44 protein-coding genes, 1 tRNA gene, 2 pseudogenes and 1 riboswitch (1 of these 48 running past the window's edge) are annotated in these 51,364 nt (G+C 60.6%); of the genes and pseudogenes, 29 read left to right on the top strand and 18 right to left on the bottom strand.

Annotation, left to right across the window (positions count from 1 at the left end; translation table 11 throughout):
• Positions 1 to 190 precede the first annotated feature (190 nt).
• From BLP82_RS20450 to BLP82_RS20440, 3 genes are read left to right on the top strand one after another with little or no spacing between them, the layout of a single operon-like run.
• A complete protein-coding gene (locus BLP82_RS20450) occupies positions 191 to 850 on the top strand; it encodes a paraquat-inducible protein A (protein ID WP_092172281.1) in 660 nt (219 codons plus the stop codon).
• The gene (locus BLP82_RS20445) at positions 837 to 1,460 is read left to right on the top strand and encodes a paraquat-inducible protein A (protein WP_092172278.1); all 624 of its coding nucleotides are present in this window, start codon (positions 837 to 839) and stop codon (positions 1,458 to 1,460) included. Before BLP82_RS20450 ends, BLP82_RS20445 begins: the two co-directional genes overlap by 14 nt.
• Positions 1,453 to 3,756, top strand: a complete 2,304-nt coding sequence (locus BLP82_RS20440) for a PqiB family protein (RefSeq protein WP_092172275.1) — start codon at positions 1,453 to 1,455, stop codon at positions 3,754 to 3,756. The genes BLP82_RS20445 and BLP82_RS20440 overlap by 8 nt, the downstream gene beginning before the upstream one ends.
• Before the next feature lie 187 nt (positions 3,757 to 3,943).
• Here the strand turns inward: BLP82_RS20440 and mksF are convergent, their stop codons facing one another.
• The 3 genes from mksF to mksB are packed head-to-tail and all read right to left on the bottom strand — an operon-like array spanning position 3,944 to position 8,752.
• Positions 3,944 to 6,784, bottom strand: a complete 2,841-nt coding sequence (gene mksF / locus BLP82_RS20435) for an Mks condensin complex protein MksF (protein WP_092172271.1) — start codon at positions 6,782 to 6,784, stop codon at positions 3,944 to 3,946.
• Positions 6,781 to 7,482, bottom strand: coding sequence for an Mks condensin complex protein MksE (mksE, locus tag BLP82_RS20430; protein ID WP_003205590.1), 702 nt, complete (start codon positions 7,480 to 7,482; stop codon positions 6,781 to 6,783). The genes mksF and mksE overlap by 4 nt, the downstream gene beginning before the upstream one ends.
• Positions 7,472 to 8,752, bottom strand: a complete 1,281-nt coding sequence (gene mksB, locus BLP82_RS20425; protein WP_092172268.1) for an Mks condensin complex protein MksB — start codon at positions 8,750 to 8,752, stop codon at positions 7,472 to 7,474. The genes mksE and mksB overlap by 11 nt, the downstream gene beginning before the upstream one ends.
• Positions 8,753 to 8,933: 181 nt before the next feature.
• Here mksB and BLP82_RS20420 point away from each other — a divergent pair, with 181 nt between their 5' ends.
• Together BLP82_RS20420 and rimI are read left to right on the top strand one after the other, a co-directional pair.
• The gene (locus BLP82_RS20420; protein ID WP_092172265.1) at positions 8,934 to 9,713 is read left to right on the top strand and encodes an energy transducer TonB; all 780 of its coding nucleotides are present in this window, start codon (positions 8,934 to 8,936) and stop codon (positions 9,711 to 9,713) included.
• On the top strand, positions 9,706 to 10,158 hold the full coding sequence (gene rimI / locus BLP82_RS20415) for a ribosomal protein S18-alanine N-acetyltransferase (protein WP_047229376.1): 453 nt from the start codon (positions 9,706 to 9,708) through the stop codon (positions 10,156 to 10,158). The genes BLP82_RS20420 and rimI overlap by 8 nt, the downstream gene beginning before the upstream one ends.
• Before the next feature lie 216 nt (positions 10,159 to 10,374).
• Here rimI and BLP82_RS20410 read toward each other — a convergent pair whose 3' ends face one another.
• Positions 10,375 to 10,779, bottom strand: coding sequence for a serine kinase/phosphatase (locus BLP82_RS20410; protein WP_092172261.1), 405 nt, complete (start codon positions 10,777 to 10,779; stop codon positions 10,375 to 10,377).
• 132 nt (positions 10,780 to 10,911) lie between these two features.
• Between BLP82_RS20410 and can the strand changes: the two genes are divergently transcribed.
• A complete protein-coding gene (can, locus tag BLP82_RS20405) occupies positions 10,912 to 11,556 on the top strand; it encodes a carbonate dehydratase (protein ID WP_003185433.1) in 645 nt (214 codons plus the stop codon).
• 10 nt (positions 11,557 to 11,566) lie between these two features.
• Here can and BLP82_RS20400 read toward each other — a convergent pair whose 3' ends face one another.
• From BLP82_RS20400 to BLP82_RS20390, 3 genes are all read right to left on the bottom strand, one after another.
• Complete coding sequence (locus BLP82_RS20400) at positions 11,567 to 12,094, bottom strand: SET domain-containing protein (RefSeq protein ID WP_092172256.1); 528 nt, start codon at positions 12,092 to 12,094, stop codon at positions 11,567 to 11,569.
• Between the two features lie 180 nt (positions 12,095 to 12,274).
• Positions 12,275 to 13,444: a hypothetical protein gene (locus BLP82_RS20395; protein WP_092172253.1), complete on the bottom strand. Its 1,170-nt coding sequence runs from the start codon at positions 13,442 to 13,444 to the stop codon at positions 12,275 to 12,277.
• Positions 13,445 to 13,557: 113 nt separating this feature from the next.
• Positions 13,558 to 15,012: a short-chain fatty acid transporter gene (locus BLP82_RS20390; protein ID WP_170842348.1), complete on the bottom strand. Its 1,455-nt coding sequence runs from the start codon at positions 15,010 to 15,012 to the stop codon at positions 13,558 to 13,560.
• Between the two features lie 123 nt (positions 15,013 to 15,135).
• Here BLP82_RS20390 and BLP82_RS32115 point away from each other — a divergent pair.
• Together BLP82_RS32115 and BLP82_RS32110 are read left to right on the top strand one after the other, a co-directional pair.
• A pseudogene (locus BLP82_RS32115) lies at positions 15,136 to 15,972 on the top strand (PAS domain-containing protein); the annotation flags it as partial.
• Between the two features lie 108 nt (positions 15,973 to 16,080).
• On the top strand, positions 16,081 to 16,512 hold the full coding sequence (locus tag BLP82_RS32110) for a methyl-accepting chemotaxis protein (protein ID WP_371856606.1): 432 nt from the start codon (positions 16,081 to 16,083) through the stop codon (positions 16,510 to 16,512).
• Positions 16,513 to 16,640: 128 nt separating this feature from the next.
• Here the strand turns inward: BLP82_RS32110 and ggt are convergent, their stop codons facing one another.
• The 3 genes from ggt to BLP82_RS20370 form a co-directional block, all read right to left on the bottom strand.
• Positions 16,641 to 18,494 carry a gamma-glutamyltransferase gene (ggt, locus tag BLP82_RS20380; protein WP_092172300.1) on the bottom strand — a complete coding sequence of 618 codons (1,854 nt, stop codon included), beginning with the start codon at positions 18,492 to 18,494 and terminating at the stop codon, positions 16,641 to 16,643.
• Positions 18,495 to 18,645: 151 nt separating this feature from the next.
• Positions 18,646 to 21,081 (bottom strand): penicillin acylase family protein, encoded by a 2,436-nt coding sequence (locus BLP82_RS20375; RefSeq protein WP_092172247.1) that lies wholly within the window; start codon positions 21,079 to 21,081, stop codon positions 18,646 to 18,648.
• Positions 21,078 to 22,307: a cation:proton antiporter gene (locus BLP82_RS20370; RefSeq protein ID WP_092172244.1), complete on the bottom strand. Its 1,230-nt coding sequence runs from the start codon at positions 22,305 to 22,307 to the stop codon at positions 21,078 to 21,080. The genes BLP82_RS20375 and BLP82_RS20370 overlap by 4 nt, the downstream gene beginning before the upstream one ends.
• A gap of 222 nt (positions 22,308 to 22,529) precedes the next feature.
• Between BLP82_RS20370 and BLP82_RS20365 the strand changes: the two genes are divergently transcribed.
• The 10 genes from BLP82_RS20365 to BLP82_RS20320 all read left to right on the top strand — a co-directional run bounded on the left by BLP82_RS20365 (position 22,530) and on the right by BLP82_RS20320 (position 31,246).
• Positions 22,530 to 22,838 carry a hypothetical protein gene (locus BLP82_RS20365; RefSeq protein WP_060740623.1) on the top strand — a complete coding sequence of 103 codons (309 nt, stop codon included), beginning with the start codon at positions 22,530 to 22,532 and terminating at the stop codon, positions 22,836 to 22,838.
• Between the two features lie 26 nt (positions 22,839 to 22,864).
• Positions 22,865 to 23,749 (top strand): hypothetical protein, encoded by an 885-nt coding sequence (locus BLP82_RS20360; RefSeq protein WP_092172241.1) that lies wholly within the window; start codon positions 22,865 to 22,867, stop codon positions 23,747 to 23,749.
• Between the two features lie 13 nt (positions 23,750 to 23,762).
• Positions 23,763 to 24,446 carry an SDR family NAD(P)-dependent oxidoreductase gene (locus BLP82_RS20355; protein ID WP_218189433.1) on the top strand — a complete coding sequence of 228 codons (684 nt, stop codon included), beginning with the start codon at positions 23,763 to 23,765 and terminating at the stop codon, positions 24,444 to 24,446.
• Positions 24,443 to 25,810: an ANL family adenylate-forming protein gene (locus BLP82_RS20350; protein ID WP_092172234.1), complete on the top strand. Its 1,368-nt coding sequence runs from the start codon at positions 24,443 to 24,445 to the stop codon at positions 25,808 to 25,810. The genes BLP82_RS20355 and BLP82_RS20350 overlap by 4 nt, the downstream gene beginning before the upstream one ends.
• On the top strand, positions 25,807 to 26,427 hold the full coding sequence (locus BLP82_RS20345) for an LbetaH domain-containing protein (protein ID WP_060740627.1): 621 nt from the start codon (positions 25,807 to 25,809) through the stop codon (positions 26,425 to 26,427). The genes BLP82_RS20350 and BLP82_RS20345 overlap by 4 nt, the downstream gene beginning before the upstream one ends.
• 15 nt (positions 26,428 to 26,442) lie before the next feature.
• Positions 26,443 to 28,155, top strand: coding sequence for a chloramphenicol-biosynthetic FADH2-dependent halogenase CmlS (cmlS, locus tag BLP82_RS20340; protein WP_092172231.1), 1,713 nt, complete (start codon positions 26,443 to 26,445; stop codon positions 28,153 to 28,155).
• Positions 28,145 to 28,702 carry an RBBP9/YdeN family alpha/beta hydrolase gene (locus tag BLP82_RS20335; RefSeq protein ID WP_092172228.1) on the top strand — a complete coding sequence of 186 codons (558 nt, stop codon included), beginning with the start codon at positions 28,145 to 28,147 and terminating at the stop codon, positions 28,700 to 28,702. Before cmlS ends, BLP82_RS20335 begins: the two co-directional genes overlap by 11 nt.
• Before the next feature lie 63 nt (positions 28,703 to 28,765).
• A complete protein-coding gene (locus tag BLP82_RS20330) occupies positions 28,766 to 30,169 on the top strand; it encodes a GNAT family N-acetyltransferase (protein ID WP_139197890.1) in 1,404 nt (467 codons plus the stop codon).
• Between the two features lie 10 nt (positions 30,170 to 30,179).
• Entirely contained in the window at positions 30,180 to 30,551 is a 372-nt protein-coding gene (locus BLP82_RS20325) for a hypothetical protein (protein ID WP_139197889.1), read from the top strand.
• The gene (locus tag BLP82_RS20320; protein ID WP_092172219.1) at positions 30,548 to 31,246 is read left to right on the top strand and encodes a 4'-phosphopantetheinyl transferase family protein; all 699 of its coding nucleotides are present in this window, start codon (positions 30,548 to 30,550) and stop codon (positions 31,244 to 31,246) included. Before BLP82_RS20325 ends, BLP82_RS20320 begins: the two co-directional genes overlap by 4 nt.
• Here BLP82_RS20320 and BLP82_RS20315 read toward each other — a convergent pair.
• Genes BLP82_RS20315 through BLP82_RS20305 form a run of 3 tightly spaced genes read right to left on the bottom strand, consistent with a single transcriptional unit; the run spans position 31,233 to position 33,290 of the window.
• Positions 31,233 to 31,961, bottom strand: a complete 729-nt coding sequence (locus BLP82_RS20315) for a LuxR family transcriptional regulator (RefSeq protein WP_092172216.1) — start codon at positions 31,959 to 31,961, stop codon at positions 31,233 to 31,235. The two genes, BLP82_RS20320 and BLP82_RS20315, sit on opposite strands and share 14 nt — an antisense overlap.
• Positions 31,962 to 32,007: 46 nt before the next feature.
• Positions 32,008 to 32,934, bottom strand: coding sequence for a DMT family transporter (locus BLP82_RS20310; RefSeq protein ID WP_218189432.1), 927 nt, complete (start codon positions 32,932 to 32,934; stop codon positions 32,008 to 32,010).
• Positions 32,934 to 33,290, bottom strand: a complete 357-nt coding sequence (locus BLP82_RS20305; protein WP_092172213.1) for a hypothetical protein — start codon at positions 33,288 to 33,290, stop codon at positions 32,934 to 32,936. The genes BLP82_RS20310 and BLP82_RS20305 overlap by 1 nt, the downstream gene beginning before the upstream one ends.
• A 112-nt stretch (positions 33,291 to 33,402) precedes the next feature.
• Here BLP82_RS20305 and BLP82_RS20300 point away from each other — a divergent pair, with 112 nt between their 5' ends.
• Complete coding sequence (locus BLP82_RS20300; RefSeq protein WP_092172209.1) at positions 33,403 to 34,317, top strand: LysR substrate-binding domain-containing protein; 915 nt, start codon at positions 33,403 to 33,405, stop codon at positions 34,315 to 34,317.
• Positions 34,318 to 34,378: 61 nt separating this feature from the next.
• On the opposite strand, the gene BLP82_RS20295 is transcribed toward BLP82_RS20300, so the two are convergent.
• Positions 34,379 to 34,455: transfer RNA gene (locus BLP82_RS20295), tRNA-Met, on the bottom strand.
• A gap of 103 nt (positions 34,456 to 34,558) precedes the next feature.
• Positions 34,559 to 36,616, bottom strand: a complete 2,058-nt coding sequence (locus BLP82_RS20290) for a methyl-accepting chemotaxis protein (RefSeq protein ID WP_092172206.1) — start codon at positions 36,614 to 36,616, stop codon at positions 34,559 to 34,561.
• 333 nt (positions 36,617 to 36,949) lie between these two features.
• Here BLP82_RS20290 and BLP82_RS20285 point away from each other — a divergent pair, with 333 nt between their 5' ends.
• The 8 genes and pseudogenes from BLP82_RS20285 to BLP82_RS20255 all read left to right on the top strand — a co-directional run bounded on the left by BLP82_RS20285 (position 36,950) and on the right by BLP82_RS20255 (position 47,429).
• Positions 36,950 to 38,167: an MFS transporter gene (locus BLP82_RS20285; RefSeq protein ID WP_092172203.1), complete on the top strand. Its 1,218-nt coding sequence runs from the start codon at positions 36,950 to 36,952 to the stop codon at positions 38,165 to 38,167.
• A gap of 79 nt (positions 38,168 to 38,246) precedes the next feature.
• A complete protein-coding gene (locus BLP82_RS20280) occupies positions 38,247 to 39,308 on the top strand; it encodes an ankyrin repeat domain-containing protein (protein ID WP_092172294.1) in 1,062 nt (353 codons plus the stop codon).
• Positions 39,309 to 39,808: 500 nt separating this feature from the next.
• Positions 39,809 to 41,071, top strand: a pseudogene (locus tag BLP82_RS32105) (HAMP domain-containing protein); the annotation flags it as partial.
• Positions 41,066 to 41,971 (top strand): methyl-accepting chemotaxis protein, encoded by a 906-nt coding sequence (locus tag BLP82_RS32100; protein ID WP_371857833.1) that lies wholly within the window; start codon positions 41,066 to 41,068, stop codon positions 41,969 to 41,971. The pseudogene BLP82_RS32105 and the gene BLP82_RS32100, both read left to right, overlap by 6 nt.
• Before the next feature lie 215 nt (positions 41,972 to 42,186).
• A complete protein-coding gene (locus BLP82_RS20270) occupies positions 42,187 to 42,621 on the top strand; it encodes a hypothetical protein (RefSeq protein ID WP_256574173.1) in 435 nt (144 codons plus the stop codon).
• Entirely contained in the window at positions 42,618 to 44,078 is a 1,461-nt protein-coding gene (locus tag BLP82_RS20265; protein WP_092172197.1) for an ATPase domain-containing protein, read from the top strand. Before BLP82_RS20270 ends, BLP82_RS20265 begins: the two co-directional genes overlap by 4 nt.
• Positions 44,079 to 44,087: 9 nt before the next feature.
• On the top strand, positions 44,088 to 45,152 hold the full coding sequence (locus tag BLP82_RS20260; protein WP_092172194.1) for a sensor histidine kinase: 1,065 nt from the start codon (positions 44,088 to 44,090) through the stop codon (positions 45,150 to 45,152).
• A gap of 51 nt (positions 45,153 to 45,203) precedes the next feature.
• Positions 45,204 to 47,429 (top strand): OsmC domain/YcaO domain-containing protein, encoded by a 2,226-nt coding sequence (locus BLP82_RS20255; RefSeq protein ID WP_092172191.1) that lies wholly within the window; start codon positions 45,204 to 45,206, stop codon positions 47,427 to 47,429.
• A gap of 48 nt (positions 47,430 to 47,477) precedes the next feature.
• On the opposite strand, the gene BLP82_RS20250 is transcribed toward BLP82_RS20255, so the two are convergent.
• Genes BLP82_RS20250 through BLP82_RS20240 form a run of 3 tightly spaced genes read right to left on the bottom strand, consistent with a single transcriptional unit; the run spans position 47,478 to position 50,292 of the window.
• Positions 47,478 to 48,269, bottom strand: coding sequence for an ABC transporter ATP-binding protein (locus BLP82_RS20250; protein WP_092172188.1), 792 nt, complete (start codon positions 48,267 to 48,269; stop codon positions 47,478 to 47,480).
• Entirely contained in the window at positions 48,266 to 49,282 is a 1,017-nt protein-coding gene (locus tag BLP82_RS20245) for a FecCD family ABC transporter permease (RefSeq protein ID WP_060740642.1), read from the bottom strand. Before BLP82_RS20245 ends, BLP82_RS20250 begins: the two co-directional genes overlap by 4 nt.
• Positions 49,279 to 50,292 (bottom strand): ABC transporter substrate-binding protein, encoded by a 1,014-nt coding sequence (locus BLP82_RS20240; protein WP_092172185.1) that lies wholly within the window; start codon positions 50,290 to 50,292, stop codon positions 49,279 to 49,281. Before BLP82_RS20240 ends, BLP82_RS20245 begins: the two co-directional genes overlap by 4 nt.
• 140 nt (positions 50,293 to 50,432) lie before the next feature.
• Positions 50,433 to 50,628: riboswitch (cobalamin riboswitch) on the bottom strand.
• A 145-nt stretch (positions 50,629 to 50,773) separates the two neighbouring features.
• Between BLP82_RS20240 and BLP82_RS20235 the strand changes: the two genes are divergently transcribed.
• Together BLP82_RS20235 and BLP82_RS20230 are read left to right on the top strand one after the other, a co-directional pair.
• Positions 50,774 to 51,217 carry a DUF3592 domain-containing protein gene (locus tag BLP82_RS20235; RefSeq protein WP_092172182.1) on the top strand — a complete coding sequence of 148 codons (444 nt, stop codon included), beginning with the start codon at positions 50,774 to 50,776 and terminating at the stop codon, positions 51,215 to 51,217.
• A gap of 4 nt (positions 51,218 to 51,221) precedes the next feature.
• Positions 51,222 to 51,364, top strand: partial view of a hypothetical protein gene (locus BLP82_RS20230; RefSeq protein WP_092172179.1) — the start only. Its footprint extends 445 nt past the window's final position; only the first 143 of its 588 coding nucleotides appear in the window; its start codon is at positions 51,222 to 51,224; the stop codon falls past the right edge of the window.

Genomic DNA, 51,364 nt, shown 5'->3' with positions numbered 1-51,364 from the left:
TAGTGTGGGGTTTCCCCATGTGAGAGTAGGTCATCGTCAAGATTAAATTCCGAAACCCCTATCTGCTGATGCAGGTAGGGGTTTTGTTTTGCCCGTCATAAAAGTCTGAGAGCGCTCGTAATAAATTTGCACAGTTATTTTCGAGCTGGAGCACTAGAATAGCCCCACCTTAGCTGAGCCAGAGCTGTTTATGCCCGATCCGTCAGACATTGATAGATTGCCAGATCTACCCCTGAGCGATTTGGTTGCGTGTCATGAGTGCGACTTGTTGATGCGCAAGCCCCAACTGGCCCATGGCGAAAAAGCCGAGTGCCCCCGCTGCGGTTATGAGCTTTATGCTCATCGGCACAATGTAGTCGAACGCAGCCTTGCCTTGGTGATCGCCGCCCTGCTGTTATATGTGCCGGCCAACTTCTTACCCATCATGCAACTCAATCTGCTTGGGCAGTCCTCCCAGGACACCGTCTGGAGTGGGGTAGTGGGTCTGTTCGATACCGGCATGCAAGGCGTCTCGGTAGTCGTGTTTCTGTGCAGCATGGGTATTCCGTTACTCAAGTTGCTTTGTCAGTTGGCTGTGCTGCTGACCATTCGCCTGGACGTTGGCCGTAGCTACGGTTTGTTGCTGTACCGCATTTATCACCATCTACGGGACTGGGGAATGCTCGAGGTTTACCTCATGGGCGTGCTGGTGGCCATCGTCAAGTTGGCAGACATGGCAGCCCTCACCGTTGGCCTTGGCTTGGTGTGTTTCATCAGTTTGTTGCTGGTCCAGGTCTGGCTGGAGGTGGTGATGTCCCCGCATCAGATCTGGCAGGCGTTATCAGGAGAAGATGCCCATGCGGGCGATTGATGCCGGCATTCTGATTTGTACAGAATGCCATGAATTGAATCGGCAGGACGCTGAAGCCGACAAACAAACCTGTACTCGCTGCGGCGCGCTGATCTATCCCCGTCGCCCGAACAGCTTGATGCGAACCTGGGCATTGTTGATCACGGCCGCGATTCTTTATATCCCGGCCAATATGCTGCCGATCATGACCATCAACTCACTGGGCCAGGGCGCCCCGAGCACCATCATGGCCGGTGTCATCGAGTTGGTTCACCACGGCATGATTCCTATCGCCGCCGTGGTGTTCATCGCCAGTATCCTTGTGCCGACCTTCAAGTTGGTGGGCATCGCTTTGTTATTGTTTTCCGTGCAGCGGCACCAGCCCATGTCGGCACGGCAACGCATTCTTATGTACCGTTTCATCGAGTTCATTGGTCGTTGGTCGATGCTGGATATTTTCGTGATCGCCATTCTGGTGGCGGTGGTGAATTTTGGGCGGCTCGCCAGTGTCGAAGCCGGTCTCGGCGCGATTGCTTTCGCCAGCGTAGTGATTTTGACAATGATTGCCGCAATAACCTTCGATCCCCGACTGATTTGGGATAACACGGAGTCGGATAACGACCATGACTGATTTGCCTACCGCTAAAACCCGACCGGCTTCGAACTGGTCAGCCATCTGGGTCTTGCCGCTGATCGCATTGATCATCGGCGGCTGGCTCGGCTGGCGGGCTTATAACGAGACCGGAATCGAGATCACTGTGCGCTTTGAGAGTGGCGAAGGCATCCAGGTCAACAAAACCGAAGTCGTCTACAAAGGGATGACAGTCGGTAAAGTGACGGCGCTCACACTCGATGACGAAGGCAGTTCCAAGGGCGTGGTCGCGACGGTCGAGATGAACAAGGACGTCGAGCAGTATCTCAAGGCCGGCACACGTTTCTGGCTGGTCAAGCCGAGCGTGAGCCTGGCCGGGATCACAGGCCTGGAAACCCTGGTTTCGGGTAACTACGTGGCGATCAGTCCGGGTGAAGGCGAATCGACGCGCAAGTTCAAGGCCCTGGCCGAAGAGCCACCGCTGTCGGATGCCAAGCCGGGTTTGCACCTGACCCTCAAGGCTGACCGGCTGGGTTCGCTGAACCGCGGCAGCCCGGTGTTCTACAAACAGATCCAGGTCGGCCAGGTGAAAAGTTACCTGCTCTCCGAGGATCAGAGCAAAGTCGAGGTCAAAGTCTTCATCGAGCCGACCTATGCCAGCCTGGTTCGTAAACACACGCGTTTCTGGAACGCCAGCGGCATCAGCATCGATGCCAACCTGTCGGGTGTGAAAGTGCGCAGCGAGTCCCTGGCCAGCATCGTGGCCGGCGGTATTGCATTCGCCACACCGGAAAGCCGCAAGGACAGTCCTCCAACGGATCCGAGCCTGCCGTTTCGTCTCTACGAAGACTTTGATGCGGCCGCTGCGGGAATCCGGGTGAAAGTCAAACTCAGCGACTTCGAGGGATTGCAGGCCGGGCGTACGCCGGTGATGTACAAAGGCATCCAGGTCGGCAGCCTGAAGAACCTCAAGGTCGATCCGGACCTGGCCAGCGCGACGGCTGAACTGACCCTGGACCCCTTGGCCGAAGATTACCTAGTCACCGGCACACAGTTCTGGGTCGTCAAGCCATCGATCTCCCTGGCAGGTATCACCGGCCTGGAAGCGCTGGTCAAGGGTAACTACATTGCCATACGTCCAGGCGATAAGGGCGGTGCGCCGCAACGGGAATTCGAAGCCAGGGCGAAGGCGCCGCCGTTGGACCTGCGTTCACCGGGACTGCATCTGGTCCTGTTGACGGAGAACCTCGGATCGCTGGAGGTCGGTAGCCCGATTCTCTATAAGCAGGTCAAGGTCGGATCGGTGCAGAGCTACCAGTTTTCCCGCAAGAAAAAACAACTGATCATCGGCGTGCATATCGAGAAGGAATATGAAGGCCTGGTCAACGGTTCGACGCGATTCTGGAACGCAAGCGGCGTTACCCTCACGGGCGGTTTGACCGGCGGGATACAGGTCAAGAGCGAGTCCCTGCAAAGCCTGATGGCCGGCGGAATCGCCTTCGAAACGCCGGAACCGAACGTGCCGTTGAAAAGGCGCATCCCACGCTTTCGTTTGCATGCTGATCGCGAAGCCGCACAGCAGAAGGGCATGGTCGTGACGATCAAGGTCGACCGCGCCGATGGCTTGCGCAGCGGTACGCCGATCCGTTTCAAAGGGTTGGATGTGGGCAAGATCGAAGAGGTCGATCTCAGCGCCGACATGCAATCGGTGTTGCTCACTGCGCGTATCACCGAAGTGCCGGAGCGTATCGCCCGGGTCGGGTCTCAGTTCTGGGTGGTCAAGCCTGAGTTGGGGTTGATGAAGACCTCCAACCTGGAGACGCTGGTCACAGGCCAATACATTGAAGTGCAGCCTTCGGCGAAAAACCTCGGGCCACAAAAAAGCTTCGTGGCCTTGGCCAACCCACCGGAAAGCGCTGTACCCGAAGCGGGTCTGAGCCTGGTGCTGAGTGCGGCCCGCCGTGGTTCGCTGAAGATCGGCGTGCCGGTCACCTATCGCGAGATCACGGTGGGCAAGGTCACCGGTTATGAACTGGGCCAGACGGCGGACCGGGTGTTGATCCATATCCTGATCGAGCCCAAATATGCGCCACTGGTGCGCAGCGGCACACGCTTCTGGAATAGCAGTGGCTTCGGTTTGGACTTCGGTCTGTTCAAGGGGGCGACGGTGCGAACCGAGTCGCTTGAAACGCTGATCCAGGGCGGTATCGCGTTCGCAACGCCGGACGGTGAACGCATGGGCAATCCGGCCCGAGCGGAGCAGACTTTCCCGTTGTTCGACAAGTTTGAAGACGAATGGCTGACCTGGGCGCCGAAGATCAGTCTTGGCAAGTAGTTGTGGCGCTATCGCGAGCAAGCTCGCTCCCACAGGGATGCAGGATGGTTCATCCAGAAGCAGTCCAATGTGGGAGCGAGCTTGCTCGCGATGAGGCCATCCGTTGCACTGAAGACTCAAAACCGGCGCAATGAAAAAGGCCGCGGTCCATTTGGATCGCGGCCTTTTTCATGCCCGGTTATTCACTTCACACCGGATCCAGCTCCGGCTCGTCGGCCTGGACATTCACCGTGGCCTTCACCGCATCGTGACGACGGATGTATTTCCAGTCCGCTTCGTCGATGTAGATGCCGTTCGGGCCGCTGCCGCCTTCCAGGTCGATGGCGACACTGGCGCAGACTTGCGGCTTCACACTGGCGAGGATCGGCACGAAGCCCAGTTGCAGGCTGGTCTCCAGCAGTGCCGCCTGGTTTTTCTCGTCGATGTCCGCCGCTTCGTCCAGGTAGTAAGGCAGGCGCACGCGGCCGGCCTGTTCGCGGTCCATCAGGTGCAGCAACAAGTACATGTTGGTCAGCGCCTTGATGGTCATGGTGGTGCCGTTGGACGCCGCGCCGTCGATGTCGGTGTGGATCACGGGCTGGCCGTTGACCTTGGTGATCTCGAACGCCAGTTCGAACAGGTCCTTGAGGCCGAGCTGGTTGTGATTCGCCGCCACCAGCCGCGCCAGGTATTCCTTGGCCTCTTCGTTCTTGTTGTCCTGCTCGGCGCTCTGGCTGAGGTCGAACACCGACAGCGTCTCGCCTTCCTCGTACTGACCGGCGCTGTGGATGATCTGGTCGATGTGCTTGAGCGCTTCCTTGTTCGGTGCCAGGACGATTCGGAAGCTCTGCAGGTTGGACACCTGGCGCTTGTTGATCTCGCGGTTGAACAGCGCCAGTTGATGCTCGAGGCTGTCGTAGTCGCTGCGGATGTTGCGCAGGGTTCGGGCGATGTCGGTCACGGCCGCACGGCGCGCCTTGCCCAGGGTCAGGGCCTCGTCGGTGCGGTGGGCATAGGCGTTGATCAGCAGTTGCAGGCGCCGCTCCATGTCATCTTCGCTGTCGAACTTGGCCACGCCCTTGAGGCGCACCTGGGCATACAAGGCTTCGATCTGGCCATCGACGCGCAGCAGCCCTTGCCAGCTGTCCTGGTAGTCGTTGAGCAGCGGCAGCAGGTTGTCCATGGAGTCGTCGACCGGGTCCATGAACGGCGTGCCGAACGGCAGGTCCGCCGGCAGCAATTGGCGACGGCGCAAGGCATCGTCGAGGGTGCGTTGCTTGGCTTCCATGTCGGCGATCTGCCGGCCCACCAGTTGCAACTTGGCGGACAATTGCTGGACGCGTTCGGTGAAGGCATCGCTGGAGCGCTTGAGTTCGTCCTGGGCGGCTTCCATCTGCGCCAGCTGCTCGAGCTTCTCGCCTTCCTCGGCGCTCAGGGTCTGGCTGCGACGGAAGTCTTCCAAGGCTTTTTGCGCATCCAGTACCTGCTGGTACAGCGCCTCGGTCTGGGTCTTGCTCGCGGCGCGGTCGGCGGCCACGGCTTGTTGGGTCTTGAGCTGCTTGAGTTCTTTTTCCAGGCGCTCTTTCTGGTCCCGCAGCGCGGCACGGTCGGCCAGGGCTTGCAGGGCGGGCGGCTCGATGTGGGACAGGTCGATGGACAGTCCCGGCACTTCGAAGCGCTCACCCTTGAAGCCGTCGAGGATCAGCTCCATGGATTTGACCCACTCGCCGTTCTCGTCCAGCGCGATGCCGTGTTCGCCCAGGGGCAGGCTGAACAAGGCGCTGTTGAACAAGCGCATCAGGCGTTCGACATCCTGCTGCGAGAATTCTTCCCGCAGGCGGGCATAGCTGTTGTTGTCGGCGTGATCGAGTTGCTGCTTGACCGACTTCAGGCGTTTTTCCAGGTCCCGCAGGCGCTCTTCCAGGTCTTCGGCGCTGAACTGCCGGGACTGGGCCAGGGCGCCGGCCAGTTCGTCGTGGGCGTCCTTGGCGGCGAGCAGTTGCTGTTCCAGGACCTTGACGTCGTCCACCAGGGCAAAGCGATGCTTGAGCACCGACAGCTCGCCGAGCCAGCGCTGGATGCCGCTGATTTCCCGCTCCAGGCGCATCAGCTCCTGGGTGCCACCGCGCTGGTCGTTCTGCAGCGAGTCTTGCTCGTTGCGGTAGTGTTCGGCCTGGATAGTCAGCTCTTCCTTGCGCGCACTGGCGTAGTCCGACCAGGTGCCCAGCAACGAATCGAGCAATGGCGAGAGGCGATGCAATTTGCCGCGCAGGACATCGCGCTGCTTCACGCCATTGGCCAGGGCTTCCACCAGCGGGCCGGCGGCCACGAGGGAGTTGTAGTCCTGTTCCATGCGACGTACGTCGCGGAAGGCTTCTTCGCACGCGGCAATGTAGTCCACGCTACCGGAGCGCAGGCTGTGTTCGAACGCGTCGAGGAACAGTTGCTTGAGCTTGGCCGCGGTGATTTCGCGCATGTGCAGCAGGTTGATGAACAGCGCGCGGAAGGTCTTGAGGCTTTGCTCGCTGGTGGAGCGCAGCGGGATCAGCGTCAGGTCCAATGGGATTGAGGTGTGCCCACCCACCAGCAGGCGCCGCAGTTCATCCGGCTTGAGCTCGTAGGCTTTCAGGCCTTCGCGCTCCAGGTTGGTGAACAGCTCTTTCTGCCGCAGGCAGGTGTCATTTTTCTGATAGTGGGCCAGGTCCAGTTTGCCGGCATAGGCAAAGAACTGGTGCCCGAAACCGCCGCCGGGGCCGCGACCGACCACGCCAATCACGTGCGGGCCGTGGGGCAGGGCGACTTCCACCAGGATGTAGCTGGTGTCCGAGGCAAAGTAGAAACGCCGGGATTGCTCCAGGCTGTACTTGCCGAAGCTCATGTCCGACATGCGCGCCAGGATCGGGAACTGCAAGGCGTTGATCGAGGCGGATTTACCCAGGTTGTTCGCGCCGTACACCGACAGCGGTTCTTCCAGCGGGAACAAGCCAAGGCTGTAGCCGGCGGTGTTCAAAAGGGCAAAGCGGCGGATGCCGTAGCGTTCCTTGCTCATGCGTCGGTCTCCTGTTCTTCGGCAATGGCGCGGGCCAGGGCGTCTTCTTCGCTTTCACCTTCGAATTCGCTGAGGTCCAGCGGATCATCGGTCTGCAGCAGTTTTTCGTCGCTGTCTTCGTCGATCAATACCGGTACCGGCAACGGCAGCACGCTGTGCAGGCTGGCGGCCAGGTCGCGGTCCTGCTGGACCGACAGGCAGACGTCGAGGAAGCGGTGCATCGGCGGCAGGAAGCGGTACACGCCGTTTTCTTCGCTGGCAAAACCCAGTTGGGTCATGCGGCGCATGATTTTTTCTTCCAGCTCTTCCTGGGTCTGTACTTCGGCCTGTATGAACAGGTCGCGGTATTTTTCCAGCAGCGAAGGCAGCTCATCGCGGCCCAGGCTGCCGCCGTCGAGCACGGCGATCGGGTCACGGCCCTGGTCGGCCAGGTGCTCGACCAGGATGAAGGTGAACAGGGCCAGGCGCTGGGCGGTCTTGTTTACCGCCGCGGCGGCCAGATCCGGGACGAAGTAGTAGAAGCCACGGGTGTCGCATACCAGCTCGAAGCCCAGGGCCTTGAACAGCGTGCGGTACTGGTCCTGGAAGTTCGACAGTTGGGCGTACAGCTCCGGGTCGCGGCGGCTGACGTGGTAACCCTTGAACAGCTCGCGGAAGATCGGCGCCAGCTGGGACAGTTCGGATAGATCAAGATGCATGGGGGATGCTCGCAGAATCCTCGGCGGCGGTGTCGCCGGCCGAGAGCAGGGCGAAGGAGCGCAGGCTGACCTGATGCTCGTGAGTGTGGTAGTCGCGGCGCTCCAGGCGCTCGCGCTTGAAGCGTTTTTCCCGCGACAGGCGCGAGAACCAGTACAGCAATTCGTCGGTGGCGCCGTCCGGTTCCTGTTCCAGCAGCCAGGTCATCAGGTCCGGCATCGGCAGGGCGTCTTCGCAACGCTCGACCATCTCGCGCACAGTGCGTGGCGCGTGCGGTGCTTCGCCACCCTTGTGGGTCTTGTGGGACTTGGGGAAGCGCGCCGGTTTCGGTTCGAAACGGGCCAGGGCATAGACATAGGCTTCGACCTGGCTGGCACTGCCCAGGAAGGTGCTTTGCGGCCGAGTGAACAGCGGCATGGCGGCTTGTGGCACTGCGTCGATGCCTTTGCGGCGAATGGCGGCCAGGGCCAGGGCGGCGCCACGGGTCACGGCGTTGTGGCGGCGGGCTTCTTCGCGCAATGGCAGCAGCAGCTCGCGGGCATGGCGCAAGGTCAGTTGGGCGCTGGTCTGCATCTCGAGGATGCGCGCGTGGGTGCGCAGCAGCATGTCGTCGTCCACCAGGTGCCCGAGGCGCTGCTGTTCGGTGAGCATGCGCAACAGCACGTTCTCGACCTTGCGCACGCCTTGCTCGAAGGCGCCGTCGGCGTTCACCAATTGGATCATCGGCTCGACGTATTCGTCCCAGGTCGCCAACACTTCGGCGTAGCGTTGACGCAGCGGGATCTGTCGGTCGCTGGTCTTGGCCCGTTCGGCCACGGCCACCAGTGCCTGTTCGTCGTTGGCGAGTTTCTTGAGGACGTCGCGCACACGCATGTCCAGCAGGCGCAACTGGCGGGCCAGGTCGGTGCCGTCGCGAATGTCGAAGGCGTCCTGGATGTAACCTGCCAGGCGCTCGAGGTGGCGCAGGTAGGCTTCGATTTCCAGGCACAGGCCCAGGCGGTGTTCGCGGCGCAGGTAGGCGAGGAAGTCGTGGATCTGGGCGTTGAGCTCGAAGCGGTTCGGGCTTTTCGCCACCGGTACGAGGATGTCCAGGCGGATCCACACGTCCAGCAGGTTGGTGATGTCCTGGGGCGTGCTGTCCAGTTGTTGGGCGGCCAGCTGTGAACGCAATTCGTTGAGGCTCAGGGTGCCCTGGTCGAAGTGCTCGCACAAAGGTTCCAGCAATGCCCAGTGTTCAGCGAGGGCGCGCAAGACGCGCTTGGGTTCGATCATCGCAATGGCCGTCGGGTTGGCAATTAAAAGCGGCGATTGTACTGCATCGAGCCGGTTGCGATTCACCCCTTGGACGGACTGTCGTTCTCTATCGATCAACTATTGCTCCAACAGGGAAGCGATCCGCGTCGAAGGGCGGTAGAATCGCTTCCACTTTCAGTTATCCACAAGTGGCCGACCCTTGCTTATCGAGTCCCGTCGCCGCGCCTATCTGACCGCCATGCAGGTGGTCAACTGGCTGCCGCGTACCGAATTGCCGTTCGCCGCCCCGTCGCGGCCCGAGCTGTTGGAAGCGCCCGAGCCCGAGTACCTCGCGCCGGCCGTGATGGCGCCTGTGGCCAAGACGGTCGCCGAGCCGCCAGCGGCAGCCCCCGAGCGTCCAAAGATCGAAGTGCCGCGCCCGAGCCTGGCGTCGACCCGCACCAATGCCAAGCCGGTGGAGGAGGTGGTCGAGGCGCCGCCCAAGGCTCCCTATGTCGCCCCGCCGCGTTTCGCCCTGCAACTGCTGCGGGCCGGGCGTTGCCTGCTGTTGGTGGAGTTGCCCACGGGCGAGCCGTTCCAAAGCCGCGATCCGGCCTATTTGCTGCTCAAGGACATGCTGCGGGCTGTCGGTCTGCCGGACAGCCCGCAAATCATCGGCGAGCCGGTGCGTTGGCCGTTGTTGTCACGGGGCACCATGGACCAAGGGCCGGAAGCGGCGCGGGATTTCGTCCAGGGCTTCGTTTCGGCGCGGCTCGAAGACGAGCCCTGCGTGTGCCTGTGGCTGATCGGCCTGCCGGCGGTGAAGTTTGCCGGCGAGGCGGATGCCGAAGCATTCAATCGCGAACTGCAGGTCGAAGGCCTGGGCTCGGCCTGGGCGTTGCCCGGGTTGGAACTGTTAATGGAAACGCCACAGCGCAAGGCTGATGTCTGGCAAGCCATGCGCCGGCTGATGGCGCGCTGGAAAGAATCGAATGAGTGACGCTGTATCGTTCCGCCCGATGACCGAGGCGGACCTCGACGCTGTACTGAAAATCGAATACGCCGCCTATAGCCATCCCTGGACCCGCGGGATATTTCTCGACGGGCTGGGCAAATACCAGATTTGGCTGATGTTCGAAGGCCAGCAGCAAGTGGGCCATGGCGTGGTGCAGATCATCCTGGATGAGGCGCACCTGCTCAACATTACCGTCAAACCGGAAAACCAGGGCCGTGGCCTGGGGTTGCGCCTGTTGGAACACCTGATGTCGATCGCCTACAAGGCCGAGGCCCGGGAATGTTTCCTGGAGGTGCGTGACAGCAACCGCACGGCGTTCCGCTTGTATGAGCGCTATGGCTTCAACGAAGTGGGCCGACGCCGGGATTACTACCCGGCGGTGGGTGGGCGCGAGGATGCGGTGGTCATGGCGTGTACCTTGGTGGATTGAACTGGACTACCGCTATCGCGAGCAAGCTTGAGGCCAGCGCATAAATGTGGGAGCGGGCTTGCTCGCGAAGGCGGCGGTACATTCAGGATTGATGCAAACTGATTCACCGCTTTCGCGAGCAAGCCCGCTCCCACAGGAGCTTGGCGGTGTGCATCAAGTTTGTGATCAACACAAAACCATGTGGGAGCGAGCTTGCTCGCGATGGCGATTGCCGGGTCAACGCTTGCCATCCAGCGGATCGATATCCGCCATTTCCGCCTCATCCAGCCCGTCGCCCCCGCCAATGTCGTTTTCGTCCACTACGCTCAGGTCCCAGTCCGCCCGCTCGTCGGCTCCGGCTTCGTGGGCATCCCGGGCGCCGTCTTCGTGAATGAGGGTTTCCGGGCTCATGTCGTCATCGGTCGGTTCGTGATCATCCGTCGAGGCGCCTGTCATGCCCGCTTCACGCACGCGTTCACGAGGCATCAGCTGTTCGCGTTCGTCCTGCGGCAATTCGTCGCCGATTTTCGCGCTGGGCTGCTCGTCGTCGAACTCCAACTCATGCATCGAGCCCATGCGATCTTCATTGTCGTCGATGGGTTCCGGTTGCGTCGCATCGAAAGGGCGTCGTGAATCATTCATGGCAATTCCTCATACTGTGGGCCTTACTGGTGTCGACCGACAGCGCAGCCAGGAATTCCAATGCATCGCCGACGTGACCTCGACCGGCGGTCGTCTGTCACAGTTGCGCACTCTCTATCGAGGCTAGACAGCATGAACGAATTACAAGATCTGATTGATAACAACGCGCGCTGGGCCGATGCGATCAAGCAGGAGGATCCTGACTTTTTCGCCAAGCTGGCTCGTCAGCAAACCCCGGAGTATCTGTGGATCGGCTGTTCCGATGCGCGGGTGCCGGCCAACGAGATCGTCGGCATGCTGCCGGGCGATCTGTTCGTGCACCGCAACGTGGCCAACGTGGTGCTGCACACCGACCTCAATTGCCTGTCGGTGATCCAGTACGCAGTGGACGTGCTCAAGGTCAAACACATCCTGGTCACCGGCCATTATGGCTGTGGCGGCGTGCGTGCCTCGATGCAGGACCGTCAACTGGGCTTGATCGACGGCTGGCTGCGTTCGATTCGCGACCTGTACTACGAACATCGCGAGGCGTTGGGCCAGTTGCCGACCGAAGAAGAGCGGGTCGACCGCCTGTGCGAACTCAACGTGATCCAGCAGGTGGCCAACGTCGGCCATACCAGCATCGTGCAGAACGCCTGGCACCGTGGGCAGAAACTGTCGATTCATGGCTGCATCTACGGCATCAAGGACGGACGCTGGAAGAGCCTGGACACCACGATCAGCGGGTTCGAGCAATTGCCGCCGCAGTATCGGCTGCGTCCGGTCGGCGCGCCCTGACGCCGGCTCGTCAGTCGCGGTGACACTGACGACGCCAGTGCCGTAGAAATGTCATTCCCTGCTCATTGGGCGGTTCGTCATAGCCGGTAATCCAGCCATGACAGTTGTACGAACCGCACCGGCAGGCGAACTGGCGGTACAGTTTCTGTTCGGTGCTGGCGTAGTCCATCGTCAGGCAGTCGCCTTCATCGATACGGGCCAATGACCACAGCCACAGTTCGCTCATGTCGAGGAATACATTCGGGTTGCAGGAGTGCAGCAGCAATCCGGCGAAGCGTGGGTCATACATGTGCACGCCTGGCAGGATCTGCAACGTGTGCAGGCGCCGTCGGCTCACCAGCAACCCCGACACCCTGCACATCCTCGTCATGGGCGCGAAGAACTTGCGAGCGATGATGCCGTGGCCGCGCCCGTCGCTCGTCTGGCGCACTTCAAAATCGTGCACAGAGGGGTAGCCCAGGCGGGTGCTGAGTTGTTTTTCCGGGTAGATGCAGTCCCGGCGTTGGGAACAGGTGTCATCGCGGATGAACAGGCTCATGACAGTCCTTGTCGGTGATAGACACTCGACTTGCTGGCGCTGGCGATCCTGCCGGCGGTCGTTGAAAAAGCTTTTGACAGCTTCGCCCAAGTCGAGGGCCGTATCTACTGTCGAGTCTGACAGGAGCCAAAGGCGCTTTCCCGTGTCAGCACAAGCTTACGCGGGAAGGCGCCTCAAGCTTTACACCGCCTCGGCAGGCAGCGGCATGGGCACTTTAAGTTGCGGAAGTTGCGACTTGATCGCTGGCGTTTCGCATTTTTTCGCTGCATCTGCCTCGCTCAGCTTGCGCACCGAGGTGTAGAACAACTCGCAGGTCTTTTCCTTTTGCGTGACCTGCCAGGTCTGCGTGCATTGGTTCAGCAGGGTGCTCGGGTCGGTGCCCGGCTTGCTGCCCATGCCGGCTTGCCAGCAGGCGGCGCTCAGGTCCTGGCCCATGACTTTCAAGCCGGCGGCATCGGCCTTGGCTTCGTCACCGTCGTAGTTTTCCTTGTCCGCGGCATACCAGATATAGCTCGGGTGGTTGGAGCCCAGGACCGGGACCTTGACCCCCGCGGTCGGCGTGATGGTCGCCAGGCCGAGCACGCCAACGGTCTGGCCGTACTGGGTCTTGATCCAGTTCCGAACGGGCGCTCCGAAGGCCACCATCGGCAATGCGGCGCCGCTGGCGGTTTGGGTGACCTGTGTGACCATGGTGGTCTGGTAATCGTTGAAGTAGCTGTAGAGCCCCTCCAATGTGCTGCCAGCATTGGACGGCGCTGCGATGGGCGCGATGTCGATGATGGTCTGGTAGGCCGGCGTCTGTTCAACGGCAATGCCGTTGACGGTCAGCAGCGTGGCCCAGCGATCAGTGGTCGCCGACTCCAGGTAATCCTGGGCCTGGGTCAGGGAGTAGTCCGGCGGGAAGTGCAGCAACTCGACACTCTTGCGGTTTTCCAGGGCCATGCCCAGCGGCAGGAACAGGTACCAGTTGTAGGACCATTTCTTGTCGCTGTTGAGTTTCGAGGCACCGTTGTACGCCAGGTCTCCGGCGTCGAGCAGCGCCTTCAGCGGTTGGCCGTAGCTCTTGGGCACGCCGTCGATGCTGGCATAGACCTTATCGTTGTCGATGTTGACCTGGACCTTGGCGGTGTCGTAGCCGTCGCGCTGCACACTTTGGGTCAGGTAATGCTCGACGGTCTGCTCCAGGGTCCAGTCGCGAAAGCAAATGACGTTGCAGTTGTTGGGGTAGGCGAAGAGGCGGGTGACGCGCTCGGTGCTGCCCAGCTGTACGTCGATCTTGGTAACGTCGGCGGCGTGGACGGTGGCGCTCAGGGTAAGGGCGGCAAGAGGAAGCACTGCGAGTTTGAACATGCTCAGATCCTTTTCAGCGTGAGGGACCCTTGAAAGCAGGGCGTATCCATACTGAAACAGACCGAGCCGAAGAAGAAGTGGGCCGATGGAAATATCGGCCCTTTTTTATGGCTTTATGGCATCACTGGCGGCAAATAACTCAATGTCGTTCCCAGCGCCCATAGCAACGCCAGGACCAAGGGCGTATGCACCAGCAACTGCACGAAGGAAAAACCGATCAAGTCCCTCGCCTTCAGTCCCAACACCCCCAACAACGGCAGCATGTAGAACGGATTGATGAGGTTGGGCAGCGCTTCGGCGGCGTTGTAGATCTGCACGGCCCAGCCCAGGTGATAGTTCAGGTCGTTGGCCACCTGCATGACGTAGGGCGCTTCGATGATCCACTTGCCGCCGCCGGAAGGAATGAAAAAGCCCAGCACCGCCGAATAGACGCCCATCAGCAAGGCGTAGGTGTCATGGGAGGCGATCTGGACGAAAAAGGTCGAGATATGGTGGGCCAGGGTCTGGGCATCGCTGCCCTTGACCGTGGTCAGCAGCGCGGCGATCGAGCCGTACAACGGGAACTGGATCAACACGCCCGTGGTGGTCGGCACCGCGCGGGCCACGGCGTCAAGAAAGCTACGCGGCCGCCAGTGCAGCAAGGCGCCCAGCATGATGAACAGGAAGTTATAAGTGTTGAGCCCGGAGATGGCACTGATCGCAGGCTTGGTCGAAAACTCATGGAACAGCCAGCCGGCGGCCAGCAGTACCAGGGCGATGGTCAGCAGCGGACTGTGCTCCAGCCATTCTCCCGGGCGGGTACGGGGCTGCAACGCCGGCATGCTGAAACTCGGGTCGACCCCGCAGGCGGCGGCGTCACGGGCGCTGTTGGGGCCGGGCGCGGTGGCGTAGGCGACAATCAACGAGATCACGATCAGCGCCAGCAGCATCACGCCAGACTGCCAGAGGAAAATCGTCTGAGTGAACGGAATGACGCCGGTAATCGACAGGATCGAAGGCGGCAGGCTGGCCGGGTTGGCCTGCAGTTGCGCCGCCGACGAAGACAAACCCAGCGCCCACACCGCGCCCAGGCCCAGGTAGGCGGCGGCACCGGCGGCGCGGTAATCCATCTTCAGGTCGGTGCGACGGGCGAGGGCGCGCACCAGCAAGCCGCCAAACACTAACGACAGGCCCCAGTTGAGCAACGACGCGACCATGGAAATCAGTGCCACCCACGCCACCGCGGAGCGACCGTTGGTCGGAATACGCGCCAGGCGATCGATCAACTTGACGGCGGGCGGCGAGCTGGCGACCACGTAACCGCCAATCACCACGAAGGCCATCTGCATGGTGAACGGGATCAGGCTCCAGAAGCCGTCGCCAAATGCCATGGCCGCCGCCGTGGGCGTGGCGCCGATGAATTGCGTCGCCACGGCGACCACCAGCACCGCCAGCGCGGCGAAGACCCAGGAGTCGGGGAACCAGCGCTCGGCGAAACTGGAACAGCGCAAGGCGAAGCGGGCGGAACGGCTGTCTTCGATGTCAGTGGTCACGGCAATTACCTCGTTTTTATGGTTATGGGTATTCATGGCGGCAAGGCTTCAAAGGTCAGGCGCAACAGTAGAACAATCCAGTGACCATGGGAGGTTTATCGGGTTCGAGGTCACCCGGGAATATTTTCAATAGGGCTCACGGCGCTCTTTAGAAAAAAAATGCCGGGCCGATGGCAAGGGAACAGCCTAATAATTCTTCTGCTGTTCCTGGAGCTGCCCATGTTCAACAACCGCCTGAAGCAGGAGCTACTGGCTCTTCGCCAAGAACTGTCCAGCCTTGTGCAAGTCAAGGAAAGCCTGGACCGTGAAATGCTTGGTCTCACCCTGGATGCCGATGGAAGGATTCAATCGGTCAATCAGAATTTCCTCGACGAGATGCACTACAAGAGCCAGGACCTGATCGGTCGGCCTGTGGATGAGTTGGTTCCCGCGTATTTGAAATCCAATGAATTCCAGGCTCGCTTCAAGTCGGCGCTGACCCGTGGCGAACACTTCTCCGGTGCCGTGCGCTTGCTGCGGGGCAACGGCCAGGAGGCCTGGCTGCGTTCGATCCTCCAGCCCGTACGGAATGCCGACGGGCGGATCCGCTTTTTTTCGATGTATGCCAATGACCTGACCCGCACCATCGAGGGTTCCCGTGAACATGAAAACCTCATCGGTGCGTTGGTGCGTTCAACGGCGGTGATCGAGTTCGATCTGGGCGGTCACGTACTGACGGCCAACGATCGCTTCCTCAATGCCATGGGCTATAACCTCGCGCAGATCAAGGGCAAGCATCACCGCATGTTTTGTGAGCCCGAGGAGTACAACAGCGCGGAATACCAACAATTCTGGAAGCGGCTGAACAGTGGCGAGTTCGTGGCGGGGCGCTTCAAGCGCATCGACAGCAACGGCCGCGAGGTCTGGCTGGAAGCCTCCTACAACCCGGTGCTCGATGCCAACGAGCGACTGTACAAAGTGGTCAAGTTCGCCACTAACATCACGGACCAGGTCAACCAGGAAAAAGCCGTCGCCGAAGCGGCCAACATTGCTTACAGCACCTCGTTGCAGACTGACAACAGCGCCCAGCGCGGCACGACTGTGGTGACCCAGGCCGTGGACGTGATGCGGGACCTGGCCCGGCACATGCAAACCGCTGGCGAAGGCATCGAGGCGTTGAACGAGCAATCCCAGGTGATCGGTACCATCGTCAAGACCATCAGCGGCATCGCCGAACAGACCAACCTGCTGGCGCTCAACGCCGCCATCGAAGCGGCCCGGGCCGGCGAGCAAGGGCGGGGCTTTGCGGTGGTGGCCGATGAGGTGCGCCAACTGGCATCGCGTACCAGCCAGGCGACCGAGGAAATCGTCGGCGTGGTCCGCCAGAACCAGGACATGGCCCGCAACGCGGTGGCGCTGATGACCGACGGCCAGCACCAGGCCGAACATGGCCTGGCCCTGGCTGCCGAGGCGGGGACGGTGATCGTCGAGATCCAGGATGGGGCGAAGAAGGTGGTCGATGCCGTGAGCCAGTTTGCCAATCAGCTATCGACTTGAAAAAACTGCTGAGCGAGCCGCCATCGTGAGCAAGCTCGCTCCCACAGTTTTACCAAAGTGTTCAAAAACCTCGCGTACGCTACAACCCCCTTGTGGCCCCGCTCCCACAAATGCTGATCGGCGAGTGCTTAATCTCCCAGCGCGGCGCCTTCCCGCCGCGGGTCCGCACCGCCGGCCAACGAGGTTTTCCCTTGGGCGTCACGCACCCGGACAATCGCCTGGGTGCCGCTGTTCATGTCGATCTCGCTCACCTCATGGCCTTTGTCTTTCAGTGCCTGGATCAGTGCCGGGCTGAATTGGCCCTGCTCCAGTTCGGTAGGGCCGTTGCGGCTGCCGAAGTTGGGAAGGTTGATGGCGGTTTGCGGGTCGAGGTCCCAATCCAACAGGCCAATCATTGACTTGGCGACGTATTCGATGATCTGGGAGCCGCCGGGGGAGCCGACAGCGGCCACCAGTTCTCCCCGACGGTCGAAGATCAGCGTCGGTGCCATGGACGAGCGTGGGCGCTTGCCCGGTTCGACGCGGTTGGCGACTTTTTGCCCATTTTCTTCGGGGATGAACGAGAAATCGGTCATCTGGTTGTTGAGCATGAAGCCCTGGACCATCAAGTGTGAGCCGAACGCCGACTCCACGGTCGTGGTCATGGACACGGCGCCACCCTGGTCATCCACGGCCACCACTTGCGAGGTGGAAATACGCAGGGGGGAACGGTCCGGGGCGTAGGCCACCTGGATGCCCGGTGGTGTGCCGGGCTTGGCGACGCCCATGCTACGAGGGCCGATCAGGCTGGCGCGGCTGGCCAGGTACCCGGCATCGACCAAGCCTTTGAGCGGCACGGCGACAAAATTGGGGTCGGCAATGTATTGGGCACGGTCAGCATAGGCCAGGCGCTCGGCTTCGGCGATCAGGTGCACCGCTTTGGGGGAGGGTTCGATGCCGGCGGGCTTGTCGGTCTTGACGGGTTTCAAGGGCGCGAGGGCCGCGTGGCTGTCGCGCCGTTCCAGGGCCTGCAACGTGCCGAGGATTTGCGCCACGGCAACCCCGCCCGAAGACGGTGGTGGCATGCCGCAGACTTGCCAGCGCTTGTAGTCGGTGCACAACGCCGGCCGCTCCCGTGCGGTGTAGCCTTGGAGGTCATTGAGCGAAAGGCTGCCGGGGTTGGCGTGGTTTTGTACCTTGGCGACGATCTCCTCGGCGATCGGGCCTTTGTACAGCGCATCGGGGCCTTCGTTGGCGATGCGCTTGAGCACGCCGGCCAAGGCTGGATTCTTCAGCACCGTGCCAACCGCCTTCGGGCTGCCATCAGCGTTGAGAAAGTAGGCGGCCATGTCTGGTGAGCCCGGCAAGGACGGGTCGGTAGCGATCAACGTGTGCAGGCGGGGGGAAATCGCAAAGCCTTGTTCCGCCAGCGTGATGGCTGGCTCGAACAGCGTCGCCCATTTGAGGCGGCCATGTTTGCGATGGGCCAATTCCAGCCCACGCAACACCCCCGGTGTCCCCACGGAGCGACCGCCGATCTGGGCGGCGGTAAACGGCATGGGGTTGCCGTCGGCTTGCAGGAAAAGTCTTTCGTTGGCGCCAGCCGGTGCCGTTTCGCGGCCGTCATAGGTGCGCACGGCCTTGCCATCCCACAGCACAATGAACGCACCGCCACCGATGCCCGAGGATTGCGGCTCCACCAGGGTCAGCACGGCCTGCATCGCGATGGCCGCGTCGATGGCCGAGCCGCCGCGCCGCAACATCTCGCGCCCGGCCTCGGCCGCCAAAGGGTTGGCCGCAGCGGCCATGTGCTTCTCGGCGTAGCGGGTCTGCAGATCGGTGCGGAAGCCGGAGATGACCTCCGGTGGGGCGGGCAATGCCGGTGTCGCTGTGGAGGGGGGTGGCGCCTTACAGGCCGCGAGTGTTAGAGCGACAGCCAGCAGCGAAACGGCTGACAGGCGATGAAAATTCGGTTTGAGGTCTGTAGGCACGTGTCGCTCCATCCGTGGTGTGGAATATAGAGACCGACTGTAGCGATGGGAGGTGTAGGGCGCAAACCAGAAGCCGAATTGTTCACGCGCCATTCCCAGTCTTGGGGGCTCGACAGCGCATTTGCCACGCCGCAGTGTGGCGTGGCATGCCGGGCCGATGAACCTAAGGGGCGGGCGTCAGTGTCAGGGTGCCTTGGGTATGCCGGGCCACGTCCGTCGATGAAAGGTGCAAGGCCTGGTACTCGCCGCGCATGAAGGGCAGGACCTGATCCTCATAGTGGCTGTTGAACGGAACGCCGCTCTGGCCCACCGGGAGTATGCCGAGGGCTTTGTCCGGCGTGGCCAGGTCGATGACCCGTCGCGTCGAGGGACCGTAGGTGACCGACCAGGGCGCCGGACTCAGCGGTGCGGAGAAGTTGTTCGGCACTTCGTGGCTCCCAGGGGCCGGATAAGGGCCTGCGTTGAGCAGCGGTGCCAGCCATTTCTGGCTGCCAAGCGGATGCCCCTGCGTCAGTTGATGCACCTTGCCCCATTGCCAGTGCGTGGAGTCGTCACCCAGGGTGGCCCGCAGATGGGCGATGCTGGTGTTCCAGGCACGAACGATCACGTCGGCCCGCGTCTGCACGTCCGGTTGTGTCCTGTCCTTCCACCAGGGCGAGTACTCGTCGGCGACCAGGCGCGGCAGCGCAGCGTCTATTACGCGGGTGCTCAACAGATTCTGGAACATCGTGTCGCCCAGCTCATCGTGCAGGGCGCCATAGCTCAGGTCGTAAAGGAACTGCGTGAACAGCGTGGCGTCGATCGAGTCCAGCGGGTAGTCGCCCTGCCACTGCGCAAGCCCCTCCAGCCACTGGCGTTGGCGCGGGTCGGCAATCGCCGCGCGCAGGATCGGCAGCACCGGCTGCAACACACGTTGGGCATAGCCGGTCTGGGTGTCGAGTTGCAGCCGGGTGCTTTTTTCGATGTTCCACTGATCGTCCAGGTCCAGTTGTCGGGTCAGGCGTCGGCCTCGGTCGGGCAGGTTGTAATAACCGGGTATCGCCATGCCATCTGGCGAGACGGGCTGGGCGTTGGCGGAGACGATGTAGCCCCTGGCCGGATTTTCTTCATGCGGGTTGGCGCTGAACGGGTAGTAGCCGTCCTTGTCGGCGTCGGGGGTGCTGCCGTCGAGAATGAAATCCGCGGTGACTTGGGACGGGCGCCTGGGCAATCGCGCAGCCGCCCACCAGGCGATGTCGCCTTGGGCATTGGCGTACACCACGTTGAGTCCCGGGGCCTTGATCAATGACGCCGCCGAGCGAGCCTTGTCCAGCGTGTTGGCGCGGTTGAGCTGATAAAAGGCATCCACCACCGGGTTATCGCCGTCCAGGTACGACCACCAGAGGGCGATGGGCCGGCCAGGGGCATTGTCGCCCAGCGCATCATTGATGATCGGGCCGTGGGGGGAGCGGCGCAGGCGCAGCATGACCGGTTCGGCATCACGCACCTCGATAGTCTGCTGTTCTTCCTGCATGGCGACCCAACGGCCCTGGTACCAGACTTCATCGGGGTTGTCGGGATTGGTGGTTTCGCCAATCAAGTCAATGTCATCGTTCTGGAACATCGTGAGGGTCCAGGCGAAGTCGTTGCTGTGCCCCAGCAAGGCGAACGGCACGAGGCTTTCGTAATCGCCGTAGAGTTCGAAACCGGGGGCGTTGAGGTGGGCTTCGTACCACACCGATGGTACGGAAAAACGGATATGCGGGTCACCCGCCAACAGCGGCTTGCCGCTTTGCGTGCGCCGGCCCGAGACAACCCAGGCGTTGCTGCCCTCCATCTGCGGTAGCCCGGAATGGTTCACGGCCTGTTCGCTGAGCTGCGCCAGCGCCGCCATCGATTGCCAGTCGGTGGCGTTCAGTGCCTGGCTGCCAAGGGCGCCCTTTGGGTCCCAACTGCGATCGAAAATGGCCAGGTAGGGTGCCCCCAGCGAGTCCTTGACGTAGGTCAGCATGGGTTCGGTACGAAACGCAGCCGCGAAGCTGTAGGCCATGTAGCCGACCACGCTGTAGACGTCCTGAGCGGTGAACGGCCTCTTCTCGATACCGAGCAAGTCGAACTCTACAGGGCGTGGATTTTCCATCTGATAGGCGTTGATACCGTCCAGGTACGCCTGCAACGCCTGCCAGGTCGCGCTCTGGTGATCGGCATGCGCTACCTGCCAGTCTGCTTGTTCACGGATACGCAGGGTGCGGAACAGTCTGTCGGTGGGCAGCAGCTTGCTGCCCAGTACGGCGGCCAGTTCACCACGGGCCAGGCGCCGGAGCATTTCCATCTGGAACAGGCGGTCCTGGGCATGCACGTAACCCAAGGCTCGGTATGCGTCGGGCTCGTTGCCGGCAGTGATATGCGGTACGCCACGCTCATCGAACCGCACCTCGACTGGCGACTGTAGTCCAGGCAGGCTGGCCAGCCCCTGTCGCTGCGGTTGCTTGCCATAGAGGTAGATGGCGATCACGGTAACGCCGATCAGCAGCGCCGCCGCAACGAAGACGCCGATGCGCTTGAGCACGCGTGGTTTTGCAAGGGGCGTGGGGGGCAGGGAGACATTGAGGGCGGTCATTGCACGCCCAGCCTTTGGCGAGCGTGACGCAACCGTTGCAGCAGGTTGAGCAAGGGGCCGGTCATGACCGTGGTGACGACGGTCATGATGACAAAAAGGGTAAAGAGCTCTTTGCCGATAATCCCCAGGTCGAGGCCGATTTTCAGTACCACCAGTTCCATAAGGCCCCTGGCGTTCATCAATACGCCGATGTCAATGGCCACCGGTGTCGAATAACCGGCGAAGCGGGCGCCCAATGCCCCGCCCAACAGTTTGCCGGCGATTGCCACCAGCAGCACCAGGCCTAGCAGGCTTACACCGACGGCCGAAAACGTCGCAGCGGTGGTGTTGAGCCCGGCGAGGGCGAAGAAACCGGGCATCAGCACAATGACCGCAATGTGCTCCACTCGCTCGACCAGCATGTTCAGCAGCCGTTGGTCTCGCGGCAGGCACGCGCCGAACAGAAAAGCCCCGAACACTGCATGAACTTGCAGCCATTCGGTGATGCTGCCGTACACCAGCGCACCACACACAAGTACCGCGAGCAGGGTCAAGGTACGCCTGCCCTCGAGGTGGGCTATCCAGCGCCTCAACAAGGGACGTACGCACCAGAATGAAGCGCCGCACAAGGCTGCCAGGCCACACAACCGCAGAGCCAACTCCTGCCATTGACGGTCCAATTGCAAACTCATCGCGGTGATCGCCAGCAACACCCAGGCACAGACATCACTCACGGCGGCAGCCATCAGCGAGAGCGCACCGACCTCACTGTCGAGCAACCGTCGCTCCTTCAGAATGCGCGCCAGGACCGGGAACGCGGTGACCGAAAACAGCGTTGCAATGAACAGGTTGAAGCCTAAGTGGGGGACGCCGGCAGGTGCGAAGGTGCTGTAGAGAATAGGGGCGATCGCAATGCCCAGAATGAAGGGCAGGGCAATGCTGCAGCCAGCGATCAACAGCACTTTGCCATGGGCGTAGGGGGCGTGCTGTTCAGGCATACGGAACTCGGCGCCGACGACAAACATGAACAGCAGAATTCCGAGGTCGCTGAGCACCTTTAATTGTGTAACAGCGTCGCCCTTAAATAGTGCATGGTGGAAGTCGGGAAAGAAAAAACCAAGTACTAAAGGGCCTAATACAAACCCGGCGATCATCTCGCCAACCACTTCTGGTTGCCCTAGTCTTTTCAGAAAGGCACCCGCAACCTTGGCCGTTAATATTATAAAAACGATTTGCAAGAAGAGCATGGGGTTACCTTGTCCGAGAATTGAGGGTACGCCGCCACCGGGCTCTATATAACGTGCTGGCAGTAGGCAGAGGATGTTAGCGGAGCGCGCGGGGATAAAAAAACTACCAGATCTGGTAGTATTTTTTGATGAGATGAACCTGTTAGATTTTCCTCGCTTCGTTGTTGTGCGGCTTGTTAGTCGTGCCCGACTCATGTTTGCCGATAATTCAGAAGGTCGATTATGAAAGACGCGATATTTACGATCATTCATCAAGCCCTGATTGAAGTTAATGCCACACGTAAAGAGAAGATCGATTTGCAGAATATCGATACGTTGGCGCTTTATGGTACTACCGGGGTGTTCGATTCCATGCAATTGGTCAGCTTTCTGGCTGCGGTAGAAGAAGGCTTGGACGATGAACTGGATATTGAAATCTCGTTGACGTCGGAAAAAGCGGTGTCACAGACCGTCAGCCCGTTCAGCAGCGTTGCCTGTTTGATTGATTTCATTATCGCCGAGCAGCAGGTTCCTCAACTGGCCTCTGCCTGAATGAACGCCACGCAGGGAGCATTGACGTGAACGTGACGGTCCGTAAAGCGCTGAGCAGTGACATGTACCCGGTGTGCAAGCTGTTGCGCGAGTCCACCTTGAACTCCAACTGGATAGGCGTAAATGTGCGCAAGCGCATGTTTGCCGATATCTGGTCCGGGGGAGAGGACTACTTCGGCTATGTGATGCTCGACGGCGACGTGGTGGTGGGTTTTCTCGGTTTGCTGTTTACCACCCAGCCCTGCAACGGGCAGCAGCGCTTCTGCGAATTGCACAGTTGGTACGTGCAGGTCGAGTACCGCAAGGAAAGCCTGAAGCTGTTGTTGCCGGTACTGTCGATGCGCAAAGTCACGCTGCTCAACTATACGCCCACGCCGGATGTGTACGAGATCAGCAAGAAGTTCGGCTTTATCGACCTGGAAACCGAACTGGTGCTGATGTACCCCTTCCCCAATCCGCTGAAAATACGTCGGCGCTATCGCCTGGAAACCGATGTCCATCGAGTCGCGGGCTGGCTGAGCGAGCAGGAAAGCGTGGTCTTCCGGGATCACGCGGGGGTCGAGTGTCGGCACCTGATGATCGTCGATTCAGTGACCGGCGAGTCCTGCTACCTGATAGTCAAGCGCATGACCCGGCGCTGGTTCGAGCCGATCGGTCGGGTACTGTTCATCGGCAACCCGCAGTTGTTTGCACGCAGTCTCGACAGTTGGCGATTGTCCTTATGCCTGCAAATGCGCGTTCAGTGCCTGGTGAGTAATGCGGCGGAACTGGCGGGGTATCCCCTTAGCGGTGTTCGGTTGATCAAGCGCGAAGTTCCGTCACTGATAAAACCTGCTTCTGGCAGTTTGGCAAGTGCACCGATAAAGCCGCTGTACAGCCTGCCGCTACTCATCGGATATAAGTTGCATTGATATGATTATATTATTGACGGGTACCCGCAAAGGTGTCGGTAAAGAAGCGGCGCTGTATTTTCTGGAACAGGGCCACTTCGTCATTGGTTGCAGTCGCGGTGAAGGTTCAATCGAACATGAGCGCTACACGCACTTCTGTCTGGATTTGAATGACGCCAGTGCGGTCAGGAAAATGATCAAGCATATTCGCTTGAATCATGCGCAACTGGATGTGCTGATCAATAACGCCGGTGAAGCCAATATGGCACCTTTTCAGTTGACGCCCGCCGAGACGGTCCAGGGTTTATTTGCGAGCAATGTATTTGGCTTGATGAATGTTACCCGCGAAGCCGTCAAGTTAATGCAGAAGAACGAGCATCCGGGTGTCATCGTGAATATATCTACCGTGGCGACCCATTGGGCCATTCCAGGCCAATCGATATATGCCGCCAGTAAAGCCGCTGTCGAACAGCTGACCCGAACGTTGAGCAAGGAACTTTCGGTTTTTGGCATTCGCATCAATAACCTGGTGTTACCGCTGTACCGAAGCTCTTTGACCCGCACACTTCCTCAAGAGATCAGACAGAAGATGATTGAGCGCCAGACGATAGCCAGGCCCTGTGTGTTTACCGACCTGATCGGACCCTTGAAGTTTCTTATCTCCAGCCAGTCGGCTTTTGTGACGGGTGAAACCCTCAGCCTGGGAGGTGTGCAATGAGCCGCGATGCCTTGCTGGCAACGCTGGCCGAACCGGGGCAGCGCGTGGCGCTGTTGCATGGCGAGCAGCAGTGCACCTACAACGATCTGCATGCCAAGGTGCAGCAGTGCCTGGCCTGGCTGGTCGACCACGGCGTCAAGCCGGGGGATGCGGTCATCCTCAACAGTGACTACAGCGTGCCTGGCGTCGCTGCGCTGTTGGCCTTGTACCTGAACCGCAATATTGTGGCGCCGCTGGTCGATCTCAGTGAGCGTTCCCTGCAAACCCTGCAAGGTGCCGCACGGTGCCAGTATCGGATCGAGATCGTCGCCGATGCCTGGGTGCATCACTCGCTGGCACAACCGGTCGCCGACGAAAGCCCTGAGTACTACAGCGCGCTGCGGGAGAAGGGGCGCTCAGGCCTGGTGTTGCTGAGCAGCGGCAGTACCGGCGCGCCCAAGGCGATCCTGCATGACCTGGATGACCTGATCGACACCAAGCTGGGCAAGGAGCGCAAGAAGCCCCTTTCGATCCTGATGTTCCTGTTGTTCGACCACATCGGCGGCTTGAACTCCTTGCTCAACACGCTGGCGGTGGGCGGGTGCGCGGTGATGCCGGTCGATCGGGCCCCCGAATCGATCTGCGCGCTGGTGGCGCGGCATGGGGTGAAGGTGCTGCCGGTCAGCCCTACCTTCCTTAACCTGATCCTGATGGGGCGGCATCACGAACAGCATGACCTGTCCTCGGTACGGTTGATCACCTATGGCACTGAAAGCATGCAGCAAAGCCTGCTCAAACGGGTCCAGCAGGCGTTTCCCAAGGCCAAGATGCTGCAAACATTCGGCACCAGTGAAACGGGTATCAGCGCTACGGTCAGCCAGTCCTCGGCCAGCACCTTTTTCAAGCTGGCCGATGCGAACACTCAGTACCGCATTGTCGATGGCGAGTTGCAGCTCAAGACCCGCAGCCAGTTTGTCGGCTATCTGAACCAGGACACCGATAACGTCACCGAAGATGGCTGGTTCCGTACCGGTGATCTGGTGGAGCAGAACGAAGAGGGTTATCTGCGGATCCAGGGACGGCAAAAGGAGCTGATCAACGTCGGAGGGCTCAAGGTGCTTCCCACCGAAATCGAGGACGTGATGCTGCGCAGCTCGCTGATCGACGACTGCGTGGTCTACGGCGTGCCGAATGCGATCACTGGCCAGGCTGTACACATGGATGTCATGGCCGCAGGCGTGGAGAGCAAGAAAGCCCTCAAACAGCATGTGCTCGAGCATCTGGGCAGTTGCCTGGAAGCCTACAAGTTGCCTGTCAAAGTCAACAAGGTCGACGAAATCGCTTTTTCCAATCGGTTCAAGAAGACCCGGGCGGTGCTCTCATGAGCGATATCGTGATCCTCGGCGCCGGGCGCTTCGCGCTGGAACTGGCGACTTACCTGCAAGACATCGAGCCGTTGGCAGTGGTGCGTCACCTGATCGTGCCGGATGAGGCCGGGGGCGATGCCGCCCCTGCCGCGCCGTGGCCCGCCCAAGGCCTGGACCCACGTTATCGCTACGTTCTGGGGGTGGCCGATATTGCCTTGCGCCAGCAACTGATCGACGCGTACTTCAGCGATGGCCGCTTGTTGGCGCCCAACTTCATCCACCCCAGCGTCCGTCATCGGTTGGACCTGCGCACCAGCCGCGGCAATGTCATCGCCGCCGATTGCCACGTGGGTGTCAACACCCGGATCGGTTCCTGGAACATGATCAATTACCACTGCAGCGTGGGCCACCATTCGCAGTTGGGCGACAACAACTTCCTGTCACCGCATTTCAATGCCGGTAACAGCGTGACCCTCGGTAATCGCTGCTTCATCGGGCTCAGTACCGTGGTCACGCCCCAGACGGTGATTGAAGACGATGTGACGATCCAGGCCGGTTGCACCCTCAGCGAGTGCATCCCGGCGCATTCGCACTGCACATCCACGGCCCGCCAGAAAATCCTTCAACTGGTCTAAAGGAGTAGTAACCGCATGAACAAGTCTGCACACGTCATTATCATGGGCGGTGGTCCAGCTGGCAGCATCGCAGCGTTGACCTTGCAAAAACTTGGGCACCAGGTGACGGTGTTCGAAAAAGAGAAGTTCCCGCGCTACCGCGTAGGCGAATCTTTTTTGCCTGGCACGTTGTCGATCCTGCACCGCCTCGGGCTGAGTGAAAAGATTGCGCAGGCCGGCTACGTGCTCAAGCCTTCCGCCACCTTCCTGTGGGGCAAGACCGAAGCGCCGTGGACCTTCTCGTTCAGCACGCCCAAGACCGAAGACTGGGTGTTCGACCACGCCATCCAGGTGCTGCGCTCGGACTTTGACCAGATGCTGCTCGACACCTGCCGTGAGCGCGGTGTGCGCGTGTTCGAGGAGGCGGCAGTCATCGATGTGGATACCGAGCAGGCCGACAAAGTCAGCGTCACGGTACGGCACAAGGACGAGACCAGCGAATTCACGGCCGACTACCTGATCGACGCTTCAGGCAGCAATAGCCCGCTGGTGCGCAAGCTGGATCTGCGTGAGTACGACGAGTTCTACAAAAGCGTGGCCTTGTGGTCGTACTTCAAGACCCCGGACCCGTTCAAGAACGACCTCAATGGCACCACTTTCTCGATCACTTTCGAAGATGGCTGGATCTGGATGATCCCGCTCAAGGACGGTATCTACAGCGTGGGTACCATTGTCGACCAGAGCAAGCTGGCCGATATCAAGGCCATGGGGCTCAATGCTTTTTATGACAAGACCCTGGCCAAGAGCGAGCGAGCCCTGTCGATCCTCAACGGTGTGGAGCGTTACGAGGATGTGAAGCTGGTGCGTGACTGGTCCTACGAAACCAAATACTTCTCCCACAACCGCTTTTTCCTGTGCGGCGATTCGGCCTGCTTCACCGACCCATTGTTCTCCCAAGGGGTGCACCTGGCCTCGCAGTCGGCGGTCAGCGCAGCCAGCAGCATTGACTACCTGATGCAGCATCCGGAGCAGAACGAAAAGGTCCACGCCTGGTACAACCGCAGCTACAGCGAGACCTACAACCAGTACCACGAGTTTCTGGCGTCCTTCTACACGTTTGCCTCGTTCACTGAGCCGGAATCCGAGTTCTGGACCAAGCGTCGCATCAGCGAGTCGGCCGACGAACGCTTGAAGCGCAAGGAGTGGTTCGAGCAATTGGTCAACGGGGAAAAACAGAACCGCCCGCAGATTGGCGACTTCAAGGACCGCGCCTCCACCATGATTGCCATCGGCCGGCACCAGCGCAATGAGTTGACCGACGAGTTCATGGATGCCGAGCTTAACCCGGCTCGCGTGCGTTGGATCTCCGACTTGACCAAACAGTTGAACCGCATCGCCAGCTTCAACTGGTTGGGCGACCGGGTCGAGACCGCCGACTATTTCAAGATCGAGCCCCTGAGCTTCAAGCTGAGCCTCAAGCGGATCCTGTCCAACGGGGCCGGCAAGGACATGACCAAGTACACCGTGAGCGAAGCGCTGGTGCAGCTGTTCAAGGACCTCTACGAACAGAAATTCGGCTACAAGGAGTTGATGGTGCGCCTCAACGAAGTGGGGGAGGTGAACTCCTCGCAGTTCGTTATCCGGCTGATGGAGGCCGGTTTGCTCGATGGTTTCGACAAGCATGGGCAACGAGTGCTGGTGCAGGATCGCCTGCGCTTCGATGGGGTAGGTGTCGAATATGAAGTATGACGAGGGGTTCAGTTGGCTTTTCCTGGCGGGTGTCGGCAACTCCGGCGATACCCACTGGCAACGGCATTGGAAGACCGAGCATCCCGATTCATTGTGGCTGGAGCACCGTGATTGGGATAACCCGGACTGCGAGGAGTGGGTCGCGGATTTGCAGGCGCTGTTGTCCGGGCAGCAGCGACCGGTGGTCGTGGTCGCCCATAGCCTGGGGTGCCTGTTGCTCCTGGAGTGGGCGGCGCGACATCGCTCGGACCTGATGCGCGGCGCGTTTCTGGTCGCGGTGCCGGACCCCAATGGCAAGCAGTTTCCGGAGCAGGCCCGTGGCTTCCGACCGGCCGACCAACTGAGCGTCGACTTTCCGGTCACGGTGATCACCAGCCAGAACGATCCCTACGGGGACCTGGATTACGTTCAGCGCAGCGCCCGCCAGTTGGGTTGCGGCTGCACCAACCTGGGCGAGCTGGGCCACATCAATGGGAAGTCGCAGTTGGGGTACTGGGATCAGGGCTACAACCTCTTGCAATCCTTTGCCCGGTCACTGAGTCACTGAGTGACGATTGAACACAGGCTGCCCACGGCGGCCTGTATTTCTTTAAGCCATCAGGACGATGCTATGTCAGCTAATGCCGTGTCTGTGCTGCCGGGCGATGAGCTTGGCGCCGCATTATCGCCATCGGTTCGAGGGGTTGCGCAGGGGCAGTGCCACCGTATCCCGGTGCATGCCCGATTTGAAGGGCACAGTGTGCCGGCCACGTTGGCGGTCCGGGACGAGGCGCATTGCGTGCTTGAAGTGCCGGCCGGTCTCTACAGTGCCAACCCCGAGCCTTTTACCGTGACGCTGTGTTTCCAGCAGTGCCTGCATCGCCCGCAAGTGCCGGTGAACATGCAGGGACGGTGGTCAGGCAATGACCGACCCTGCCTGGAACTGGTGAGCTGCGGCTCCAGGCCGGCGTACCTGAATGAGCGCGATCGCGCCGACGCGTCACTCAGGGCGGCGGCGCGAAGCCCCATACTGTTCAATCGTCGCCTGACCGTACAATTGCATTACCTCAGCCCGCTCAACGGCGCCTTCGAGGTACTGGACCGAGATGTAGTGATCGTGCCGGGCGTGGACCTGGAACTGCAGTTCAACTGTCCCTGGAGTGGCCAGGCCATGGTGCGTGTGCAGGTCCTGGGGCGTTTCGAGGACCAGGGCCGTTTCCTCTGTCATTTCCGGGTGCTGGACAAACCCTCGAGCACCGCGGTGGCGTTGATGCTGCTGTGCCAGCGTCGGCACTTTTCCTTCGACAGCCTGCCCGTGGCGCTACGCAAGAGTCCGGCCATCGGTCGCCTGATCCATGTCGCGATTATCGAAGGGACCGGCGCCATGGACGATTTGCTGACGTGCCGCCTGGCTGCCAACCGCCACTACGGTCGGCTGGAGGACGTGCAGGATCCGCGAGTCTTGTGGGATGAATGGGACCCTTACGCCATCCAGGTCAGCGCGCGGCTGGGCAATAAATGTGTGGGGGCGGGGCGTGTCGTCGTCAACAGCGGCTATCGTGAGCGCTGCGAGATCGAGATGTCGACGCCCTTGCCACAATGGTTGTGGGCGGCGGGCTTTGTCGAGATGTCCCGGGTCGCCATTTTACCCGAGTACGCCGGGCATCACGTGATGCTGGCACTGCTGCGCGAACTGGGCAGGATTACCCTGCATTTGCAGAGCCGGTACATCGTGCTGGACGCCATCGATATCCTGGTGCCGATCTACACCCGACTAGGGGCGCAATGCCTGCCGATCAGCAAAAAGCACCCCTATAGCGGTGAAACCGTGCGCGTCATGTATTTCGACGTTGGCCGTCTTCTGAGCCGTCTCGACTGGCATTTGCCCCAGTGGCTGTTTGTCTTCGGTCCTACCATCGGGCACAGCGTGCATCGCCAGCACATCAGCCAGTTGGCCGCTCAATTCCGGGTGTCGGCCACGGGGATACGGGTCAAGCGGGGGATCGCGCGTGCGCTCAAGAAACTCATGGGTTAATCCCTCGGTCGTGAGGCTTGTCAGCTCCACCGCGTCGGCCACCCTGTACGCCGGTTGGGTGGCATTCTGCGCCCGTCAGTTACCCTGGATGGCCATGGCGCAATCGGCCTTGGCGCAGTGGCTGCTCAGTTTCGCGGCTACTTTCGCGTTCTCGGCCTTTATCAGCCGCCGGATCGGCAGCAGCCCGCACCAGGCCGTTGCGGTGCGAGTGGCCGCTTGGGCGATGCTGATCTACGCGGCTGTGCTGCTGAGCGTGCACATGATGATCGGCACGCCGGATCCGGTGCTGACCCTGCTCCCGGTATTGGGCCTGGCGGGAGCCTATGCTTTGTTCTATGCCCGGTTGCAGGTCCGTCACAATGCCCGTGAACAATCTGCATGAGCGCGTTGCAGTTGGTTGTCTTCCCGGTCCATGCACTGGCTGATGTCGCTTGGCATACCGTGCTGGACGCACAGCAGATGCGACACGCCGCGACCTTGGGCGAGCGCCAGCGAGTTCGTTACCTCAACGCACGCATTGCCCTGCGCCTGACGGTGGCCGGGCTTGTGCAGTGCGATCCGCAACAAGTGGCGATCGAACAGCAGGCCTCGGGGCAATTGTGCATTTGTACCCAGCCCCGACTATTCGCCAGCGTGACTTATGCACAGCGCCTGGGCCTGCTGGTCGTGGGGTCGTCCCGTGTGGGCCTTGACTACGAGGACGGTGCCGCCCCGGTCTTCTGGCGCAGTGCTGTGCGTCGATACTTTTGCGAGAGTGAGCGTCGCTGGCTCCAGAGTCGCGATGAGGGTACGCGGGAAGCCGACTTTGTGTGGTTGTGGACCCGGCGCGAGAGTCTGCTCAAATACCGGGGGAGTGGGATACGCGGTGATACGCGGTGCTTATGTCGGCCCGAAGATGCCGCCCCTTCCCAGCGCAGTTTCAACCTGGCCGGAGGAGTCGGCACACTCACCGGTGAGGTGCTTACAGCCGATCTGTTGCCTTCGCGGTTGGGCCTGTGCGGTGAGTGGTCGCCAGAACTCGATTTCAGCTGGCACCCGGCGCCTGGCCGGATGCCTTGCTGTGTCAGATCTGAATGAGCTGCATCGACAGGGCCTGGACAACGGCGGCGCTACGCGTCGTCACGCTGAACTTTCGGCGGATATTCTTGAAGTGATAGTCCACGTTGGCTTCCGAACAGCAGCAGATATTCGAGATCTCCCAACTGGTCTTGCCAAAGGCACTCCAGCGCAGTATTTCCTTTTCACGCCGGGTCAGCTTGACCTGGGTGACGGGCGCTGGCGGAACCATCAGGGCCAGGGCGGCTTGCAGGGCTGCGTCCCTGAGCATCGATAGCGTACCCATGTGGTGCCTGATCATCGATTGCGCCTGATCAGCGTCGCGTGCCTGGAGATTGAGGCCCAATGTCCCGAACTGGCCTTGCGGGCCGTGCAGGGCGAAGGTGACGCCATGCTCCAGGCCGTGGGCGATGGCCAGCGCTCGCAGGCTGTGTTGTTGCGGTGAGCTGTACAGTCGCTCGGTCCAGACGATGGGCGTGACGTTATGCATGCAGTGCAACATGACCGGGTCGATCCTGACGTAGCCTGCCTGTTCGTAGGCCTCATGCCAGGCTTGTGGGTAATCGCCGATGACCAGTTCGCTGCGCTCCCGTGCGTTTCTGTCCTGTTTGAGGCGCAGTTCATAGCGGCCAAAGCCCAGTTGCAGAACCGGTTCTTTCAAGCGATCGAACAGATCGCTGCTGGTCGAGATGCCGGGGCCGTCCAGAAGAAACTCAAGCGCTTGCGATAACATCATTCATTTCCTTTTCAATGATTGCCGGCTCAGCATCGCAGGATGCGGATCAACGGTTCATCAGCCAGATCGAAGCCGCGACCAACAAACCTCCAAGGCATTGCCAAACGGAGAGTTGGATATCCAGTACGGCCCAGGACAGCAGCACCGCGAACATGGGCGCCAGGAACAGCCAGCCACTGGTGCTGGTGGCGTCTGCCTGTTTCAGCGCGACGAACCACAGCCCGAACGAGCCGGTCGAGGCCGGTATGGCCAGCCAGGCAAACCAGCCCCACTGCTGGATCGAGAGGTGAGCGGGCCAGTGTTCGCCGGCCAGGAGGGCGCAGGCGAGTGCCCCCAGGGCGCCGATGAACAGTTGCCAGAAACTCAAGGTCCACGTGCCGACCGCCACCGGGTTGCGCTTGATGATCAGTGTCGCGGTGGCCCAACTGACGGCGGCGCCCAAACCCAGCGTTACGCCGATCCAGGCGCCAGGCTGTGGGTCTTTTGCAACGTCAGCGCCAATGGCCAGCGCTACGCCGATCAAGCCTGTAACCAGGCCCAACAGGCGGTTGGCCTTGAGCGGCTGCGCGAAGAACAGTCGGTTGCCTACCGCGACCCACACGGGGTTGGTGAAAAGCAGGATCGCGGCCGTGGAGGCCGAAACGGTGCGCATTGCCAGGAACAGCAGGCTCATCACGGCCGTCGTCTGGGTAAGGCCGATGAGGGCGATCACCAGCACCTGTCGGGCGTCCAAGTGGCGTGGGAGCAGGTTGGTACGCCAGGAACCACCTTGCATGAATACCAATGGCAAGGTTGCCAGCGCGGCCAGGAAGAACCGCCAGCCCACCAGCATCAAGGGATCGAATCCCTGCTCGAGCAATATCTTGCCCGACACGAAACTTGAGCCCATCAGAAATGTGGACGCCAGGATCGTGACAGCGAAACCCAGTCGGCTATGGAGGCCCGTCGCCTCGCCAGCCACTGACATTGCCATCAGCGGATCTCGATCCGCAGCGGCAGGACCCGGCTCGGTAACAATGGTGCGATGCGCCATTGGCCCAAGCGCTTGGTGGTTTCCTGTGGTGCCGGCGCCAAGGCAAGCTGCAGCACCCCGGTTCCGTCGATCAGCGCTTTGCCGGCGCTCAACCTGAGGCTCTGGCTCTGCTCCAGGAGCATGTCGCGACCTTCCCAGCTCACCCAATGACTGCCGCTCAGGGCGTGAGCGATGATGTCCTGGCGCAAGTGCAACGACATCAACTCGGTCGGGCGAAGATAGATGTAGACCCAGTCCGGCTCGCCGTCGGATGCCCCCTGGGAATTGGCATTGAAAGAGACCGTCAACGTACGCACCCTGGTCTTCCTTCTGAAAAAGTCATTGGAAAATACATCTGCGCTTACATTAAATGGCCGGTTTCGGTAAAAACATCAGTAATTTCTTGAAGTAATTGTTAGCGGGGCTTACATGTCGGCGATCCCTCCCCTCAGTTGTCTGCGCAGTTTCGAAGCTGTCAGCCGCTTGTCCAGTGTCACCTTGGCGGCGACGGAGCTGCACGTCACTCATTCGGCGGTCAGCCAGCAGCTCAAGGTGCTGGAAGAGATGCTGGGTGTGACACTGTTCGTGCGCGAGGGGCGTACCTTGCGCATCACTGAAGACGGTCGGTTGTACTCGTTGCAGGTGCGTGAATCGTTGAAGAACATCGCCGATGCGACTCGCCAGGTTAAAGCGCAGCCCAAGGCTTCGGAGCTGGTGGTGGCGGTCATGCCTTCCTTCGGCTTCTCCTGGCTGCTGCCGCGCATCGGTCGATTCCAGGCGCGTTACCCGCATATCACGGTGCGCCTGCAGGCCAGTCTCACCGTGACCAATCTGGCGCAGGAGGCGGTGGACGTCAGCGTGCGCATGGGGCGGGGCGACTGGGAACTGGTGGAAAAACAGCTGTTGTTTCACGACGAAATGATCGTTGTCGCTTCCCCGGGCTTCAATGGCGGACAGCTACCGCATACGCCGGCGCAGATCGTCGCGAGCCCGATCATTTTCACCATGGACTCCTGGCAGCCCTGGTGCGAGGCGGCGGGGCTGGACACCGAGGTCACGCGCAAGGGGCTGTGCAGCAACGATTCGAATCTGGTGCTGGAGGCCGTGCGACTCAAGCAGGGTATCGCGCTGGTGCGTCGCAGCCTGGTGCATGACGCCATCGGGCGTGGTGAACTGGTGCAGTTGAGCGAGCATGCGGTGCCGTATGCCTACCCGTATTGGCTGCTGCTACCAGACCGCGAGCGTGTCGAGGCCAAGCGGCAGCAGTTTGCCGAATGGCTGGGTGAGGAGGTTGAGTCGTATCTGCGAGAGCTCAGCCAGGCACGTCGACTGCCGGCCTGCTGAGCGATCCTTTTTTCGAGGCATAAAAAAACGGCCTATCTTTCGATAGGCCGTTTTTAGTACTTGGTGGCTACACAGGGACTTGAACCCCGGACCCCAGCATTATGAATGCTATGCTCTAACCAACTGAGCTATGTAGCCAAGTGGCGCGCATTATTCGCCGGTAACGAAGATGTGTCAAGCGTAAATCTGAAATATTTCTCTGCGCTTTCAACCGCTTAACAATCCCCGCCGCAAATCCCTGTCAGCTGAGCTGAAATCTCCCTGTGTTGGCACTCAAGGCCTGGCTCCCCTGGCTCAGGGTATCCGCCGCCACGTTCACGGCCCGTGCGCCTTCGAGCAAGCGCATGGCCGCCTGGTCGACCTGCTGGATATTGCCGCTGACCTCGTCGGCGGTGCTGGCTTGTTCATCCACGGCAGTGGCGATTTGCGCCAGGGTGTCGGTGACACTTTGCACGGCGCTGGCAATTTCTCCCAGCCGTTCGCCCAGGCCGGTGACGGCTTGGGCGTCGGTCTGGGCCTGGCCGCAGGCGGCTTCCATCAGGCTGACGGCTTCGTTGACCGTGGCACGCAGGCTGTCGACGGTGCCGGCAATCTGTTGCGTGGAGGACTGGGTGCGTTGCGACAGGCTGCGTACTTCATCGGCCACCACGGCGAAACCACGGCCCTGTTCCCCGGCGCGAGCCGCTTCGATGGCGGCATTGAGGGCCAGGAGATTGGTCTGCTCGGCCACGCCACGAATGGTATCGACCACCAGTTGGATCTGCTGCCCTTGTTCGCTGACGCGCCCCAGTGCGGCGGCGGTTTCGTTGAGTCGCTGGTTGAGCTGTTGGATGCTCGCCGTGGTGCGCTGGCTGTCGCGGCTGCTGTCGGTGGCGATGCGGCGGGTCTGCTGGGCACTGTCGGAAGCCTGTTCACAACTCTTGGCCACGCCCTGGGAGGTGGCGGCCAGTTGCGTCGCGGCGGCGGCGATCTGGCTGATCTGCATCTGCTGGGCCTCGACTTCTCCCAGGGCGCCGCTGGAGTGGGTATTGAGGGTGCGTACGGCATTGCTCAACTGCAACGTTTCGTGGTCCACCCCCAGCAGGCTGTTGCGCAACTGCACCACGGCGACGTTGAGAGCGGTGCTGATGGCCGCCAGCTCATCGCGCCCTTGCACCGGCACTTGCAGGCTGAGATTGCCGTCGCGCAGGGCTTCGGCCAGCAGGGTGATGCCGCTGGCGCTGCGCCGGATCGACGCTTGCAGGCACACAAAAAGATACAGCGCCGCCAGCAGCAGGCAGCCCAGCACCGTCGCTACCAGGCTGAACTGGCGAATCGCCGAACCGTGGTAGTGATCCAGCCGCGTATCCAGTGCCACCAGTGATTGTTGCCGCAGGGTCGCCAGGTCGGTAAGGAGGGCGTCCATGTGTTTTTCGAAGTCTTCCGGCTTCAGGTTGATGGCGCCGCCGAATACGCCGTCATCCAGCACTTTCAGGCCGGCGTCCAAGTGCTTGAGGCTGCCTTGGAATTGTCCGGCCCAGGTTTGCAAATCGCTGGGCAGGCGGGTTTCCAGCAATGCTCCGGTCTTGACCAGTTGGTCCCGGGCGTCACCGATACGGCTGCGCAGGTCCCGCAGTTGCAGGCGACTCTGCAGCGTGAACTGGCCCGATACCACAGAGGCCTGGCCAACGCTGGCCAAGCGGCCGACCCGTTCGATCAGGTCCGGTGTTTGTTGGGTGGAAATCTGGGTCAGCAGGTAGGTTTCCAGCCAAGAGGCGAGGGTCAGGCGGTTGTCCATGACCATCTGCTCGCGCAAGGCTTGCAGGGCGCTGAGGGCCGCGGTGAAACGGTCGTAGCCGTCCGGCCACCAACCCACGCTGCCCAGGCTCTTGGAGTCCAGACCGTTGAGGCTGGTTTGCAGGGTTTGATAGCGGGCAAGCGTGTCGGCTTCGGCACCTTCGCTTTGCAAGGTGGTGCCCAGGTCGCTGGCGGCCTGGTTGAGGGCCGGCTGCACCGCATCGAAGGCCGCCATGGCGGCGATGGTCGCCGGGGTCGGTTGGCGATTGGTTTCCGTGGCGCGCCAGCGGGCGGCGCGGTTGCGCTGGGCGGTGAGCAGGTTGTCGAGATTATCCAGTGCCAGCAATTGGCGAACCCCGGCGCGCTCTCCGGAAATCAGGCTGAGTTTGTCACGATAGTCCTGGCCGATGAGCCACAGGCTGCCCATGAGCGGCAGGATAAAAAGCAGGAACAGCAATTGGAATTTGCGGGCGAAGCCGAAATGCCCCAACAACCTGATTCCCGGTGATAGAAAAGCCTGCATGCCCATACTCCCCTGGACACCCCTGCACTGTTTTTGTGCGTTTTTTACACAGTGCTAAAACGGGTGCCCTTTTAAAAGGCTTCGAAAGTTTGTCCAAATCGGCTCGGTAGGCCAGCTCTGTAGCGAAACTTCCCATTCTCGGTCTCCTTTGTAAGGAAGCCGCGTTGTAGCTCATTAACAAGGCAAGATTCAGACCATGGCGTTGGGCTATCACCTTGGAATTCGACAATTTTTTCAAGGTAGATAGCAAGCTAAGGGGATAGCCTTGTCGCACCGAAAAATGGCACATTGACGCACCTGCCCATGTGCACCCTCTGTCGTCTGGAAACTCCCATGGCTATCAGCAATACCCAAGCCGCCACCCCATCCGTTGCCGCCCCGGCGCAAAGCAGCCCGTTGGTCATGCGCATCATCGGTGCCGTGGCGCTGGCGCACCTGATCAACGATTTGATCCAGGCGGTGCTGCCGTCGATCTACCCGATGCTCAAGGACAGCTATGGCCTGACCTTCACCCAGGTTGGCCTGATCACCCTGACGTTCCAGTTGACCGCATCTTTGTTACAGCCCTGGGTCGGCTATCACACGGATCGACATCCCAAGCCCTGGCTGCTGCCGGCCGGGACGGTGTGCACGTTGATCGGCATTGTGATGATGTCCATGGTCGGCAGTTTTGCCTTGATCCTATTGGCGGCGGCATTGATCGGTATCGGCTCGTCGACCTTCCACCCGGAAGCATCGCGGGTGGCACGACTGGCGTCGGGTGGGCGCTACGGGTTGGCGCAATCGACATTCCAGGTGGGCGGCAACGCCGGCTCTGCCTTCGGCCCGCTGCTGGCGGCGGCGATCATCATTCCCTACGGGCAAGGCAATGTGGCCTGGTTCGGGTTGTTCGCCCTGTTTGCGCTGTTCGTGCTGTACCGCATCAGCCGCTGGTACGCCAACCACTTGAACCTGTTCAAGCTCAAGCAAGGCCAGGCGGCCACCCATGGCCTATCCAAGGGCCGGGTCTTGAGCGCGCTGGTGGTGCTGGGGTTGCTGGTGTTTTCCAAGTACTTCTACATGGCCAGTTTTACCAGCTACTTCACGTTCTATCTGATCGAGAAGTTCGAGCTGTCGGTGGCCTCTTCGCAGTTGTATCTGTTCCTGTTCCTCGGCGCTGTGGCGGCGGGGACCTTTTTTGGCGGACCGATTGGCGACAGGATCGGGCGCAAGGCGGTGATCTGGTTCTCGATCCTCGGTGTGGCGCCGTTCACCCTGATCCTGCCTCATGTCGACCTGCTGTGGACCAGCATCCTCAGCGTGGTGATCGGCTTCATCCTCGCTTCGGCGTTCTCGGCCATCGTGGTGTACGCCCAGGAACTGGTGCCGGGCAATGTCGGGATGATCGCCGGGGTGTTCTTTGGCCTGATGTTCGGTTTCGGCGGGATTGGTGCCGCGCTGCTGGGGCATCTGGCGGACATCCGTGGCATTGAGTACGTGTATTGGTTGTGCTCGTTCCTGCCGCTGTTTGGGGTGTTGGCGATTTTCCTGCCAAGGACTAAAAAAGTCTGATCCGCATCCAGATGGCCGTTGCCAATGAATATCGAGTTTTATGCTGAAAAATCTTTTGATCAGAACGGTGACCGCCGCCATGGGTAAGCGTAAACGCAAGACACTGCCGAAGGATTTCGGCCAGTTGCTGGAGCAGGCCTCGTTTGCCGAGTTGGTCGCCGTGTTCGATGCGTGTGAGATTGAAGCCACCGGCGGCTACAGCAAGAGCACCGCGCTGGGTTTTTACAACTGCCCCGACGAACTGGCCCGCTGGCTGGTGGAGCAGGGCGCCGATATCAATGCCCGTGACACTTACCAGCGAACGCCTCTGCATCATCGCAGTTCGAGTTGGATCGGGGGTATCGATCTGCTGCTGGATCTGGGCGCCGATATCGAGGCGCAGGATTACCAGGGCTACACGCCGTTGCATGCCGCTGCCAACAGCCACAAAGCCGAGGCCATCGCGGCCCTGATCCGCCGGGGCGCCAATGTCGATGCCAAGAGTCGGCAGGGGCACGGTGTCCTGCATATTGCCTTGGCCACCACCCGCAACGCCGATATCGAGGCCACCGCGGAAATCGCCCAGACGCTGTTGGCGGCAGGGCTGCAAGGCGATGACGGTATGCTCGCTGAAGTGCAGCGCATCGGCCGTGAGTTCGAATTTCACCGGGCCTCTTTCAACCCGGACTACCTCGAGGCAACGGACGCCGCCCTGACCCGTCTTTATCGCCTTTTCGACGTCGTGCCCGTTGCCTCTCGCAAGGTTCACGACGGTCAGGCCGCCATCGTCGTGACGGCCAGTGGCTGGCCAGACCAGCATCAGCAATTGTGGGAGCTGCTGGTGCCATCCTCAGGCGCCGCAGCGACGGCGCAGGGTGAGGTGATCCGCATCAGTGGCCGTATCTCCCAAGAGATTCACCACAACGGATCGGCCAACTGGGACGCCGATTTCAAAGCGATGTTGGTGGCTCTGGTTGACCATCTGGGCAGCGCCGTGCCCTTGCCTGAGGCCGACCTCGCTGAAGCCCGGGCACTGGCTGCCGGCCTGCGGGGTGGCAACGATAACGACGAGCAGACTGATCGTCTCTGTGAATTGGCCGTGCGTTGGGTGATCGCCAACCCGCAGCCGGTGCCATTGGCGGCGCCTTCCTACAGCAGGTGACGTGACGGCGCGTCCCGCCTCTTCAGGAGCGAATAGCCCGGCGTGACACCTCGTGCCGCACTTGTATTGAATTACGACCAAAGTACTGTTTTGTATAACGCCTAAGTTCGATTTTGTACAAAAGTCGGTCGTGTTAATTTGTGGCTGTGGTTATTGGTCTGAATGGATTCTGCGAGATTATTCAAGAGTGACCCCAGGGTTACTGGAAAAGCAGGGATCGCGCATTCTTTCCACCTATCGCCCTTATTGCCCTGGCACCTAAGGCCTTCGGTTCTTGATTTGGATACCTCTAGCTGCTTTTCAGGCGGATAGAGCGGATTTACGCCCCAACCTGCCACGTTTCAAATACTTATAAAGTGCTGTATCGCCGTGCCCTTTCAAGGCGATTGGCTTGTGGGCAGCGTAAACAGCCGTAATCGATTGTTATTTGCCGCGTCGTGCATAAGTTAGAGACCGTCGTCTCTAGCGTTGGCAATAAATAGAATCAGGCAGGGGATGATATGAAGTTCAAGTCATTGCAGGCACGCATTTGTGTCACGGCAGGCGTATGCCTGTTTGTTTCATCCGTCAGCCTGGTGGTCTACGGGCTCTTTACCGCTCGGACCAATGAGCAATATGTCGCTTCCGAAGTCTCGGCGCTGGTTGAACAGTCAACAATCCGGGAAATCCAGAACCTGGCCGAGTCCCGTGCCAATGCCATCCAGGCCAAGCTGCAGAATGCCCTTGACGCGGCCCGCACCATGGCCAACACCTTTGCCGCCAGCAAGGCCGCGCAAAGTCCCTTGGCGTTGGGGCGTGAGCAGATCAACAGCGTATTGCTCAGCATCCTCAAGGATAACCCGGACTTCAACGGCACCTACTCCTGCTGGGAACCCAATGCGTTGGACGGCCAGGATCCGGCGTTCCGTAATGCTACCGATGGCAATAATCCCCTGACAGGACGCTTCACGCCTTACTGGACTCGCAGCGCCGACGGTCATGTCGCGGTGCAGCCATTGGTCGAGTATGACTCCCCGGATCGTCACCCCAACGGCGTGCCCAAGGGCGGCTGGTACAGCGGCCCGCGCGACACTCTGAAGGAGAGCGTGCTCGATCCCATTCCCTATGTGGTCCAGGGCAAGAACGTCTGGCTGACCACCCTGTCGGTGCCCATCGTGGCCAACGGCAAGTTCTACGGTGTGGTCGGGGCTGACTTCGATATCGCCTTTATCCAGAAACTCAGTGAGCAGATGTCTGCCGAGCTCTACGGCGGCAAAGGCACGGTTTCGATCCTGAGTAACCAGGGCTTGGTGGTCGCAGACAGCCAGCGCACCGACCTGATCGGGCAATCCATCAAGGTTTTGTTGCCTGACTCCTGGGAAAAAGTGCTCGGCGATATCCAGGGCGGTCGGGGAGACGGTCTGCTCAATCCGCAGACCCAGAACATCGAAGTGCTGATGCCCATTGCCCTCGGTCGCACGGGCAAACCCTGGGCGGTGTTGATTCGTTTGCCCAAGGCCGTGGTAATGGCCCAGGCCATCGCCCTGGAGCAGGAGTTGCAAGCGCGCAGCATCAACAACAGCATCTGGCAAGTGTCGGTAGGGCTGGGCATTTCCTTGTTGGCGTTGGTCGCCCTCTGGTTCGCCACGGCGAAAATCGTCGGCCCGATCCGCGAGGCCGCGGCGTTGGCCGCCAATATCAGTCTTGGCGATTTCTCGCGCCGCCTGGTGCAGCAATCCGAGGATGAAGTCGGGCAACTGTCTGCCGCACTCAATGACATGTCCGAAAGCCTGCAGCGGCAGGTGAGGGTGGCCGAGCGTATTTCCGAGGGGGATCTGGACCTGGAGGTCCGCTTGTCGTCGCCCCACGATACCCTCGGCAAGTCACTGGAAAAGATGGTCAGCAACCTGAACCAACTGATTTCCGAGGTGCAGACCAGCGCCACCCAGATTACCGGCAGCTCGGCGCAGGTCACCGATCTGAGCCAATCGTTGTCCGATGGTGCGTCGAACTCCGCGTCGTCCATTACCGAAATCAGCGCGGTGATGACGCAAATGGCTGCGCAGACCCGGGACAATGCCGCCAACGCCAAGAAAGCCGATGAGCAATCCCAGGCCTCACGGGCCGATGCGGGGGAGAGCGATAAATTGATGAGCGAGCTGATTGCCGCGATGGCTGAAATCGACAACTCGGGCAAGGACATCACCGCGATCATCACCACCATCGACAACATTGCCGCACAAACCAACCTGCTGGCCCTGAATGCGGCCATCGAAGCCGCCCGGGCGGGTGAGCTTGGGCGCGGTTTTGCCGTCGTCGCCGACGAAGTACGCAGCCTGGCCGCCCGCAGTGCCGAGGCCGCCCAACAGACGGCCGCGTTGATCGCGGATTCGTCGAGCAAGACCCAGCGCGGCATGATCATCGCGGGCCGGACCGCCGAATCGCTGAAAAACATCGTTCATGGAACCAGCGCGGTTTCCAACCTGGTTTCGCTGATCTACCAGGCCTCCAGCGAGCAGGCTTCGGGCTTGCAGCAGGCCAGCATCGGCTTGGAACAGATCGATGAAGTGACGCAGAAAAACCAGTCCAACTCGCAAGAGTGCGCGGTGGCGGCCAAGGACCTTTCGGAGCGGGCCTCCCTGATGCAGCGTGTGCTGGGTCGTTTCAAAGTCAAAAGGGGTTAGTGGTTTTCCAGCCGGCTCCAGGCGAATCTGTAATGTAATGACGCAAAATCCCCGTATCAGCCAATGTTGACGGGGATTTTCTGTTTCAGCGCTTGGCCGGGCTGGTTTGACTGACTTACCGTAAGTGATCGCAATTGCATTGCTTGACCGATGGGGCCTCGATAACGCTCTTGAGGGTGTACTATCGATATCTGCCCATCGGATATCAGTTAGCCATGTCCACGCTAAGCGAAGAGAGCCGTCAGATCGTAGCTTCTCTGACGCACCGCGTTGGCCCCAACGCTGACATTGCAAAGACCGCCCACGCGATCATTTCAATTTTGCAGGATATAGAGGCGGCCCTCACGCCCGTTATTGGTCAACAAGGCGTTGCCGCGCTTTATCGCCGCAGTTTGCATCTGTGTGGGGCCAATCATCCGCGTCTGACCAGCCCCTGCGACAGGGTGCAGGCCGGCCAGGTGCTGACTGCCCTTAAATCCGTACTCGTTGAGCAAAGCGAAGCCGATGCGCTGTTTTTCGGTGAAATGTTGCTGACCATCTTCTACGAGTTGCTGACCACGCTGATCGGGCCCTCGCTCACCGCACGTTTGCTTCGTGGCGTGTGGGAACCTTCCTTGAGCGACACCCCTTCGCAGGAAAATTCGCCATGAGCACCAAAGTGACTATCAACCGCTTGGCCACCGGCGTGCCAGGACTGGACGAGGTCTTGGGCGGAGGATTGCCGGAGTTTTCGTTCAATCTGATCGCCGGTCCGCCTGGTTGTGGCAAGACCACCCTCGCGCACCAGATGATGTTTGCCCTGGCGACCCCCGAGCGTCCCGCGCTGTTTTTTACCGTGCTGGGCGAGCCGCCACTGAAGATGCTGCGTTATCAGCAGCAGTTCGATTTCTTCGACAGCGAAGCGATCAATCAATCGATCCGTTACGTCAATCTGGCTGATGACACCCTGGCCGGGGACCTGGACGAGGTGCTGCGGCGCATTGTCAGCGAGGTGGAGGCTCACTCCCCGGCGCTGGTGTTCGTTGACTCGTTCCGTTCGGTGGTGCTGGCCAGCCAGACCCAGGACAACCCGAATAACAACCTGCCGCAGTTCGTCCAGCAACTGGGCATGCTGATGACCACCTGGCAGGCCACGACGTTCCTGATCGGCGAGTATTTCACCGAAACCGATACCAACCCGATTTTCACCGTGGCCGATGGGCTGATCTGGCTGCGCCAGAGCGTTCAGCGCAATTCCATGGTGCGCAAGATGGAAATCATGAAGATGCGCGGCCAGCCGACACTGCCGGGGCTGCACACTTTCCGTATCGCCTCGTCGGGGATCAAGGTCTTTGCTCCTGCGCCGCTCAACCCGGTCGAAGCCCCGCTGGAGTTCCCCATCAAGCGCCTGGCCATGGGCGTGCCGCAGCTCGATGAAATGCTTGGCGGTGGCTTGCCGCGCGGTTATTCCTTGTTAGTGGCGGGGCCGTCCGGTTCGGGCAAGAGCATTCTGGCGGCCTCCTTCCTCGACGAAGGCGCGCGCAATGGCGAAACCGGCGTGATCGCGGTATTCGAACAACGTCCCAATCATTCCCAGAACGCCACCCTCGCCAACTTGATTCAATGTGGAAAAGTCGGGCTGGTGGATAGCCGGGCACCGGACCTGTCCATCGACGAAATCGTGCATCTGCTGCTGGGCGAGATCGCCCGCCTGAAAGCGACCCGGGTGGTCATTGATTCGCTGTCGGGTTTCGAACTGGCGCTGGCGCCGACCTTTCGCGAGGACTTTCGCGAGTCGCTGTCGCGCATGGTCACGGCGTTGACCAGCGCTGGCGTCAGTGTCTTGCTGACCTCGGAGCTGGAAGACCGCTACACCGACCTGCGCTTCAGTCCTTACGGCACGGCGTTTCTCACCGACGCCATCATCGTCCAGCGTTACATTGAAGTGCAGAGCCGTTTATTGCGCATCATGGCGGTGGTCAAGGTGCGGGCCAGCTCCCACTCTGATGAATTACGCCTGTATCGCATCGATGACGGCGGTTTGCAGATCGGTGAAATGTTGCCGGACCAGGAGGGACTGCTCGGCGGCCGGCCTACCCGGCAGCGTGCTGTCAACGACAGTGAATGAGTCAGAATAATGGATGAGGCCAATGGCAAGGATGAGCAAGCGATGACTACGGTCGCTCGCGAGCTGTTCCTGCTCGGCCAGAAAACCGTCGAGGCGCGGGCGGTGCTGGCGGCGTTGCACAAGGAACTGAGCGACGCCAACACCCAGCTCGCCGACAAGCGACAGATCGAGCAATTGATCGAGGCCAACCAACAGTTGGTCCTGGCGATCCTGTCGGCCCAGTCCGAGGCGCAAAAGCCAAAAAACACGCCGGTCGAACAACAGTTGTACCTGGATATGCGCGAAGCCAATGAGCTCCTGGTCATCGCCGCCCTCAGTGCGCAACACCTGAGGACCTCGGCCGAACGCGCGCTAGAGCGTCAACGTAACGTTCTCGCCCTGGTCGCCCATGAACTGCGCAATCCGCTGACCCCTATCAGCATGATTGCCGGTCGACTGGCGCGGGTGCCCAGCGAGGAACTGCCGCGCATGCAGACGCTGATCGAAGGCCAGGTGCGGCATATGTCCCGTTTAGTCGAAGACTTGCTTGACGTCTCTCGCGTCAAGACCGGCAAGCTTCGTCTCGATTGTCAAAGGATCGATCTGCTGCAGGTCATTGATGAGGCCATGGACATCTGTAAGCCGGTCATGCTCTCCAGGGACCTGCATTTCATTGCCAGACTGCCCGAATGTGCCTTGTCGTTGAACGGCGATCCGGTGCGCCTTGCGCAGATTCTCGGCAATCTGCTGGGCAATGCGGCCAAGTACACCCCGGCAGGTGGCACCGTCGTACTTTCGGTCACCGCCGAAAGCGACGCAGTGGAAATAAGCATCCGCGATACCGGCATCGGTATCTCGCCCAAGGCACTGCCGTTCATCTTCGAGCCTTTTGTGCAGGATGTTCACGCCATCGGGTTCAATGGCGCGGGCCTGGGCATTGGCCTGACGGTGGTGCGCGAGTTGGTCGAAAGCCACGGCGGCACGGTGATCGGCAAGAGTGCGGGGGATGGGCAGGGTAGCGAGTTCGTGGTGAGGTTGCCGTTGGTGAGTCAACTCACCGGTGAGGATGGGCTAAAGCACAAGACTTCCGATTGAAAAAGCGGATAATGGCCGCCTATTTTTTGCTCGTGATGCTGGTAATCCCGTATGGAAATCAAGGTCAACTTTCTCGACAACCTTCGACTTGAAGCCAAGTTTGATGACTTTACGGTGGTGGCCGATCAACCTATCCGCTACAAGGGCGATGGCTCGGCCCCCGGGCCGTTCGATTACTTTCTGGCTTCGTCGGCGTTGTGCGCGGCTTACTTTGTGAAGTTGTATTGCCAGACGCGCAATATTCCTACCGATAACATTCGCCTGTCGCAGAACAATATTGTCGATCCGGAAAATCGCTACAACCAGATCTTCAAGATCCAGGTCGAGCTCCCGACGGATATCAGCGACAAAGACCGCCAAGGCATTCTGCGCTCCATCGACCGTTGCACGGTGAAGAAGGTCGTGCAAGCCGGGCCTGAGTTTGTCATTGAAGAGGTGGAGAACCTCGACGCCGATGCCCAGGCGTTGCTGATGCCCAATTCGGTTTCCCAAGCGGGTACCTATATCGCCGGCAAGGACCTGCCGCTGGAGCAGACCATCGCCAATATGTCGGGTATTTTGGCGGCCCTGGGCATGAAGATCGAGATCGCTTCGTGGCGCAATATCGTGCCCAATGTCTGGTCGCTGCATATTCGCGATGCACACTCGCCGATGTGTTTTACCAATGGCAAGGGCGCGACCAAAGAGGCCGCCCTGGCGTCGGCGTTGGGCGAGTTCATCGAGCGACTGAACTGCAATTTTTTCTACAACGATCAGTTCTGGGGCGAAGACATCGCCAACGCGGCGTTTGTGCATTACCCGGACGAGCGCTGGTTCAAGCCTGGCCGTAAAGATGCGCTGCCGGCGGAAATCCTCGATGAGTACTGCCTGAAAATCTACAACCGCGACGGCGAGCTGCGTGGCTCCCACCTGATCGACACCAACTCGGGTAATGAAGAGCGCGGCATCTGCTCGCTGCCGTACGTGCGCCAGTCGGACGGCGAGGTGGTGTATTTTCCGTCCAACCTGATTGAAAACCTGTTCCTGAGCAACGGCATGAGCGCCGGTAACACACTGGCTGAAGCTCAGGTGCAGTGTCTGTCGGAGATTTTCGAGCGCGCGGTCAAACGCGAGATCATCGAAGGTGAATTCGCACTGCCGGATGTACCGGCCAACGTGTTGGCGAAGTACCCGGGAATCATGGCCGGTATTCAGGCGCTGGAAGAGCAGGGGTTCCCCGTCCTGGTGAAGGATGCCTCCCTGGGGGGAGAATTCCCGGTGATGTGCGTCACGTTGATGAACCCGCGGACCGGCGGTGTGTTTGCCTCGTTCGGCGCACACCCGAGCCTGGAAGTGGCGCTGGAGCGCAGCCTGACCGAATTGTTGCAGGGCCGCAGTTTCGAAGGCCTCAACGACTTGCCCCAACCGACGTTCGAAGGCCATGCGGTGACTGAGCCGAATAACTTCGTCGAGCACTTCATCGACTCCAGCGGCGTGGTGTCGTGGCGCTTTTTCAGTGCCCAGTCAGATTACGAATTCGTGGAGTGGGACTTCTCCGGCCAGGGTGAGAATTCGAATGCCGAGGAGGCCGCGACCTTGTTCGGCATTCTCGAAGGCATGGGCAAGCAAGTGTACATGGCGGTCTACGAGCATATCGGCGCGAAAGCCTGCCGTATCCTGGTGCCGGGCTATTCGGAAATCTATCCCGTGGACGATCTGATCTGGGATAACACCAACAAAGCGCTGTTTTTCCGCGCCGACATCCTGAACCTGCATCGCCTGGACGAAGACGAACTGCAAGCGCTGGTGGAGCGTCTGGTGGAAAGCGAGCTGGACGACTACACCGACATCACCACCTTGATCGGCATCGAGTTCGATGACAACACGGCTTGGGGCCAGTTGACGATCCTGGAGTTGAAGCTGCTGATCTATCTGGCCTTGCAGCAGTTCGAAGAGGCGAAGGAAGCGGTGGAAACCTTCCTGCAGTACAACGACAACACGGTTGAGCGCGGGTTGTTCTACCAGGCCGTGAATGTGGTGCTGGAGATGAAGCTGGACGAAGACCTGGAACTGGAAGACTACGAGGCCAATTTCCGTCGGATGTTTGGCAACGAGCGGATGGATGCGGCGATCGGCTCGGTGGACGGCAGCGTGCGCTTCCATGGCTTGACGCCGACCAGCATGAAGCTGGAGGGGCTCGATAGGCACCTGCGCCTGATCGACAGCTACAAAAAACTGCACGCGGCGCGGGCCAATGTGTCGGCTTTATCTTCTGTGCTCGCCCCGTCGCTTGGCTAAACTCGGCACTTGCATAGGGTTCGGTTTTTTCCGAACCCCGAGATTCAGTCAAACGGAACGAAAGCGCAGGATCTGCGCGCCGTCGAAAGGGTCGATCAGGTAATGGGCGTGCACGCCGAACGTAGCCTGCAAGCGTTGCGGGGTCAGCACCTCAAGAGGTTTGCCTAGCGCTACCAGCCGGCCCCGTTCCAGTACCGCCAGGCGATCACAGGTCAACGCCTGGTTCAGGTCATGCAGGGCGATGACCGTCGTGACAGGTAGCGCTTGCACGACTTTCAGGATGGCGAGCTGATGCTGGATATCCAGGTGATTGGTGGGTTCGTCCAGCAAGAGAATCTGCGGGCGTTGGGCCAGGGCCCGAGCGATGTGAACACGTTGGCGTTCACCGCCGGACAGGCTGTGCCAGGTGCGGTTTTTCAAGTGCGCCGCATCGACGTCCCACAGCGCCTGCTGGACGATGGCAGCGTCTTCGTTTGACCACGGACTCAAGGCTGATAGCCACGGCGTTCGGCCCAAGGCAACGGCGTCGAACACGCTGATCGCATCCAGTGTGTCGGCCTGTTGCTCAACCACGGCCAGGGTCTGCGCGACGGTTCGCCGTGCCAGCGTCTTGAGGGGCTGGTTGTTGAGGTGAATGTCGCCCCGGCTGGGGGCGCGCACGCCCGCCAGCAGTTTGAGCAATGTGGATTTTCCCGAACCGTTGGGGCCGACGAGGCCCAGGGTTTCGCCCCGACGGATGTCCAGGCGGATATCGTGCAACAACTCGGCGTCCCGCACATGGAAGCCGAGGCCGGAACAACTCAGCACGGATTCGCCGATGACAGAGGTGACGGCATTCATCGGGCATTTCTCCGACCGATCAGGATCAACGCGAACACCGGAGCACCCACCAGTGCAGTGATGACGCCGACCGGGATGACTTGGCCTTTGATCAGCGTTCGGGAGAAGACATCGGCGGCGATCAGGAACACCGCGCCGCCCAACGCGCTTGCCGGCAACAGGCGCGCATGCCGGGTACCCAGCAACAAACGCACGGCATGGGGAATGACCAACCCGACGAAACCGATGGAGCCCACAATCGACACCATCACCGCTGTCACCAGTGCCGCGCAACTGATCAGAAGAAATTGCACCCGGCGTACCGGAATGCCAAGGGAGGCGGCCGAGTCGGCGCCAAAGGTAAAGGCGTCCAGCGCCCGCCGGTGCCACAGGCACACCGCAAGACCGATCAATGCCACGGGCACCGACAGCCACACCGACGGCCAACGGACCCCACTGAGATTTCCCAGCAACCAGAACATGATGCCGCGCGCTTGTTCGGAACTGGCGGACTTGGTAATCAGAAACGCGGTGAGCGCATTGAACAACTGCGAGCCGGCAATGCCGGCCAGGATGATCTGCCCGGTGCCAGCGGGTGAGCGGCTGGCACGGGCCAGCAAAACGACCACGGCGAACGCGGCAACGGCCCCGGCGAAGGCCCCGACCGACAACGAAATCAGCCCCGCCCCAATGCCCAGCAGCGCCACCAGTACCGCGCCTGTCGAGGCCCCGGCGGAGATGCCGAGCAGGTAAGGATCGGCCAACGGGTTACGCAACAGCGATTGCAAGATCACCCCGCAGGTCGCCAGGCCCGCACCGCAGGCCGCCGCCACCAGCGCACGGGTCAGCCGGTAGTTCCAGACGATGCCTTCGTCTATCGGGTCGAGGGCATAACCTGCGGCCCACAGTTTGTTGGCCAGCACCTGGAACACCACACTCGGCTCGATACTCGTCTCACCGATGGCCACACCGGCAATCACTGCCAGGAGCAGCGCCGCCAACGCCAGCAACGTTCGAATCAGCGTCGGAATCATTTCGGCAGGTCGTAGCCGCTGATGGCCGTCGCCAGGGTTTCCAGGCCGTCGAACATTCTGATGCTCGCTTGCATGGCCATCGCATCGAGAATGATGATGCGGTTGTTTTTCACCGCGTCCATATTGCGGGTCACCGGGTCACTGCGCAGGAATTGCAGCTTCTTTTCATGGTCATCCGCCGGAAAACGTCGGCGATCCATGCGGGCAATGACCAGGAAGGTCGGGTTGGCCTTGGCGATGGTTTCCCAGCCGACGGTCGGCCATTCCTCATCGGATTCAACCACGTTGCGCACGCCCAGGGTACTGAGCATGAAGTCAGGAATGCCCTTGTGCCCGGCCACATAGGGGTCGATGTCCAGACTGGCGCTGGAGAACCAGAACAGCGCGCTCGTCTGCTTCAGATCCTTGGCCTGCACCGTGGCGATAGACTTCGCCAGGCTCGCCTTGAGTTGGGCGTTCAACTGCTGGCCACGCTCCTGTACGTCGAAGATTTCAGCCAACTGGCTGATGCTCTTGTAGATACTGTCGATGCGAAAGGCCTCCAGCCGTGTGCCATCCGCACCGACCAGATTATCCTTGGCCTCGCAATCGGAGGGCATCAGGTAGGTGGGGATCTTCAGTTCGTGAAACTGCTGGCGGGTACCGACCACGCCTTGCGGTCCGACCATCCATTCCAGTTCCACCGCCACCAGTTGCGGGCGTTTGCCGATCACCGCCTCGAAGCTCGGCTCGTTATCAGCCAGGCGTTCGATCTTGTCGTTCTGTGCCTTGTACTTCATCTGCACATCGTTGAACCAGAGCGAAGTGCCGACCACCTTGTCGCTCAAACCCATGGCATAGAGCATTTCAGTGCCGGCCTGGCCGATGGTCACGGCGCGACTGGGTGGTTGCTCAAAGGTCAGCGTGCTGCCGCAGTTCTCGAGGGTCAGGGGATAGTGAGTCGGGGCCGCGTGGGCGAGGCTCGGCAGACCCAGGGCGATGACGAGGGGGGCAAGGCGGGGCAGCAGCATGACGCAAACTCCAGTTGACCGTACACGGAGCAGGGGACGGACTGGAAAACACATCATCGAACGCTGCCGCTGAAGCACTGAAGTGCCGATCGGCCCAGTGATGCGCAACGCAAGGATGCCCTTCCCGGACACCCCGCCGGTTAGTGATTGACTTGGCCGGCAGGTCTCCTGACTGATGCGTCATCGCCTGGCTCCAGCCTTCCCGGGGTGATCCCAGTGGCCATTGAGGAGCAGGCTCAGCACCTACAGTTGCGGGGGCAGTTCCGTTTGATGCCGTGCGAGGCATCTCGGATTCCCTATTAGTCCCGTGGGGGAACCGGCGCTGGGCATGGTAGTCGATCAGGGTGTTTATCACCACTCGCCACTGAGAGGCCTTCTCCTGGCGTCGTACGATTGCGGGAATGATTTTCGGGAGGTGCGGCATAGCGCCGCTTCTTGCTATTCTGATCGCCCTCTTCATGGACGAACACTGAGACAAGCCATGGCTAACTACACCCCGTCACACATCGGGAAGATATTGCTGGGCCTGCTGTTTGCCCTGATTGGTATCGGTTTGTTGAGCATTGCCACCAATCTCACGCTTGAGCGACGCGAGTTTCTCGACCGCGCACAGACCGCCGATGGCATCGTCAGCCACTTGAATGCCGGTGGTTCGCATCCTGAGATCGCGTTCACCACGAGCAGCGGTGAAAAAATCTCCTACCCCCAAGGCGGCTTCATTTTCGGCTATCAGCAGGGTCAGCCCGTGCGGGTGCATTACCTGCCCGAGCAGCCGACCAATAGCGCCATCGTCGATGACTCTGCCGCGTTGTGGGGCACTTCCGGGGGCCTGGGTTTTATCGGTCTGGTGTTCACCCTTGTCGGTCTGGCAAAGGCTATCCGTCAGCGCGGTCGCGGTGCGGTTCATTCACATAAAGGACTTTAAACGTATGAGCTACAACATCCCGATCCCGGTCAATGAAAGTCGCTGGCAATATCAGACCGCCAGCGGCGGCGGCCTGACCGTGGTCATGGTGGCCGGCAGCGGCGGTTCGATCATCCTGCGTTCGCCCGAGGGCGAGGACATCAGCTA

Source organism: Pseudomonas sp. NFACC37-1 (assembly GCF_900101575.1).
GTDB lineage: Bacteria > Pseudomonadota > Gammaproteobacteria > Pseudomonadales > Pseudomonadaceae > Aquipseudomonas > Aquipseudomonas fluorescens_AA.
Note: the sequence above shows the minus strand (reverse complement) of the source record. Positions and strands in the feature narration are given on the sequence as shown.

What these genes read in the sequence shown, in the direction of transcription:
- BLP82_RS20450 (WP_092172281.1), top strand. Translation starts at nt 191, where the DNA reads ATGCCCGATCCGTCAGACATTGATAGATTGCCAGATCTACCCCTGAGC.
- BLP82_RS20445 (WP_092172278.1), top strand. Translation starts at nt 837, where the DNA reads ATGCGGGCGATTGATGCCGGCATTCTGATTTGTACAGAATGCCATGAA.
- BLP82_RS20440 (WP_092172275.1), top strand. Translation starts at nt 1,453, where the DNA reads ATGACTGATTTGCCTACCGCTAAAACCCGACCGGCTTCGAACTGGTCA.
- mksF (WP_092172271.1), bottom strand. Translation starts at nt 6,784, where the DNA reads ATGAGCAAGGAACGCTACGGCATCCGCCGCTTTGCCCTTTTGAACACC.
- mksE (WP_003205590.1), bottom strand. Translation starts at nt 7,482, where the DNA reads ATGCATCTTGATCTATCCGAACTGTCCCAGCTGGCGCCGATCTTCCGC.
- mksB (WP_092172268.1), bottom strand. Translation starts at nt 8,752, where the DNA reads ATGATCGAACCCAAGCGCGTCTTGCGCGCCCTCGCTGAACACTGGGCA.
- rimI (WP_047229376.1), top strand. Translation starts at nt 9,706, where the DNA reads ATGAGTGACGCTGTATCGTTCCGCCCGATGACCGAGGCGGACCTCGAC.
- BLP82_RS20410 (WP_092172261.1), bottom strand. Translation starts at nt 10,779, where the DNA reads ATGAATGATTCACGACGCCCTTTCGATGCGACGCAACCGGAACCCATC.
- can (WP_003185433.1), top strand. Translation starts at nt 10,912, where the DNA reads ATGAACGAATTACAAGATCTGATTGATAACAACGCGCGCTGGGCCGAT.
- BLP82_RS20400 (WP_092172256.1), bottom strand. Translation starts at nt 12,094, where the DNA reads ATGAGCCTGTTCATCCGCGATGACACCTGTTCCCAACGCCGGGACTGC.
- BLP82_RS20395 (WP_092172253.1), bottom strand. Translation starts at nt 13,444, where the DNA reads ATGTTCAAACTCGCAGTGCTTCCTCTTGCCGCCCTTACCCTGAGCGCC.
- BLP82_RS20390 (WP_170842348.1), bottom strand. Translation starts at nt 15,012, where the DNA reads ATGAATACCCATAACCATAAAAACGAGGTAATTGCCGTGACCACTGAC.
- BLP82_RS32110 (WP_371856606.1), top strand. Translation starts at nt 16,081, where the DNA reads ATGCGGGACCTGGCCCGGCACATGCAAACCGCTGGCGAAGGCATCGAG.
- ggt (WP_092172300.1), bottom strand. Translation starts at nt 18,494, where the DNA reads ATGGAGCGACACGTGCCTACAGACCTCAAACCGAATTTTCATCGCCTG.
- BLP82_RS20375 (WP_092172247.1), bottom strand. Translation starts at nt 21,081, where the DNA reads ATGACCGCCCTCAATGTCTCCCTGCCCCCCACGCCCCTTGCAAAACCA.
- BLP82_RS20370 (WP_092172244.1), bottom strand. Translation starts at nt 22,307, where the DNA reads ATGCTCTTCTTGCAAATCGTTTTTATAATATTAACGGCCAAGGTTGCG.
- BLP82_RS20365 (WP_060740623.1), top strand. Translation starts at nt 22,530, where the DNA reads ATGAAAGACGCGATATTTACGATCATTCATCAAGCCCTGATTGAAGTT.
- BLP82_RS20350 (WP_092172234.1), top strand. Translation starts at nt 24,443, where the DNA reads ATGAGCCGCGATGCCTTGCTGGCAACGCTGGCCGAACCGGGGCAGCGC.
- BLP82_RS20345 (WP_060740627.1), top strand. Translation starts at nt 25,807, where the DNA reads ATGAGCGATATCGTGATCCTCGGCGCCGGGCGCTTCGCGCTGGAACTG.
- cmlS (WP_092172231.1), top strand. Translation starts at nt 26,443, where the DNA reads ATGAACAAGTCTGCACACGTCATTATCATGGGCGGTGGTCCAGCTGGC.
- BLP82_RS20335 (WP_092172228.1), top strand. Translation starts at nt 28,145, where the DNA reads ATGAAGTATGACGAGGGGTTCAGTTGGCTTTTCCTGGCGGGTGTCGGC.
- BLP82_RS20330 (WP_139197890.1), top strand. Translation starts at nt 28,766, where the DNA reads ATGTCAGCTAATGCCGTGTCTGTGCTGCCGGGCGATGAGCTTGGCGCC.
- BLP82_RS20320 (WP_092172219.1), top strand. Translation starts at nt 30,548, where the DNA reads ATGAGCGCGTTGCAGTTGGTTGTCTTCCCGGTCCATGCACTGGCTGAT.
- BLP82_RS20315 (WP_092172216.1), bottom strand. Translation starts at nt 31,961, where the DNA reads ATGATGTTATCGCAAGCGCTTGAGTTTCTTCTGGACGGCCCCGGCATC.
- BLP82_RS20310 (WP_218189432.1), bottom strand. Translation starts at nt 32,934, where the DNA reads ATGGCAATGTCAGTGGCTGGCGAGGCGACGGGCCTCCATAGCCGACTG.
- BLP82_RS20300 (WP_092172209.1), top strand. Translation starts at nt 33,403, where the DNA reads ATGTCGGCGATCCCTCCCCTCAGTTGTCTGCGCAGTTTCGAAGCTGTC.
- BLP82_RS20290 (WP_092172206.1), bottom strand. Translation starts at nt 36,616, where the DNA reads ATGCAGGCTTTTCTATCACCGGGAATCAGGTTGTTGGGGCATTTCGGC.
- BLP82_RS20285 (WP_092172203.1), top strand. Translation starts at nt 36,950, where the DNA reads ATGGCTATCAGCAATACCCAAGCCGCCACCCCATCCGTTGCCGCCCCG.
- BLP82_RS20280 (WP_092172294.1), top strand. Translation starts at nt 38,247, where the DNA reads ATGGGTAAGCGTAAACGCAAGACACTGCCGAAGGATTTCGGCCAGTTG.
- BLP82_RS32100 (WP_371857833.1), top strand. Translation starts at nt 41,066, where the DNA reads ATGTCCGAAAGCCTGCAGCGGCAGGTGAGGGTGGCCGAGCGTATTTCC.
- BLP82_RS20270 (WP_256574173.1), top strand. Translation starts at nt 42,187, where the DNA reads ATGTCCACGCTAAGCGAAGAGAGCCGTCAGATCGTAGCTTCTCTGACG.
- BLP82_RS20265 (WP_092172197.1), top strand. Translation starts at nt 42,618, where the DNA reads ATGAGCACCAAAGTGACTATCAACCGCTTGGCCACCGGCGTGCCAGGA.
- BLP82_RS20260 (WP_092172194.1), top strand. Translation starts at nt 44,088, where the DNA reads ATGGATGAGGCCAATGGCAAGGATGAGCAAGCGATGACTACGGTCGCT.
- BLP82_RS20255 (WP_092172191.1), top strand. Translation starts at nt 45,204, where the DNA reads ATGGAAATCAAGGTCAACTTTCTCGACAACCTTCGACTTGAAGCCAAG.
- BLP82_RS20250 (WP_092172188.1), bottom strand. Translation starts at nt 48,269, where the DNA reads ATGAATGCCGTCACCTCTGTCATCGGCGAATCCGTGCTGAGTTGTTCC.
- BLP82_RS20245 (WP_060740642.1), bottom strand. Translation starts at nt 49,282, where the DNA reads ATGATTCCGACGCTGATTCGAACGTTGCTGGCGTTGGCGGCGCTGCTC.
- BLP82_RS20240 (WP_092172185.1), bottom strand. Translation starts at nt 50,292, where the DNA reads ATGCTGCTGCCCCGCCTTGCCCCCCTCGTCATCGCCCTGGGTCTGCCG.
- BLP82_RS20235 (WP_092172182.1), top strand. Translation starts at nt 50,774, where the DNA reads ATGGCTAACTACACCCCGTCACACATCGGGAAGATATTGCTGGGCCTG.